Genomic DNA, 56,016 nt, shown 5'->3' on the forward strand with positions numbered 1-56,016 from the left:
CTGTTGCAGGCGCGCAGTATCGCATAAGTAGGCGCTTTGTTCGCCTGCTCTTTATCTAAAGGCGCAAACTCTTTCAATGAATCTGCTCAAATCGTTGGCCGCCGTCAGCTCTATCACGATGATCTCCCGGGTTTTGGGGTTTGTGCGTGACACCCTGCTGGCGCGCATTTTTGGCGCCAGCATGGCCACGGATGCCTTCTTTATTGCATTTAAATTGCCCAACCTGCTGCGGCGGATTTTCGCTGAAGGCGCTTTTTCCCAGGCCTTCGTGCCGATCCTGGCCGAATACAAAGCCCAGCAAGGCGAGGAGGCGACCCGCACCTTTATTGCCTACGTCTCGGGCCTGCTGACCCTGGTGCTGATGCTGGTGACCATCGCTGGCATGCTCGCCGCGCCCTGGGTGATCTGGGCCACGGCGCCGGGTTTTGCCAACACACCGGAAAAATTCGCGCTGACCACTGACCTGCTGCGAGTGACCTTTCCTTATATATTGCTGATTTCCCTGTCGTCCCTCGCCGGGGCGATCCTCAATACCTGGAACCGTTTCTCGGTGCCCGCCTTCGTGCCGACCCTGCTTAACGTCAGCATGATTATCTTCGCGTTGTTCCTCACGCCGTACTTTGACCCGCCAGTGATGGCCTTGGGTTGGGCGGTGCTGGCTGGTGGCCTGGCGCAGTTGCTCTACCAACTGCCGCACCTGAAAAAGATCGGCATGCTGGTATTGCCGCGCCTGAACCTCAAGGACACCGGCGTATGGCGTGTGATGCGTAACATGCTGCCAGCGATTCTTGGCGTCTCCGTCAGCCAGATTTCCCTGATCATCAACACCGCCTTTGCCTCGTTGCTGGTCTCCGGCTCAGTGTCGTGGATGTATTACGCCGATCGCCTGATGGAGCTGCCGTCCGGCGTGCTCGGCGTGGCGCTGGGCACAATTTTGCTGCCAACCCTGGCGCGCACCTACGCCAGCAAAGACCGCCAGGAGTATTCGCGCATCCTCGATTGGGGCCTGCGCCTGTGCTTTGTGCTGGTGCTGCCCTGTTCCCTGGCCCTCGGCATTCTGGCCGAGCCGCTGACAGTCTCCTTGTTCCAGTACGGCCAGTTCGATGCGCATGACGCCTTGATGACGCAGCACGCGTTGGTCGCCTACTCGGTGGGGCTGCTCGGCATTATTGTTATCAAAGTGCTGGCGCCGGGTTTTTACGCGCAGCAAAACATTCGCACGCCGGTGAAAATTGCGATCTTCACCCTGATCGTCACGCAGCTGCTCAACCTGGTGTTTATCGGCCCGCTGGCCCACGCTGGCCTGGCCCTGGCCATTAGTGCAGGCGCGTGCATCAATGCGGGTTTGCTGTTTTATCAACTGCGCAAGCAGCAGATGTTTCAGCCGCAGCCCGGCTGGGGGATGTTTGCGCTCAAGCTGGTGGTGGCGGTGGCGGCGATGTCGGCCGTGTTGCTGGGCCTGATGCACTTTATGCCTGCCTGGGATGAAGGCCATATGCTGGAGCGTTTTATGCGCCTTGGCGTGCTCGTGGTCGCCGGGGTGGTGGTGTACTTCGGGATGTTGCTGCTGCAAGGCTTTCGCCTGCGGGATTTCAATCGCAAGTCGTTGGGCTAGAGACTTTGCCGCGATAAAACGGTTGTTTTATCGATTCGAACCATTTGGCCTGCGCTGTTGCATGTCGTCCGGGGCCGGGTGTGGTTATAATCGACCACTTTATGAGCAAGAAGCGCGTTATGCAGCTGGTTCGAGGTCTCCACAACCTGCGCCCCGAGCATCGGGGCTGCGTCGCCACTATTGGCAACTTTGACGGTGTTCACCGTGGCCACCAGGCTATCCTGGCCCGGCTGCGCGAACGTGCGGTCGAGTTGGGCGTGCCCAGCTGCGTGGTGATTTTTGAACCACAGCCGCGGGAATACTTCACCCCCGAAACGGCGCCGGCACGCCTGGCCCGCTTGCGGGACAAGTTGCAACTGCTGGCGGAAGAAGGTGTGGACCGCGTCCTCTGCCTGGCCTTCAACCAGCGTTTGCAAAGCCTGAGCGCCGCCGAGTTCGTCGACCGCATCCTGGTCGATGGCCTGGGCGTGCAGCACCTTGAGGTCGGCGACGACTTCCGTTTTGGCTGCGACCGCGTAGGCGATTTCGATTTCCTGCAAAAAGCCGGCGTCAGCCAGGGTTTTACCGTCGAAGCCGCGCAAACCGTCGAACTGGACGGCCTGCGCGTGAGCAGTACCCAGGTGCGTAACGCCCTGGCCGCTGCCGACTTCGCCTTGGCCGAGCGTTTGCTCGGTCGCCCGTTCCGCATTGCCGGGCGGGTATTGCACGGTCAGAAGCTGGCGCGCCAACTGGGCACGCCAACCGCCAACGTGCAACTCAAGCGCCGTCGCGTGCCGCTGACCGGGGTTTACCTGGTCAGCGTCGACATCGACGGCCAACCGTGGCCGGGAGTCGCCAACATAGGCGTCAGGCCCACGGTTGCAGGTGATGGCAAGGCCCACCTGGAAGTTCACCTTTTGGATTTTGCCGGTGATTTATACGACCGGCGTTTGACGGTGGTTTTCCACCAAAAGCTGCGTGAAGAGCAGCGTTTCGCCTCCCTTGAGGCGTTGAAAACGGCGATCAATGCGGATGTCGCCGCCGCCCGTGCACTAGCCGCACCTAGCGCCCATCGCTAACCGAAGAGCCTTAAATGACCGACTATAAAGCCACGCTAAACCTTCCGGACACCGCCTTCCCAATGAAGGCCGGCCTGCCACAGCGCGAACCGCAGATCCTGCAGCGCTGGGACAGTATTGGCCTGTACGGAAAGTTGCGCGAAATTGGCAAGGATCGTCCGAAGTTCGTCCTGCACGACGGCCCTCCTTATGCCAACGGCACGATTCACATCGGTCATGCGCTGAACAAAATTCTCAAGGACATGATCCTGCGCTCCAAAACCCTGTCGGGTTTTGACGCACCTTATGTTCCGGGCTGGGACTGCCACGGCCTGCCGATCGAGCACAAAGTCGAAGTGACCTACGGCAAGAACCTGGGCGCGGATAAAACCCGCGAACTGTGCCGTGCCTACGCCACCGAGCAAATCGAAGGGCAGAAGTCCGAATTCATCCGCCTGGGCGTGCTGGGCGAATGGGACAACCCGTACAAGACCATGAACTTCAAAAACGAGGCCGGTGAAATCCGTGCCTTGGCCGAAATCGTCAAGGGCGGTTTCGTGTTCAAGGGCCTCAAGCCTGTGAACTGGTGCTTTGACTGCGGTTCGGCCCTGGCCGAGGCGGAAGTCGAGTACGAAGACAAAAAGTCCTCGACCATCGACGTCGCCTTCCCGATTGCCGACGAGGCCAAGCTGGCCCAGGCTTTCGGCCTGGCAAGCCTGAGCAAGCCGGCTGCCATCGTGATCTGGACCACCACCCCGTGGACCATCCCGGCCAATCAGGCGCTGAACGTGCATCCGGAATTCACCTATGCCCTGGTAGACGTCGGTGACCGCCTGCTCGTGCTGGCCGAAGAAATGGTTGAAGCCTGCCTGGCCCGTTACGAGCTGCAAGGCTCGGTGATCGCCACGACTACCGGCTCGACGCTGGAACTGATCAACTTCTGTCACCCGTTCTACGACCGTCTGTCGCCGGTGTACCTGGCTGAGTATGTTGAGCTGGGTTCGGGTACCGGCGTGGTTCACTGCTCGCCTGCCTACGGCGTGGACGACTTCGTGATCTGCAAGAAGTACGGCCTGGTCAACGACGACATCATCAACCCGGTACAAAGCAACGGCGTGTATGTGCCGTCGCTGGAGTTCTTCGGCGGCCAGTTCATCTTCAAGGCCGACCCGCTGATCATCGAAAAGCTGCGTGAAGTCGGTGCGCTGATGCAAACCGCCACCATTCAGCACAGCTACATGCACTGCTGGCGTCACAAAACCCCGCTGATCTACCGCGCCACTGCGCAGTGGTTTATCGGTATGGACAAAGAGCCGACCAGCGGCGACACCCTGCGTAATCGCGCAATCAAGGCTATCGAAGAAACCAGGTTCGTTCCGGCCTGGGGCCAGGCGCGCCTGCACTCGATGATCGCCAACCGCCCGGACTGGTGCATCTCGCGCCAGCGCAACTGGGGCGTGCCGATCCCGTTTTTCCTGAACAAGGAAAGCGGCGAGCTGCACCCACGCACCGTTGAGCTGATGGAAATCGTTGCCCAGCGCGTTGAGCAGGAAGGTATCGAAGCCTGGTTCAAGCTGGACGCCGCCGAACTGCTGGGCGACGAAGCCCCGCAGTACGACAAGATCAGCGACACCCTCGACGTGTGGTTCGACTCCGGCACCACGCATTGGCATGTCCTGCGCGGCTCGCACCCGATGGGTCACGAAACCGGCCCGCGTGCCGACCTGTACCTGGAAGGTTCCGACCAACACCGTGGCTGGTTCCACTCGTCGTTGCTGACGGGCTGTGCCATCGACAACCACGCGCCGTACCGCGAATTGCTGACCCACGGCTTCACCGTCGACGAGACGGGCCGCAAGATGTCCAAATCGCTGAAAAACGTGATCGAGCCGAAAAAGATCAACGATACCCTGGGCGCCGACATCATGCGTCTGTGGGTCGCTTCCACCGATTACTCGGGTGAAATCGCCGTCTCGGACCAGATCCTGGCCCGTAGCGCCGATGCCTACCGCCGTATCCGCAATACCGCACGCTTCCTGCTGTCGAACCTGACCGGTTTCAACCCGGCCACCGACATCCTGCCGGCCGAGGAAATGCTCGCCCTGGACCGTTGGGCCGTGGACCGTACTCTATTGTTGCAGCGCGAGTTGCAGGAGAGCTACGGCGAATACCGCTTCTGGAACGTGTACTCCAAGATCCACAACTTCTGCGTGCAGGAACTGGGCGGTTTCTACCTCGACATCATCAAGGATCGCCAGTACACCACCGGCGCCAACAGCAAGGCGCGCCGTTCGGCGCAGACCGCGCTGTACCACATCTCTGAAGCGCTGGTTCGCTGGATCGCACCGATCCTGGCCTTCACTGCCGACGAGTTGTGGGAATACCTGCCGGGCGAGCGCAACGAATCCGTGATGCTCAACACCTGGTACGAAGGCCTGACCGAACTGCCGGCCGACTTCGAACTGGGCCGCGAGTACTGGGAAGGCGTGATGGCCGTCAAGGTTGCGGTGAACAAGGAGCTGGAAGTTCAGCGCGCGGCCAAGGCCGTCGGTGGCAACCTGCAAGCCGAAGTCACCCTGTTTGCCGAGGACGGCCTGACCGCCGACCTGGCCAAGCTGAGCAACGAACTGCGCTTCGTGTTGATCACCTCCACCGCGAGCCTGGCACCGTTTGCCCAGGCCCCGGCGGATGCCGTGGCCACTGAAGTACCGGGCCTCAAGCTCAAAGTGGTCAAGTCGGCCTTCGCCAAGTGCGCCCGTTGCTGGCACTGCCGTGAAGACGTCGGCGTGAACCCTGAGCACCCGGAAATCTGCGGTCGTTGCGTCGACAACATCAGCGGTGCTGGCGAGGTTCGCCACTATGCCTAATGCAGCCGGTCGTTTTGGACGTCTGGGCTGGCTCGTATTGAGCGTGCTGGTGCTGATCATCGATCAGCTCAGCAAGGCTCATTTCGAGGGCGCCTTGCAGATGTACCAGCAGATTGTGGTCATTCCAGACTATTTCAGCTGGACCCTGGCCTATAACACCGGCGCTGCTTTCAGCTTCCTCGCTGATGGCGGCGGCTGGCAGCGCTGGCTGTTCGCCCTGATCGCCGTGGTGGTCAGTGCGGTGCTGGTGGTCTGGCTCAAGCGCCTGGGCCGCGATGACACCTGGCTCGCCATCGCCCTGGCACTGGTGCTGGGCGGCGCGCTGGGCAACCTTTACGACCGCATTGCCCTGGGCCATGTGATCGACTTCATTCTGGTGCATTGGCAGAACCGCTGGTATTTCCCGGCGTTCAACTTTGCCGACAGCGCCATCACCGTCGGTGCGATCATGCTGGCGTTGGACATGTTCAAAAGCAAGAAAACCGGAGAGACCGTCAATGACTGATCAGGTATTGGCTGAGCAACGCATCGGCCAGAACACGGAAGTCACTTTGCATTTCGCACTGCGCCTGGAGAATGGCGACACGGTCGACAGCACCTTCGACAAAGCCCCGGCGACCTTCAAGGTCGGTGACGGCAACTTGCTGCCGGGTTTTGAAGCGGCCCTGTTCGGTTTCAAGGCCGGCGACAAGCGCACCCTGCAAATCCTGCCGGAAAACGCTTTTGGCCAGCCCAACCCGCAAAACGTGCAGATCATCCCGCGCTCGCAATTTCAGGACATGGAACTGTCGGAAGGCTTGCTGGTGATCTTCAACGATGCGGCGAATACTGAATTGCCGGGTGTGGTGAAAACCTTCGATGACGCGCAAGTGACCATCGACTTCAACCACCCGCTGGCCGGTAAAACCTTGACCTTTGATGTTGAAATATTCAACGTTAAAGCGATCTGACTGACAGAGCCGGCTCCCGTGGGCGCTGGCTTCTGTGGGAGCTGGCTTGCCTGCGATGCAGACGACGCGGTGCAACAAGTACACCGCGGCGATGCAATCGCAGGCAAGCCAGCTCCCACAAAAGCTGGTTCCTGCAAGGGTTGTGTAGATCCAACATCTTGCCCTGCAAGACACGAGGCACCGCATGCAAATCAAACTCGCCAACCCCCGTGGCTTCTGCGCCGGCGTGGACCGTGCGATCGAAATCGTCAACCGCGCCCTGGAAGTCTTCGGGCCGCCGATTTACGTGCGTCATGAAGTCGTCCACAACAAATTCGTGGTCGAAGACTTGCGCGCCCGCGGCGCCATCTTTGTCGAAGAGCTCGACCAGGTGCCAGACGACGTAATCGTCATCTTCAGTGCCCACGGTGTTTCCCAAGCCGTGCGCACTGAAGCCGCTGGCCGTGGCCTGAAAGTATTCGACGCCACCTGCCCGCTGGTGACCAAGGTGCACATCGAAGTTGCGCGCTACAGCCGCGACGGCCGTGAATGCATCCTCATCGGCCACGCCGGTCACCCGGAAGTCGAAGGCACCATGGGCCAGTACGACGCCAGCAATGGCGGCGCCATCTACCTGGTGGAAGACGAAAAAGACGTCGCCAACCTGCAGGTGCAAAACCCTGAACGCCTGGCCTTCGTGACCCAGACCACCTTGTCGATGGACGACACCAGCCGCGTCATCGATGCCCTGCGCACACGCTTCCCGGCCATTGGCGGGCCGCGCAAGGACGACATCTGCTACGCCACGCAAAACCGTCAGGATGCGGTCAAGCAACTGGCCAACGAGTGCGACGTGGTATTAGTCGTCGGCAGCCCAAACAGCTCCAACTCCAACCGCCTGCGCGAGCTGGCTGAACGCATGGCCACACCGGCCTACCTGATCGACGGCGCCGAAGACATGCAGCGCAGCTGGTTCGACGGCGTCGAGCGTATCGGTATTACCGCAGGTGCCTCGGCCCCGGAAGTGCTGGTGCGTGGTGTGATTCAGCAATTGCAGGCCTGGGGTGCCACGGGCGCCGATGAATTGGCCGGCCGTGAGGAGAACATCACGTTCTCCATGCCTAAGGAACTGCGGGTTCGCTCTCTGCTTTGATCCCTCAAGGCCCTGCATCAGCCTCGGCATAAAGCCTGTTCGGTTTTATCACTGCGCAGGCTGATGCGCCCGCTGGGGGCCAACACCACTTGATACAGGCTTTGTGCCTGCTCCGTGTCGCAGACGTGCACGGTGCCGGCGCGAAAGCCTCCTCCTGCAAACACCGGCTCACCCAACCCGCTGAAACGCACCTGGGTCTTGACCGGCCCGTTGCCCGCAATCGCCACTTGCCCGCCGTCCTGGCGCTCCTGCAGCACCGGGTTGTCGTCGTCCAGCGGGCCGCGTCCGCTGGCGTCCACGATCACTCGCCACCCTCGGCTCCAATCCTCTTCCAGAGCATGAATAATCACGGTGCGATTGCGTGTGATGGCTTCGGTACGCGCGAATCGCAGGCCGTCCGCCAGGGCGTGTGCGGTGCTGCTTCGCTGCTGCGATTCCAGCAGCCCCTTGAAACCGGGGACCGCCATTTGCGTCAGGATGCCGCTCAGCAGCAGGCCGACCAGCAATTCGATCAGGGTAAAACCTCGTTGCGTCATGTGTCGTCCCTCCGTGGACGTGGTGCATGTTTTGACTGGCAGGCTTAGGTATAGCCGTCGGTGTGCAGCGTCGGATGATGGCCTTTAAGTCCAAAGTATTTCCCTTTGTTCCGGCAGCAGCGCCGGCTGGAATCCGACGCTAGTCTTGGGGCGCACAGCAGGTTTCTGCTGTTTTTTCTCCGGCCTTCGACATGGACGACGACGGTAATGCCTGCATCCCCAAACACACGTTTCCCCTGCACCCTGTCTCACCCGCAGTCAGGCATGACCCTGATCGAAGTGCTGGTGTCGGTGCTGATTCTCGCGGTCGGCCTGCTGGGGGCTGCGGTCATCCAGCTTAATGCGCTCAAGTACACCGACAGCGCCAGAATGATCAGCCAGGCCAGTTTCATTGCCTACGACATGCTTGATCGGGTTCGCGCCAATTCCGGCGCCGATTACTCATGGAGCCAAACCGCGCGGGCTCCGCGCAGTACCTCTGGCGCCAGTGTGCGAGACGTGGACCTGCACGACTTTGAAGCCAATATCGTCGGGTTCGCCGGGGAGGGCGCCAAAGGCTCCGTGGTGGTCAGTGGCAGTGAGGTGACCGTCAGCATCGATTGGGATAACGCCAGGGCGACGAATGCTCCCGGTGCGCGGGAAACATTCACCCTCACCAGCCTCATTGCCAGCGAGCCGAGGGTGGCGCAATGAAGGGGTTCAGCCTGCTGGAGCTACTGCTGGCGCTGGCCATTGGGTTGGTGGTGATACTCGGGGCCAGTCAGGTCGCAATCAGTGCTCGAACCACCCAGGCCAGCCAACAAGCCGCCATGTTGCTTCAGGATGATGCGCGGTTCGTTTTGGGCAAGATGATTCGGGATATTCGGCAGGCGGGCATGTTCGGTTGCCTGCCTGTGGCTTATGTCGAGAATGCGCCGGCGGCGTTTGATCGGCCGGTCGGCTGGAGTGCATCGGCCAGCGCCAAGTCACTCACAGTGGTCACCGCCGATGTCGGCGAGGAGGGTGGCACGCCTGACTGGACGGTGCTGTCCGATTGCCGTAGTACCGCCCGAGCTTTCGCGGGTAGTTCGCCGCCGGTGCCCGGCCAGATCCGATTTGCGATACGTCAACTCACTTACACCTACGAGGCGGGCCAGTTGAAGGTCAGCACGCCTGCCGCGCCGGCCAAGGCAGTGCTGGTGGATAACGTACAGGCATTCGACGTCAGCTTCGGCATGGCCGCCAGTGCAGGTTCGATGGGTGTTTTGCGCTATGACGCCAACCCGGCCGACGAATCGCTGATACGCAGCGTGCGCATCCAAATGACGCTGCGCGACCCGACGGGTCGGGTAAAGGATCAGGCCTACAGCGTCGTGGCGGCGCTGCGTAACCGGTTGGGGTAGGGGGATCATGATGCGCTCTAGCGCCATTTCTCTGCGCCAGACCGGCATGGTTTTGTTGGTCAGTCTGGTATTTCTGCTGATGCTGTCGTTGATCGCCCTGGCATCGATGCAAGGGGCTGTGGCCCAGCAAAAGATGTCCGGCAGTGTCTGGCATCGTAATCAATCATTTCAAACTGCCGAAAGCGGCTTGACGCTGGGGGAGTCGATTGTCCGGAAAACGGCGGGCACATTGCCGCCGTGCCAATCGATCAGCACGTGCGCGCCGCCGCAGGAAGCGTATTCGGTAGTGAGTGGCGGGGCAAATGCTGCGTCGGCGGTCACTTGGGTGAGCGTGAAGGGGGGCGTATATGGCCTCCAATCGCTGGGGCGGGTTGATTTGCCGACTGCAGCGCCTGCGGCGTTATACCGCGTGACGGCGGTAGGGCTCAATGGTCAGGCGCGCACGGTGCTGGAAACCGTTTATGCACGGATGGACGAGGGCGATGGTGTGCGATTTCGTCGAATTTTATGGCGGCAACTTCAATAAGGAACGTATCAATGGGCAAGGATTGCCGAGGTTTTACCTTGATCGAGTTACTGATCGCTGTGGCGATCATCGCGTTGCTGGCCGGGATCGCTTACCCCGGCTACACACGGCACGTGAACAAGGCCTACCGCGCAGAGATCGTTGCGCTGCTCACCGAGCAAGCGCAGCACCTGGAACGCTTTTACACGCGCAATGCGACTTTTATTGATGCAAGCGGCGTCAGTGAGGGCAATGATCGCTATAGAATCAGCGCTGCATTGGACGCTCAGGCATTCAGCCTGGTGGCCGCGCCAATCGTCGGCTCAGTGATGGCGGACGACCCTTGCGGCGAATTCAGCCTGACCAGCCTCGGTGTCCGAAGTAATCCCGGTGCGTCACCTGAAATGTCGCTCAAGGCATGTTGGGGTCGGTGATGAGCGTGCTGAATGAATGGGCGCCGGGCGCGCTTATCCCTTTTTATCGGCTGGAACAAATGATGGCTAAGCAACAGCGAGTGGTGATTGTCGGCGGCGGCGTAATCGGTTTGTTGACTGCGTTCAACCTCGCCACCCAAGGGCAGGCAGTCGTGCTGCTGGAGCGCTCCGGGCTTGGGCAGGAGTCCTCATGGGCGGGCGGCGGGATTGTGTCGCCGCTGTATCCGTGGCGCTACAGCCCGGCGGTCACTGCGCTGGCCCATTGGTCACAGGATTTTTATCCACAGCTGGCGGAGCGTTTGTTCGCCGCCACCGGCATTGATCCCGAAGTGCATACCACGGGCCTTTACTGGCTGGACCTGGATGATGAAGCCGAGGCGCTGGCCTGGGCTGCCCGCGAAGGGCGGCCATTGAGCGCCGTCGATGTGTCGGCCGCCCATGATGCGGTGCCGGTGCTGGGCGGCGGTTATTCCCGGGCGATCTACATGGCGGACGTGGCCAATGTGCGCAACCCGCGCCTGGTCAAATCCCTCAAGGCGGCGCTGTTGGCGCTTCCCGGTGTGACCCTTCACGAACAGTGCGAAGTGCGCAGCTTTGTTATTGAGGGCCAAACCGTGGTGGGCGTAAACACGGCCAGCGGGCAGGTGCTTGGCGATAGGGTTGTATTGGCAGCAGGCGCCTGGAGTGGGGAGTTGCTCGCCAAGCTGGGCCTGGCGCTGCCGGTCGAACCGGTCAAGGGTCAGATGATTTTGTACAAATGCGCGTCGGATTTCCTGTCGAGCATGGTCCTGGCCAAAGGGCGCTATGCGATCCCACGGCGTGACGGGCACATTCTGATTGGCAGTACGCTGGAGCACGAGGGGTTTGACAAGTCGCCCACCGAATCCGCGCTGGAGAGCCTCAAGGCGTCGGCGGTGGAGTTGATTCCCGCGTTGGCAAACGCCGAGGTAGTGGGGCATTGGGCCGGGTTGCGCCCCGGTTCGCCGGAAGGTATTCCTTACATCGGCGAAGTCCCGGGCTTCAAGGGGCTATGGCTCAACTGCGGGCATTACCGCAACGGCCTGGTGCTTGCACCGGCATCCTGCCAGTTGTTTGCCGATTTGTTGCTGGGGCGTGCGCCGATAATCGACCCGGCGCCCTATGCGCCCGAAGGTCGGATCAACGCCCAATAGACTTCGGCCCTTGCTCAAGGTGCGCCTGCGTGCAGTACCACTCCTGGCCGGAACTCAGTGCGCGGTCTTGCGGCAGGTGCACGCCGCAGTGGGCGCAGCGCACCATCATCGCGGCATCGTGCTCGCCGGAACGCCGCTGTTTAGCGGCCGGGCTTTTGAATTTGCGCCAGAACCAAACCGCGGCAGCAATGACGGCAATCCAGAACAGTAGACGAACCATGATGGGAGGTTTCTCGACAAGGAATGCGCCAGTTTAGCCAAGGACATGGCAGGCGCACAGCGCAATAATGCCCGCCCACAAAAAAGGGAGCCCTGAGGGCTCCCTTTTTTCAGTGCTTCGACAGATCAGTCGAAAATGCCGAAGGTCATGTAGCTGAACCACGAGCGGTCTTCGTTGTTGCCGAGGGCCTGTGGCGCTTCTTCTTCGATCACGTCGCCATTGGCATCATGCGGCTTGAGCTCCGAAGGAATGGCTTCCTTGGCGTCCTGGTACTGCTTCATCACGTCCTGGTTGGCGCGGGTTTCGCCCGGCGGCAGCGGTGGACGGGTTGAGATCAGGCCCAGGGTGTACTTGCTCAGCCACGAACGGTTGTCCGCATCGCCCGCTTTAGGCACGAACTGGCCGTCTTGCAGGCTTGGATGGTCCGGGTAGTTGAGCTTCAGGGTTTCCAGGCTGGTAGCCGCCAGGTCGTCCAGGTGCAGGCGCTGGTAAGCCTCGGTCATCACTGCCAGGCCGTCACCCACGGACGGGGTTTCCTGGAAGTTTTCCACCACGTAACGGCCACGGTTGGCGGCAGCGACATAGGCCTGACGGGTCAGGTAGTAGTCGGCCACGTGAATCTCGTAGGACGCCAGCAGGTTGCGCAGGTAGATCATGCGCTGCTTGGCGTCCGGCGCGTAGCGGCTGTTCGGGTAGCGGCTGGTCAGCTGGGCGAACTCGTTGTAGGAGTCGCGGGCAGCGCCAGGGTCACGCTTGGTCATGTCCAGCGGCAGGAAGCGCGCCAGCAGGCCAACGTCCTGGTCGAACGAGGTCAGGCCCTTCATGTAGTAGGCGTAGTCGACGTTCGGGTGCTGCGGGTGCAGGCGGATAAAACGTTCGGCAGCAGACTTGGCGGCTTCCGGCTCGGCGTTCTTGTAGTTGGCGTAGATCAACTCAAGTTGGGCCTGGTCGGCGTAGCGCCCGAACGGATAACGCGACTCCAGGGCCTTCAGCTTCGCTGTGGCACTGGTGTAGCTATTATTGTCCAAGTCTTTCTGAGCCAGTTGATACAACTCGACTTCGCTCAGGTTTTCGTCGACGACTTCCTTTGTTGACGAGCAAGCAGCAGTCATGGCGAGGATGGCGATCAGCAGCAGGTGTTTCACTTGCATGGCGGCTTGCGTCCCTATGACGGCCGCTGTCTTGGGCGGGGCCGTCCTGTTATGATGAGCGCCCCGTTGAAAGCCTCGGGGCAAAAGACGCCGTATTTAACCACAAGCGCGCAGCCGAAACCAAAGGCTGTGCCACGCCTAGTCTGAGCATGTCCGATAAAATTGAACTTCGCGCAGAGGTGCCGTCCGAATTGGGCGGCCAACGCCTCGATCAAGTCGCCGCACAATTATTCGCTGAGCACTCGCGCTCGCGCCTTTCCGCCTGGATCAAAGACGGCCGCCTGACTGTGGATGGAGCGGTTATCCGCCCGCGAGACATAGTCCATGGCGGTGCGATTCTTGAGCTGACTGCCGAGCAGGAAGCCCAGGGAGAATGGGTCGCCCAGGACATCGAGCTGGATATCGTCTATGAAGACGACGACATCCTGGTCATCAACAAACCCGCAGGCCTGGTGGTTCACCCGGCAGCCGGGCACGCTGATGGCACCTTGCTCAATGCCCTGCTGCACCACGTGCCGGACATCATCAATGTCCCGCGCTGCGGCATCGTGCACCGCCTGGACAAGGACACCACCGGTCTGATGGTGGTGGCCAAGACCATCCAGGCCCAGACGCAGTTGGTCACACAACTGCAGAGCCGCAGCGTCAGCCGCATCTACGAGTGCATCGTGATCGGCGTCGTCGTGGCGGGTGGCAAGATCAACGCCCCGATCGGTCGCCACGGCCAGCAGCGCCAGCGTATGGCGGTGATGGAAGGCGGCAAGCAGGCCGTCAGCCACTACCGTGTGCTGGAGCGTTTTCGCTCCCACACCCATGTGCGGGTCAAACTGGAAACCGGCCGCACGCACCAGATTCGCGTGCACATGGCGCACATTAACTTCCCGTTGGTCGGAGATCCGGCCTACGGTGGCCGCTTCCGCATTCCACCTGCGGCCAGTGTGACCATGGTTGAATCGCTGAAATCCTTCCCGCGCCAGGCACTGCATGCACGTTTCCTGGAGCTGGATCATCCGACGAGCGGTAAGCGGATGAGCTGGGAATCGCCTCTTCCAGACGATTTGGTCTGGTTGTTGTCGCTGCTCAAGCAGGATCGTGAGGCGTTTATTGGATGAGTGACTGGCTGATTCCTGACTGGCCCGCGCCGTCGGGAGTCAAAGCCTGCGTTACCACCCGTTCGGGCGGCGTCAGTCTGGCGCCGTTCGACAGCCTCAATCTGGGCGATCATGTTGAGGATGACCTTGAGTCTGTCCTCGACAATCGTCGTCGTCTCAGCGCTGCCTTTGATATTCAGCCCTCCTGGTTACGCCAGGTTCACGGGGTCACCGTGGTCGAGGCTGATCCGTCGCGCACTGTCGAAGCTGATGGCAGTTGGTCCAGCACCCCTGGAATCGCCTGCACATCGATGACCGCCGATTGCCTGCCCGCGTTGTTCTGCAACCGTGCTGGCACACGTGTGGCGGCTGCGCATGCCGGTTGGCGTGGTCTCGCAGCGGGCGTGCTTGAGGCAACCTTCGACAGTCTGGATGCCGAACCTGCTGACGTGATGGTCTGGCTGGGCCCGGCAATCGGCCCGCAAGCCTTTGAAGTCGGCCCGGAAGTGCGTGAGGCCTTCATGCAGCAACTGCCAGTGACTGCCGAAGCCTTCGTTGCCAGCGGCAATCCCGGCAAGTACATGGCCGATATCTATCAGCTCGCGCGCCTGCGCCTGGCTGCACAAGGTGTTACGGCTGTTTACGGTGGTGGTTTCTGCACCGTGTCCGACCCGCGCTTCTTTTCTTACCGCCGCAGCCCTCGCACCGGTCGCTTCGCCTCCCTTATCTGGCTTGAACGCTAGACTCTCCTGACCTGCGTCAACCATCGACAGCTTGAATCTTGCAGAATCGACCACATCTATAGGGGTATCTGGCAGGTTTCTTCATTCAGGATGTATTTACAGCTCCGGCCTGCTCAAAAGGAAGGTGACTAATGCGTATTGATCGTTTAACCAGCAAATTACAGTTGGCTTTATCAGATTCCCAATCGTTGGCGGTGGGCCTCGACCACCCGGCCATTGAGCCTGCGCACTTGATGCAGGCGCTCCTGGAACAGCAAGGTGGTTCTATCAAGCCCTTGCTGATGCAGGTAGGTTTTGACATCAACAGCCTGCGCAAGGAGTTGAGCAAAGAGCTCGACCAACTGCCGAAAATCCAGAACCCGACCGGCGACGTGAACATGTCGCAGGATTTGGCGCGCCTGCTGAACCAGGCTGACCGCCTGGCCCAGCAGAAAGGTGACCAGTTCATCTCCAGCGAACTGGTGCTGCTCGCCGCGATGGACGAGAACAGCAAACTCGGCAAGTTGTTGCTGGGCCAGGGCGTGAGCAAGAAAGCCCTGGAAAATGCCATCAACAATTTGCGTGGCGGCGATGCGGTAAACGACCCTAATCACGAGGAGTCGCGCCAGGCCCTGGATAAATACACGGTCGACCTGACCAAGCGCGCCGAAGAAGGCAAGCTTGACCCGGTGATTGGCCGTGACGATGAAATTCGTCGCACCATCCAGGTGTTGCAACGCCGGACGAAGAACAACCCGGTACTGATCGGCGAACCTGGCGTGGGTAAAACCGCGATTGCCGAAGGTCTGGCCCAGCGCATCATTAATGGTGAAGTGCCGGACGGCCTTAAGGGCAAACGCCTGCTGTCTTTGGACATGGGTTCTTTGATCGCCGGTGCCAAATTCCGTGGCGAGTTCGAAGAGCGCCTGAAATCCCTGCTCAATGAACTGTCGAAGCAGGAAGGGCAGATCATTCTGTTTATCGACGAACTGCACACCATGGTCGGCGCCGGTAAAGGCGAAGGCTCGATGGACGCCGGCAACATGCTCAAGCCAGCCTTGGCCCGAGGCGAGTTGCATTGTGTGGGGGCGACCACGCTCAACGAATACCGCCAGTACATTGAAAAGGATGCGGCCCTTGAACGTCGTTTCCAGAAAGTGCTGGTGGAAGAGCCGAGCGAAGAAGACACCATTGCGATTCTGCGTGGCCTGAAAGAACGCTACGAGGTTCACCATAAGGTCGCGATTACCGACGGCGCGATCATTGCGGCGGCCAAGTTGAGCCATCGCTATATCACTGACCGTCAGTTGCCGGACAAGGCCATCGACCTGATCGACGAAGCGGCCAGCCGCATTCGCATGGAAATCGATTCCAAGCCGGAAGTGCTCGACCGTCTGGACCGGCGCCTGATTCAGCTGAAAGTTGAATCCCAGGCCCTGAAGAAAGAAGAGGACGACGCGGCGAAAAAGCGCCTGGAGAAACTTCAGGAAGAAATCGTTCGCCTCGAGCGCGAGTATTCAGACCTGGAAGAAATCTGGACCTCGGAAAAAGCCGAAGTGCAGGGTTCTGCGCAGATCCAGCAAAAAATCGAGCAGTCCCGTCAGGAGCTGGAAGCTGCACGCCGCAAAGGCGACCTGAACCGCATGGCCGAGTTGCAGTACGGAGTGATTCCGGACCTGGAACGCAGCCTGCAAATGGTCGATCAGCACGGTAAAAGCGAGAACCAGTTGCTGCGCAGCAAAGTGACCGAGGAAGAAATTGCCGAAGTCGTCTCCAAGTGGACCGGTATTCCGGTGTCGAAAATGCTCGAAGGCGAGCGCGACAAGCTGCTGAAGATGGAAAGCCTGTTGCACCAGCGCGTTATCGGTCAGGAAGAGGCCGTTGTGGCCGTATCCAATGCGGTACGACGTTCGCGCGCCGGGTTGTCCGACCCGAACCGGCCGAGCGGCTCGTTCATGTTCCTCGGCCCTACCGGCGTGGGTAAAACCGAGCTGTGCAAAGCCTTGGCCGAGTTCCTCTTTGATACCGAAGAGGCCATGGTGCGGATCGATATGTCCGAGTTCATGGAGAAACATTCGGTGGCCCGCTTGATCGGCGCACCACCGGGCTACGTGGGCTATGAAGAAGGCGGTTACCTGACCGAAGCCGTGCGACGCAAGCCTTACTCGGTGATCCTGCTGGACGAGGTCGAGAAGGCCCACCCGGATGTGTTCAACATCTTGCTGCAAGTGCTGGAAGATGGCCGCTTGACCGACAGCCACGGGCGTACGGTGGATTTCCGTAATACGGTGATCGTGATGACCTCCAACCTGGGCTCGGCGCAAATCCAGGAATTGGTCGGTGATCGTGAAGGCCAGCGTGCTGCGGTGATGGATGCGCTGACGTCGCACTTCCGCCCGGAATTTATCAACCGGGTCGACGAAGTGGTGATCTTCGAGCCTTTGGCGCGGGATCAGATCGCGGGCATCACCGAGATTCAGCTGGGCCGCCTGCGTGGCCGTCTGGCCGAGCGCGAGCTGAACCTGGAGCTGAGCAGCGAGGCGTTGGACAAGCTGATCGCAGTCGGTTACGACCCGGTGTATGGCGCACGGCCGTTGAAGCGGGCGATCCAGCGCTGGATCGAAAACCCGTTGGCGCAGTTGATCCTGTCGGGCAGCTTTATGCCTGGTACCAGCGTCGAGGCAACGGTGGAAAACGACGAAATCGTCTTTCACTGAGCCCGGTCGCTATGGCGATAAGAAGAGGCCCCGCATTGCGGGGCCTTTTTTTTCGATAGGGCGTTGAACTGTAAGGCAAAGGCTTGTAAAGTGCGCCCCGCAGCAACGTCAGCCCGCGGGTTTCTTCTCCCCAAGAAGAAATCAGAAAGAAGCGCAAATCATTGTCTTAAAAGCAATTTAAAGGGTTGACAGGGGTTTTTAAGATTGTAGAATAGCGCGCCTCAGAGACATGAACGTAGCGATACGGGCGGGTCGAAGAGAAGGTTACAAAGCAGTAAAAGTTGTACATTTGAAATATGTAGTTCCGTGATAGCTCAGTCGGTAGAGCAAATGACTGTTAATCATTGGGTCCCAGGTTCGAGTCCTGGTCACGGAGCCAATTTCAAAACCGGGGTATAGCGCAGTCCGGTAGCGCGCCTGCTTTGGGAGCAGGATGTCAGGAGTTCGAATCCCCTTACCCCGACCATATTTGGGTCGTTAGCTCAGTTGGTAGAGCAGTTGGCTTTTAACCAATTGGTCGTAGGTTCGAATCCCACACGACCCACCATTTTTGAGACCAGTTAACGCTGGAATCGAATCTTAAGATCAGAGGCCAAAAGCGCTGATCGAAGAAGGCGGCTGAAAGGTCGCCTTTTTTTTACCGGGGTATAGCGCAGTCCGGTAGCGCGCCTGCTTTGGGAGCAGGATGTCAGGAGTTCGAATCCCCTTACCCCGACCATATTAAAAGTCCTCGTATCGAAAGATACGGGGATTTTTTTTGTGCTGAAAATCTCAGATGCAACGCAAAAAAATGTGGGAGCTGGCTTGCCTGCGATAGCGGATTGTCAGCCAGCCTATGTGCTGCTGTTCCACCGCTATCGCGGGCAAGCCCGCTCCCACATAAATAAGCGTTGTTAGTGCAGTTTCAGGCGTGGCTCGGTGCCGCGGCCGATCTTGCTCCCCAGCATCAGCATTGCCGTGCGGAAGAAACCGTACAGCGCCACTTGGTGCATGCGGTACAGCGACACATAGAACATCCGCGCCAGCCAGCCTTCCAGCATCACGCTGCCGGTCAGGTTGCCCATCAAGTTACCCACTGCCGAGAACCGCGACAGCGAAATCAGCGAGCCGTAGTCGGTGTACTTGTAGGACGGCAGGTCTTTGCCTTCAATGCGCAGCTTCAGCGATTTGGCCAGCAACGAAGCCTGCTGGTGCGCCGCCTGGGCGCGAGGCGGTACGTTGCGGTCGGAGCCTGGCTGCGGGCAGGCAGCGCAGTCACCAAACGCGAAGATGTTCTCGTCGCGCGTGGTTTGCAGGGTCGGCAACACGTGCAGCTGATTGATGCGGTTGGTTTCCAGCCCATCAATGTCCTTGAGGAAGCCCGGTGCACGAATGCCTGCCGCCCACACCTTCAGGCTGGCTGGAATGACTTGGCCGGCGCTTGTGATCAGGGCGTCAGCTGTCACTTCGCTCACCGCCGAGTCTGTCAGCACGGTCACGCCGAGTTTCTCCAGGGTTTTATGCACAGGCCCGCCAATGCGCTCCGGCAGCGCAGGCAATACGCGCGGGCCGGCTTCGATCAGGGTGATGTGCATGTTTTCCGGCTTGATGCGGTCCAGGCCGTAAGCTGCGAGTTCATGAGCGGCGTTATGCAGCTCGGCCGCCAACTCCACACCGGTTGCACCCGCGCCGACAATGGCGACGCTGATCTTTTCGATGACGTCTGTTTGCCCGGCGTGTGCGCGCAAGTAGTGGTTGAGCAGTTGCTGATGGAAGCGCTCGGCCTGTTTGCGGGTGTCGAGGAACAGGCAGTGCTGCGCCGCGCCCTCGGTGCCGAAGTCATTGGTGGTACTGCCGACAGCGATCACCAGGCTGTCATAGCCCAGCACGCGCGCAGGGACCAGTTCGCGGCCTTCTTCATCAAGGGTGGCGGCCAGCTGGATTTTCTTCTGTTCACGGTCAAGCCCGCTCATGCGCCCCAGCTGGAACTCGAAGTGGTTCCATTTGGCTTGGGCGACATAATTGAGTTCGTCTTCCGAAGAGTTCAGCGACCCGGCAGCCACTTCATGCAGCAGCGGCTTCCAGATATGGGTCAGGTTGGTGTCCACCAGCGTGATGCTGGCGGTGCCGCGCTTGCCCAGAGTCTTACCCAGGCGGGTAGCCAACTCCAGGCCGCCGGCGCCGCCGCCGACGATAATAATACGATGGGTCATGGGGATATCTCGCAAGGCTAAAAGAAATCGGAGCAGTTACCCCCGCGAGCGCCAGGCAGCTCATAGCGTCAGGTAACTCAAGAGGCGGCTCAGCAGACCGAGCCCGATCACCACAACAAGCACCACACCAAGGAGCAGCCACGGCCTGAAGGGCTTGCGCTCGACACGGTTCTGGGAGAGTTGCAGGTACTCTTCGACATGCTGTTGGTCATCGGGTTTCAGGCGGCTGGTCATAAAAGCCTCGTCAGGTAGACGTTGCAAAAGGGCGCCACGTTACAGTCAGGAGATTGGCGGCATCGCCACAAGCGTAGCCTGTGCCCGCATCACAGGCTGATGCCCACGTCGAACACTATGCTGCGGCCCAAATTGTTGCGCAAGAAGTCCGGCGCGTCGGGGTGCGCGAACAACACGCGGGCAAAGGTCGGGCCCACCAATGACAGTGAGCGCCAGCCCTGACGCAGGTATTCGGTGGGCGGCGGGAAGTGGCTGTTAAGGTCGAGCACCTCGCGCTTGAGACTGGTAAAGGCGATGAGGTCCAACTCGCCCAGGTCTATCCCGCGTTCCTTGTAGTTGTGCGCCTTCTTGCGCAGGGTCGGTGCCAGGCGCAGCAGGAACTCATGCGCCGGAATGCGCCGCGGCTTGGCTTCGCGCCGCACCAATTGACTCAGGGAAAACGCGCTGCGTCGGCGCAGCAGCTCGTCGCGCCATTCGTCGTTCAGCCGCCGGCCCTCATCCAGCACGAAAAACACCTCGAAACTGGCGTCGCGAAACAGCACGTCCGGCGGCTCTTGGCCGGCGGCGTGAAACTCTTCGGCACGGTAGGGCACATTCAAGCCTTGCAGCAGGCGCTGGCAGACCCAACGCTCACGCTCCCATTTGCGGGCATTGGACAGGAACGCATTGGCTTGCTCCGCCGCTACGGTGAGCAGGCGCAGGTAGTCTGAGTCATCCATAAGCGCAGCTTAGCGTTCAAATGATGACCACAGGAAGTCTTGCTTTAAAACGGCGGTGTAGACTGGCCACTTAACCGCTATCCCGAGCGAAAGGAGTGTGCAATGAAGTGTTTTGTGGTGCTGTTACTGAGTCTGTTGCCGCTGTGGGCCCAAGCCATTGAACTGGGTGACCGCGTGGCGCCGTGGACGTTGCTCGACCAGTTCGACCAGCCATACACCCTCAACGACCAGGCGCAGATTCTGTTGGTGGCCCGCAGCATGGATGCTGCGAAACTGGTAGATGCAGCATTGCAGGGCCAGCCCAAGGGTTATCTCGACGCGCGCCACGCAGTGTTTCTCGCCGATATCCAGCGCATGCCGCGCCTGATCGCCAAACTGTTCGCGGTGCCGGCCATGCAGGCTTACAACTATCGAGTGATGCTGGACCGTGACGCGCGCATCGCCCCGCGTTACCCGGCGCCTGCGGATAGCGTGCTGTGGTTGCAGTTGGACAACGGCAAATTGATCGCTCAACACGCCTACAGCTCGGCCGCCGAACTGCGCCAGGCGCTGGAGCAGGTGAAGCTGTGATCAGCGCCGCCATGCTGGCGCCACAAACCCTCGGCATCGGTTGGCTGCTGTTTGCGCCGGTGGTGATGTGGGCGATCCTGCGCTCGCCATGGGTCGAGTTGTTCGCCGACCGGCGGCGTCAGCATTTGCTGTTCGGCACGGTGTTCGCGCTGTTCATGTTGTGGTTGGTGCGGCGGGATTTCGATACGGGAGTGTCTTACCACTTTATCGGCATGACCGCCGTTACCCTGTTGCTCGACTGGCCCCTGGCAATTGTCGGCGGTCTCGCCGCGCAAGTGGGGTTGGTGTTGCTGGGCCGCCAGGATCTGGCCGCCGTGGGCGTGAACGGCTTGCTGCTGATCGCGCTGCCGGTACTGGTCACCGAGACCTGTGCGCTGCTGGTTGAGAGGGCGCAGCCGCGCAACCCCTTTGTGTATATTTTCTGCTCGGGCTTTTTCGCCGCCGCACTGTCGGCGCTGCTCTGCCTGTCGGTCGGCTTGGGGCTGTTGTGGTTCGATGGCCGTTTCGCGATGCCCGAGTGGCTGGAAGACTTTGTTGGCTACCTGTGGCTGATCATATTTCCCGAAGCTTTTATCAACGGCATAATCATCAGTGCATTGGTGGTGTTTAGCCCGCAATGGCTGGAGACCTTCAACCGCACGCGTTACCTCTCGGCGCCGTGGAAGGATGACGATTCACAGCATTGATCCAGATCAAATCCCGGACCGCCCGGCAGGCCCATGCTCCGCCAAACTTTTAAGCGTGAGAGCACGGATCATGAGTGTGTATGAGTGGGCACGGCAGGAGTTGCGCAGAAGCCAGGACGCGGCACAGGAAATCGGCTTTGACCCGGGCTTGACCCTGCGCGCGATGCTCAGTGCGGTGGTGCAGCAGAGCAAGGGTGTGCGCAGTTTTGAAGACCTGGCCGACGAGCTGCAATACCTTGCAGAGAACCTCGACGACCAGCAGGAATACGCTTTTATGCGGCCTTAGTGGCGCGGCGGCAAGTCTTCGGAAAACAGTTCGTCTTCGGCATCCGGGGCCACGGGAATTTTGTGTTCCTCGGCCGCCCAGGCGCCCAGGTCGATGAGTTTGCAACGGTCCGAGCAGAACGGCCGGTTGTGGTTGTCGGCTTTCCATTCCACGGGGGCACCGCAGGTTGGGCAGTCGACGGTCAAGGGTTGGCTCATGATCGGCCTCCACGCAAAGTAAGGTAAAAGTGGTGCAGTCGCTCGACCTCGCTGTGCAGCCAGGCAAGGTCCTTGTCATTGACCAGCACGTCATCGGCATGGTTCAGGCGCTCTTCGCGGCTGGACTGAGCCTTGAGAATGGCCTGCACCTGCTGCTCGCTGATGCCGTCGCGCTGCAGGGTACGCTGAATCTGCAACGCTTGCGGCACGTCAATCACCAGAATGCGTTGGGTCATGCTGGACTGGCCGGATTCGATCAACAGCGGCGACACCAGAATCGCGTAAGGCGACCGGGCGCGTGCCAAGTGGCTGCGAATTTCCTCGCCAATCAACGGGTGCAGCAAGGCTTCCAGCCAGCGGCGCTCTTCAGGCACTTCAAAGATCAGCTTGCGCAATGCTGCGCGATCCAACTGGCCGTCGGACTGCAACACGCCGTCACCGAAATGTTCGGCAATGCGCGCAAGGGCCGGCCGGCCGGGTTCGACCACCCAGCGGGCAGCATGATCGGCGTCGACCAGGTCAACGCCCAAGTCGATAAAGTGCCTGGCGGCCGCGCTTTTACCGCTGCCAATGCCGCCGGTGAGGCCGAGAATCCAGGGTGTTGCAACAGAAGTGGTCATCTGAAACCGACAGACTGCAAATAGAAGTCGGTTATTTGACCACCCCAGAGCAATGCAATCCAGCCGGCAATCGCCAGGCACGGACCAAATGGCATCGGCGCCGACACTTGAGACCTGCGCAGGCGCATCAGAACCAGCCCGGCAACTAAACCCAGCAGCGAAGCCATCAGTAGCGTCATTGGCAGAATCTGCCAGCCGCCCCAGGCACCGAGCAGGGCCAATAACTTGAAGTCGCCATGGCCCATGCCGTCCTTGCCGGTGGCCAGCTTGAATAGCCAAAACACCGTCCACAGGCTCATATAGCCAATGGCTGCGCCCCACACCGCATCGGGCAGCGTCGCCAATAGACCCAAGCTGTTGCTGATCAACCCCAGCCATAGCAGCGGCAGCACCAGCACATCGGGCAGCAGTTGATGATCCACGTCAATCAGGCTCATCCCCAGCAAGCCCCAACTCAGCAGCATCACCGCGCCCGCTTCCCAGCCAAAGCCGAAGTGCCAGGCCACCACCGCCGAAATCAGTGCACAGGCGAGTTCGGTGAAGGGGTAGCGGGCGCTGATAGGTTCACGACACTGCGCGCAGCGCCCCCTGAGCATCACGTAGCTGAGCAGCGGAATATTTTCCCAGGGGCGAATCGGCTGGCTGCAGTGCGGGCAACAGGAATGGGGCTGTGCAAGGTTGTAAGTGGGGCCGACGGGATCAGCCGGTAAACCCAGGATTTCCTGAGCCTGGGCGCGCCATTCCCGCTCAAGCATCTTCGGCAGGCGCCACACCAGCACGTTCAGGAAGCTGCCAATGATCAGGCCCAGCACGAGCGCCATGCCCACAAACAGCCACGGTTGTTCACTCAGCAGCAGGCTCAAAATGCCGTACCCAGCTGGAAGACCGGCAGATACATGGCGATCACCAAAGCGCCGACCATGGCGCCCAACACCACCATGATCAGTGGCTCCATCAGGCTTGTAAGGGTGTCGACCAGGTGTTCCACGTCGGCCTCGTAATGGTTGGCAACCTTTTCCAGCATGTGGTCCAGGGTGCCCGATTCTTCACCAATCGCGGTCATCTGGATGGCCATGCCGGGAAACAGCCCGCTGCTCGCCATGGATTGATGCAGTTGCATACCTGTGGATACATCGTGACGCATATGTTCGATCGCCTGTTTGAACACGCCATTGCCCGCCGCGCCTGCCACGGAGTCCAGAGCCTGGACCAACGGCACACCCGCAGCGAACGTCGTCGAGAGGGTACGGGCATAGCGTGCAACAGCAGTTTTTTTCAACAGTGTGCCTGCCAGGGGCATTTTCAACAAACCCACGTCCATTAGGTGACGTAGACCCTGGGAGCGTTGACAGGCCTGCCGAAACCCCAGCCATCCGCCGCCCAAACCCAGTGCCAGCATCCACCAGGCGCGTTGCAGGAATTCGGACAAGGCGATGACACTCAGCGTGAAGCCCGGCAACTCACCGTCGACTCCGGCAAACAGGTGCTGGAATTGCGGCACCACATGGATCAGCAGGACGGTACTGACCAGGCACGCCACCGCGATGACGGCGAGGGGGTAGGTCATGGCTTTCTTGATGCGTGCCTTGAGCTGCTGGCTTTTTTCCAGATGAACCGCCACCCGTTCCAGCAAGGTTTCCAGTGCCCCGGCTTGCTCGCCGGCGGCAATCAGGTTGCAATACAAGTCATCGAAGTGCCGCGGGTGTTTGCGCAGTGCTGCCGACAGGTTATTGCCGCCGGCGATCTGCTGTTTCAAGCCGTGTACCAATTCACGCATCAGGCGGTGGTCCACGCCTTCGCGGATGATATCGAAGGCTTGCAGCAACGGTATGCCCGCGCGCAGCAATGTTGCCAGTTGGCGCGTGAACAGCGCGATATCGACGGGTTTGATAGGCGGGGCGAAGCTGGGCAGGCGGGGGGATTTCTTGCGCACGCGGCCGGGGCAGATCCCTTGCTGGCGCAACTGAACCTTGATCAGCGCAAGGCTGTGCCCAGCGGTTTGCCCACACACCCTGCGGCCTTTGCGGTTGACGCCTTCCCAGGCGTAGATCGTTGAAGCGTCATTCATGTCACATGCCTGCCCAGCGTTGGTGGAAGATTTACAGCTTAGTCAGCAGACGCATTTGGGCGGTCCGCTGGCGCAGGATAAAATGTCAGATTGTGCGTCTTGGGCGCGATTGGCCCTTCGCGGATGAGTACACTGGCGCCGCTGCAAATTGCAGGGCGCAGGACGCGCCCTGTCATGGTTTTATTTCTGGAGAGTGAATGTGATGCGTCAGAAAGGCTTTACCTTGATCGAGTTACTGATCGTCGTGGCAATCATCGGCATTTTGGCCACCATCGGTCTGCCCATGTACACCAAGCACCAGGCCAAGGCCAAGTTCACGGCAGGGCTGGCTGAAATTTCGGCATTGAAGGCCGGTTACGAGGACACGATCAACAGTGGCACAGTGCCAACTCTTGCCTTGATCGGCGGCACTAGCCCCACGGCTAACTGCAAGATCGACGTAACCGGGGATGTCGCAAGCGGCGTAGGCGCCATCAGCTGTGAAATCCTCGATGCGCCGGCGCCCGTGCTCGGCAAGACCATCACGTTGACACGGGGTGCCACCACCGGCTGGAAGTGCGCCACCACCGCCGAGGCGCAATACGTTGCCAAGGGCTGCGGCACCGACGGCGCCTAAACGCTGCCGGGCGGTAGGCGAGTTAGTTGCCGCATGCCCAATGCGGTGCTAGCTTTAGCCCACCGCCCGTGTAGCTCAGCCGGTAGAGCAGCGCACTCGTAACGCGAAGGTCGCAGGTTCGATTCCTGTCTCGGGCAAAAGGGCAACACTGCTTTAAAGAAAGGCTACAAAGGCAACGTTTTCAGATGATCCCAGAATGGTTCTGAAGGCCAGACGAGCCGGTATTCATGCCGCTCTTACGTATCTGCGCAACCTTGATGACCCAGATGCATCCCCATTCCCAGATCTAAGAGAACAAACATGACCACGACTGAAATGACCCAGGAAGTTCGGCACGAAGAAGCGCTCAGGAAATACCTTGAGGACACGCCGCAGCTTAAAGAAGAGATCAAAGACCTGAGCGCCGATGATCAACGCGACCAGATCCAGTGGGCATTCGAGGATGAGGCCGAGAGCCAGAGCTTGCAGCCTTGGGAGTTGACCCTCAAGTACACCTCGACTCCGGAAGAGTTCGAAGCCGCACGGTTGGTCTTGCACAAAGAGGCGGCTGAGGTACTGGGCGTTGAGTGGAATGAGTACTGCGAGATGAATAATCTGGTGGTTTGAAACCCCATTGAAGGAGCCGGCAAACCGGCTCCTTCACACCCTTCAGAGACTCAGCCGCATCGACAGGTCCACCGCCTTCACATCCTTGGTCATGGCGCCGATGGAAATGTAGTCCACACCGGTTTGGGCGATGGGCAGCAGGGTGGTTTCGTTAATCCCACCGCTGGCTTCCAGCTTGGCCTTGCCTGCATTCAGACGCACGGCTTCGCGCATGTCATCGGCGCTCAACTCGTCGAGCATGATGATATCGGCACCCGCCGCCAGCGCCTCGCGCAATTCCTCCAGACTTTCCACTTCGATTTCCACCGGCTTTCCCGGGGCGATCCTGTGGGCGGCCGCAATCGCCTGGGCGATGCCGCCACACGCTGCGATATGGTTTTCCTTGATCAGGAACGCGTCATACAAACCGATGCGATGGTTGTGGCACCCGCCGCAGGTCACGGCGTACTTCTGCGCGAGGCGCAGGCCCGGCAGGGTTTTGCGGGTGTCCAGCAGTTTGACCTGGGTACCGGCAACCACATCCGCCAGGTAACGGGCGCGGGTCGCAACGCCTGACAGCAATTGCAGAAAATTCAGCGCGCAACGTTCACCACTGAGCAGCGAGCGCGCCGGACCTTCGAGGTGAAACAGCGCCTGGTTGGGGCTCACGCGCTCAGCGTCGGCCACTTGCCAATGCACCGCGACCCGAGGGTCGAGCTGGCGGAACACTGCGTCCACCCAGGCTGAACCGGCGATAACAGCTTCATCGCGGGTGATGATCGTGGCCTTGGCCAGCCGTTCGGCCGGGATCAACTGCGCAGTGATGTCGCCGCTGCCGATGTCTTCCAGCAGTGCGCGGCGCACGTTGGCTTCGATTTCGGCGGTGAGGTCGGCAAGACGGAGATTCGGCATAACAGGCTCCACAAACAAAGTGCCTCGATTATAGGGGCAGCGCGCCGCTGAACCCAGACTCGCCACTCATTTACCGCGCGATGGCAGAGTTTGCTGGCGCAACGGCCTCCATTTGCAAGATAATCCCGCGCCTTGCAATTGGCGTCATAGCTTTGACGTCCAGGTGATAACCGGATATTTGCAGTGCCCTCCAGTGCCTGCTGCCGCTGTTCCCCGAACTGACACCGCCGTTTAAGGAGGCCAGGATGCACTTTGACGCAAAGGTGGTGCCAATCGATAAGGCACAGACCACGCCATCGCCGCTCGCGCGCCTGCCGGTGGTGCTGCTGCAGGTCCGCGACAAGGCAGCCCAACAGCTGCAGCAGGGTTTGCAGGAGCTGTTCGATAACGCCGATGACACCCTGTTCGAAATGGCCGACAAGGCCCGCAGCAACGTTGATCATCATATTTTCTTTGAAGCCATGCGCGACTTGCGCCTCAAACGCAAGAATTTCGAGCGCGTGTTCATGGAACAACTGTTCGCCTCGTTCGCCAACCTGGGCCTGTCCGGGCGGGGTGAGTTGCACCTGTTGCCGGTGGTGTCTTACGACGCCAGGCCCGGTACCTCAGGTGATGACCTGGAAAAAGCGGTGGCCCTGGAGGCGATGCTCGGCCGGGTACGCCATCGGGATGGCCTGGCGCTGGGGCAACTTACCGCGCGTTTGAGCGCGGTGCTCGGCAAACCGCTGGATGAGCGCGATAACCCGTTGGGTCCGGCGCTGCTGTGCGAGTTCTTTTTGCGAGCAGGACGCAGCCTGGGTGTGGAAATCCGCGTCAAGCTGATCATCCTCAAGCTGTTTGAAAAATACGTGCTCAGTGACGCGGACCAACTGTTTGGCGAGGCCAACAGGTTGCTGGTGGCCGTCGGAGTTTTGCCTGAACTCAAGGCTGTGCCATCGCGTCGCCCGGGCGGGCGTGCGGCCCGTGAGCAACAGCGAGAAGGCAGCCTGCCAGACATCGACCCGCCGCTGGATGAAAATGGCCATGAAGCCTTCGCCGCCATGCAGAAACTCTTGGCTGGCGTGCGCGGCAGCGTCGCGCCCACCCTGGAGGCCAGCGCTGAACCGCACCCGATTGCCAGCCGCGACTTGCTGCGCCTGCTCTCTCATTTGCAGCAATACGTACCGGAACCTGACGCCGAAGACGATGTTGACCTGCGCAACCAGCTTGAACAGCTGCTGACTCGGGTGAGCGTCAAGAGCGGCAAGTCGCGCGTGGTCGAGGACGCCGACGAGGATGTGATCAACCTGGTCGCCCTGCTGTTCGAATTCATCCTCAATGACCGCAGCGTGCCGGACGCCTTCAAGGCATTGCTCGGCCGCCTGCAGATCCCGTTGCTGAAAGTGGCAGTGCTGGATAAAAGTTTTTTCAGCCGCCCCAGCCATCCGGCGCGACGATTGCTCAATGAAATAGCCGCCTCTGTGATCGGCTGGAGCCCGCACGATGGCTATCAGCGCGACAGCCTCTACCAGCGTATCGAGCAGGTGGTGCAGCGTTTGCTCAATGAATTCGTCGAAGATCAGGCAATTTTTACCCAGTTACTGACGCAGTTCACCGCGTTTGCCACGGATGAACAGCGCCGCAGCGTCATGCTTGAGCGGCACACTCATGAGGCCGAAGAGGGCCGTGTGCGCACTGAAGCGGCCCGGCAACGGGTGGCCGACGTGCTCAACCGGCGATTACTCGGCAAGGTATTGCCCCAGGCCGTGGTGCAATTTGTGCAGCAGGCCTGGAGCCAGGTGTTGCTGTTGGCCAGCCTCAAGCACGGCGAACAGTCAGTGCAATGGCAAGCAGGGCTGCGCACCCTCGACGAATTGATCTGGAGCGTAGGCCTGCAAAAAGACACCGAGGCCGGGCGGCACTTGCTGGAGCAATTGCCCGGGCTGCTCAAGTCATTGCGCGACGGCCTGACCGGCGCGGCCTTTGATCCGTTCAGCACGCGTGATTTTTTTGTGCGGTTGCAGGCCATGCATGCTCATTCACTGGAAGGCGAGGGCCTCGACGCGTTAATCGAGGTGCGTGAGCCCTTCGTCTTGCAGCGTGGCTCGCCGGAACCCGTCGATAGTTTGCCGGGTGATGACCCCGACCTGCTGAAGGCTTACCAGATGCGCATTGGTGGCTGGTTTGAATTCCACTTGCACGAAACAACCACCGTGCGCTGCAAGCTGACGGCGATCATGGCGCCAGCCAATACCTATATTTTTGTCAGCCGTACCGGGCTCAAGGTAATGGATAAGAGTGCCACCCAGTTGGCGATGTTATTCAAGCGTGGCGCGCTCCACACTCTGGACGATGGCCTACTGTTTGAGCGTGCGCTGGCGGCTGTACTGGGCGACCTGCGCCAACTCAATCGCGGCAAGTGATCGCAACCGCATGGCTGAACGCGGCATACTGGTCACACCTCGTCTTATTCAAGGAACCTGTATGCAGTTGGACCCCACCAGCGGTTGGTGCCAGGGCATCTCTCATTGCCCTTCGCCCAACTTCAACGAGCGCCCCGCAGGCGAAATCTCTCTGTTGGTGGTGCACAACATCAGCCTGCCCCCGGCGCAGTTCGCCACGGGCAAGGTGCAGGAATTTTTCCAGAATCGCCTGGATGTCACGGAGCATCCATACTTTGAAGGGATCGCTGCCCTACGGGTGTCTGCGCATTTTCTGATTGAGCGCGACGGTAAGGTCACGCAGTTTGTGTCGTGCCTGGACCGCGCCTGGCATGCCGGCGTTTCCAGTTTTGAGGGCCGTGAAGTCTGCAATGATTTTTCCCTGGGCATTGAGCTGGAAGGCACAGACGAGTTGCCTTTTACCGATGCCCAATATGCGTCACTGATCGACCTGACGCGGCAACTGCTGGCGGCCTACCCGGGCATTACCCGCCAGCGCATTTGTGGTCACAGTGACATCGCTCCGGGGCGCAAGACCGACCCGGGCCCGGCTTTTGATTGGACGCGCTTTCGCAGCGCTTTGCAGGATGGAGGACACGCACGATGAGTTTCCTGGTGTTGGTGCTGGCAGTGTGGATCGAGAAATTCTCGGCCTTGCGCCAGCGGTTGCAGCGCGACGGCGGTTGGTTGCGCGAACTGGCCAAGATGGAATCAAGCCCGCGTATGAGCCAACAACCCTGGCTGATTCTTGTGGTGTTGGTGCTGTTGCCGGTAGCGTTGCTGGCCTTGCTGCTGTTGGTGCTGGAACCGGTGGCTTATGGCCTGTTGGCGCTGCCGGTGCACTTGCTGGTGGTGATTTACAGCCTGGGGCGAGGCGACCTGCTGGCCGGGCTCGGGCCGTTTCGTGATGCGTGGCGGCGCGGTGATTTGCAAGCCGCCGAACATGTGGCCGAGCGCGACCTGAATATTTCCGCCGACAGCGGCGAGCAATTGCTGGAACGCGTTCAGGGCCATCTGCTATGGCAGGCGTATCAAAGCTTTTTCGCGGTTATTTTCTGGTATTTCCTGCTCGGCCCGGTGGCGGCCCTGGCTTATCGCCTGCTGGCACTGGCCAGTGAACACAGCCAGAACCCGCTGGTGGCTGAGCGCGCCGGGCAACTGCGCCACGCATTCGACTGGTTGCCGGTTCGCCTGCTGGCGGCGAGTTTTGCCTTGGTCGGCAACTTTGTTGCCGTAGGCCGGGTGATGCTGCATGAGCTGCTGAGCTGGGACATCACTGCCGCACAGCTGGTGGAAAAAGTTGGCTTGGTGGCCGCTGAAATTCCACCGCCGGTGGTGGGCGCTGACGGCGTCAACAGCCTGGATCGCCTGTGGGAACTGCTGCTGCGCGCGGCGGTGCTGTGGTATGCCGGCTTTGCTATCTGGACCGTATTGCCCTAACTCACAAAGCGGACGCGGGCGGGTGTGGGAGCTGGCGATGCAGGTGACAGGCCCGTTACCACTTGAACACTTCGCAGGCATTGCGGGTGCTCGTCTCGGCGAGCAGGGAAGGGCTGATGCGCATGTGAGCCGCCAGTGCCATGCAGATGTCCGGCAGGTGTTGCGGGCTGTTGCGCTGGCCGGGGTGCATGGCGGGCGCCATGTCCGGTGAGTCGGTTTCCAGCACCACGGCCTCAAGCGGCAACCTGGCGAGCACTTTGTGCATGCGCAGTGCCTGGGGCCAGGTGGCCGCGCCGCCCAGGCCCAGTTTGAAGCCGAGCCGGATGTACTCGCGGGCCTCCTCGAAGCTGCCCGCGAAGGCGTGGATGATGCCGCCGCGTGGCAATCGAATACGCTTGAGCGTGGCGATCACCGCCGCGTGGCTGCGCCGCACGTGCAGCAGGGCCGGCAGTTGGAAGTCCACCGCCAGTTTCAGTTGCGCTTCAAACAGGTGTTGCTGGCGTTCGCGGTCCAGGTGTTCGAGGAAGTAATCCAGGCCAATCTCGCCGACCGCGCAGAGTTGCCGCTGACCGTGCAGGCGCGTCAGCCATTCGCCCAGCTCGGTCAGGTCGGCAGGGCGATGCTCATCGAGGTAGACCGGGTGCAGGCCGAAGGCGGCGAATAATCCTTCATCCTGCTGCACCAGGTCCCACAGCCGTTGCCAATTCTGCTGATACACCCCCAACACGACCATGCGCGACACCCCGAGTTGGCGGCTGCTGGCGAGAACGTCCCGGCGGTCGTTATCGAAGTCCGGGAAGTCCAGGTGGGTGTGGGTGTCGATCAGCTCCACGTTACGCCTCGTGAATGCGCCGCTTGAAGGTTCGGCCAATCGCGTGCACGCCGGGTTGGTAGTGTTCTTCCTCAATGGCCGCCAGCGCCAGGCGCAGGGCAGTGTCGGCGATCAGTTGATGTTGCTGGGCCATGGCGTTGACGGGCAGCGGCAGAAAGTCCAGCAACTGGGTATCACCGAATGTGCCCAGGCGCAGCGGGCGTGACTTCAGCGGGAAGTCATGCAGTGCGTCAAACACGCCTTGCAGCAGCACGTAGGAGGTAGTCACCAACGCGTCAGGCAAATGCCCAAGTTGCTGAAGAAGTTGTTCCATCAGCTGTCGGCCGCAATCACGGCTGAAGGCTTCGCCGTGTTCGACGATCACGTCACCGGCGAACCCTTGCAGCGCTTCGTGGAACCCGGCAGCACGCTCCTGGCTTATGCTCAGCTCGGGCCGCGCACCGATCAGCACGATCTGTTTGGGCTCCGGCGCCAACAGGCTGTCGGTCAGTTGCTGGCAGGCTTGGCGGTCGTCGCTGACCACTGAGCAGAACTGGCCCGGCTCCATCACCCGGTCGATGGCAATCACCGGCAAGCCCTTGTCTTGCAGCTCGCGGTAACTGTCATCGCTGGCCGGCAGGCAGCTGGCGACGAACAGCGCATCGCAGCGCCGGGCGCGGAACAGTTTGAGCAATTGGCGCTCGCTGTCGGCCTCGTCATCGGAGCTGGCGATCAGTAACTGATAACCTCGCGCCCGCGCACCTTGCTCCAACAGCTTGGCGATGCGTGCGTAACTGGGGTTTTCCAGGTCCGGCAGGATGAAACCCAAGGTGCGCGTATGCCGACTGCGCAGCCCGGCCGCCTGGGGGTTGGGGGTAAAACCATGGGCCTCGACCACTGCACGCACCCGCTCGACGGTCGCGCTACTGATGCGTTGCTGTTCGGCCTTGCCATTGATGACATAGCTGGCGGTGGTAACGGACACACCGGCCAGACGTGCAATATCACTGAGTTTCAAACCGGGATTTCCTTGTTTTTTAGAGCTTGCCCCGACACTTTGTCCAATCGTAACCGATTACTGCAGATGACCCATGCTTGAGCTCAAGTGCCGAGTGGCCCTTCTAGCTTGCGCAATTAACGCGTAACCTGCCATAAATTCTAGATTAAACGTTTCAGCAGGCGTATTTTTAAGATGTTCGTCTCCGAGTGGCCACTGCCAATTGACCACTCGGTCAGATACTTTTGAACACCTTTGCGCTGATTTATTCAAAACAATACCTAGTGCGCCCATCGCACTAACTAGGAGAACGGCATGCTTGAGCTCACTGTAGAGCAGATTTCCATGGGCCAGGTGGCTGTGGATAAATCTGCTGCCTTGCACCTGCTCGCTGACACACTGGTGGCCGATGGTTTGGTTGCCGAGGGTTATCTCAGTGGCTTGCAGGCCCGTGAAGCCCAGGGCTCGACCTTTCTTGGCCAAGGCATCGCCATTCCCCATGGCACGCCTGAAACCCGCGATCAGGTATTTTCCACCGGCGTGCGCCTGCTGCAGTTCCCCGAAGGGGTGGACTGGGGCGACGGCCAGATCGTCTACCTGGCGATTGGTATTGCGGCCAAATCCGATGAACACCTGCGTTTACTGCAACTGCTGACCCGCGCCCTCGGTGAAACCGATTTGGGCCAGGCACTGCGCCGTGCCGGTTCCGCCGAAGCCTTGCTGAAACTGCTGCAAGGCGCGCCGCAGGAGCTGGCGCTGGATGCGCAGATGATCGGCCTCGGCGTGTCTGCCGACGATTTTGAAGAGCTGGTTTGGCGAGGTGCGCGCCTGCTGCGTCAGGCAGATTGTGTGAGCAATGGTTTCGCCGCCGTGTTGCAGCAAGTCGACGCGCTGCCTCTGGGGGACGGCCTGTGGTGGTTGCACAGTGAACAGACGGTCAAGCGCCCTGGCCTGGCATTCGTGACGCCGGACAAACCGATGCGTTACCTCGGCCAGCCGCTTAATGGCCTGTTCTGCCTGGCCAGCCTGGGGGAAGCCCATCAGACATTACTGGAGCGCCTGTGCGCCTTGCTGATTGAAGGGCGCGGCCAGGAATTGGGGCGTGCCACCAGCAGCCGCGCGGTATTGGAAGTGCTTGGCGGCGAATTGCCTGCGGACTGGCCAAGCGCGCGCATTACCCTGGCCAACGCCCATGGCCTGCATGCGCGCCCGGCAAAGATCCTCGCGCAATTGGCAAAAAGTTTTGACGGCGACATTCGCCTGCGCATCGTCGACGGCCCAGTGGGTGCCGTGTCGGTGAAAAGCCTGAGCAAGTTGCTGAGCCTGGGCGCACGTCGCGGCCAGGTGCTCGAATTTGTTGCCGAGCCGACGATAGCCGGCGATGCGCTGCCTGCGTTGCTCGCGGCCGTCGAAGCAGGCTTGGGTGAAGACGTTGAGCCGCTGCCGACCGTCAGCGCCCAACCCGCAGCGCTGGATATCGAGCCCGTGGTCAGCGCCCCGGCGGCTGGCAGTCAGATTCAGGCGATTGCCGCCGCGCCCGGCATCGCCATCGGCCCGGCGCATATCCAGGTTCAACAGGTGTTCGACTACCCCGTGCGCGGCGAGTCATCGGCCGCCGAGCGTCAACGTCTGCAGACGGCGTTGGCCGATGTGCGCCGTGACATTCAGGGCCTGATCGAGCGCAGCACGTCCAAAGCCATCCGCGAGATTTTCATCACGCACCAGGAAATGCTCGACGACCCGGAACTCACCGACGAAGTCGACATTCGCCTCAAGCAAGGCGAAAGCGCCGAAGCCGCGTGGATGAGCGTCATCGAGGCGGCCGCCAAACAACAAGAGTCGTTGCAGGACGCCTTGCTTGCCGAGCGCGCCGCCGACCTGCGTGACATTGGCCGCCGTGTGCTGGCGCAGCTCTGCGGCGTCGAAACCGCCCAAGAGCCGAGCGAACCTTACATTTTGGTGATGGACGAAGTTGGCCCCTCCGACGTCGCGCGACTCGACCCGGCGCGCGTCGCCGGCATCCTCACCGCCCGAGGCGGCGCCACGGCCCACAGCGCCATCGTCGCCCGAGCCCTCGGCATTCCGGCGCTGGTCGGCGCGGGCGCAGCGGTTTTGCTGCTGGCATCCGGCACGTCGTTGCTCCTCGACGGCCAGCGCGGCCGCCTGCATGTGTCGCCCGACGCGGCCACCCTGCAACGCGCCACCGTTGAGCGCGACACCCGCGAACAACGCCTGCAAGCCGCCTCGGCCCAGCGCCATGAACCCGCGCTGACCCGCGACGGCCACGCCGTGGAAGTGTTTGCCAACATTGGCGAAAGCGCAGGCGTGGCAAGTGCGGTGGAGCAGGGCGCCGAAGGTATCGGCCTGCTGCGTACCGAACTGATTTTCATGGCCCACCCGCAAGCGCCGGATGAAGCCACTCAGGAAGCCGAATACCGCCGCGTGCTTGACGGCCTCGACGGTCGCCCGCTGGTGGTGCGCACGCTGGATGTGGGCGGCGATAAACCGCTGCCTTACTGGCCGATTGCGCAGGAAGAAAACCCCTTCCTTGGCGTACGCGGTATTCGCCTCACCTTGCAGCGCCCACAGATCATGGAAGCGCAATTGCGCGCACTGCTGCGCTCGGCGGACAACCGCCCGCTGCGCATCATGTTTCCCATGGTCGGCAGCGTCGATGAATGGCGCGCAGCGCGGGATATGACCGAGCGCCTGCGCCTGGAAATCCCGGTGGCCGACTTGCAGTTGGGGATCATGATCGAAGTGCCGTCCGCCGCATTGCTGGCGCCGGTACTCGCCAGGGAAGTCGACTTTTTCAGCGTCGGCACCAACGACCTGACCCAGTACACCCTGGCCATCGACCGTGGCCACCCGACGCTGTCGGCCCAGGCCGATGGCCTGCACCCGGCGGTGTTGCAACTGATCGACATCACCGTGCGCGCCGCCCATGCCCATGGCAAATGGGTGGGCGTGTGCGGCGAGCTGGCGGCAGACCCGCTGGCGGTGCCGGTGCTGATCGGCCTGGGTGTGGATGAGTTAAGCGTGTCGGCCCGCAGCATTCCTGAAGTGAAGGCGCGGGTGCGTGAATTCAGTCTGAGCGAGGCCCAGGGCCTGGCGCAAAAAGCACTCGCGGTGGGTTCGCCCGCCGAAGTGCGTGCCTTAGTGGAGGCCGTGTAAATGGCGCACATTCTATGCCTGACGCTGAACCCGGCGTTGGACCTGACAGTACGCCTGGAGCGTCTGGAACCGGGTGAAGTCAACCGCAGCGAAACAGTGCTGACCCATGCCGCCGGCAAGGGTGTGAATGTGGCCCAAGTGTTGGCGGACCTGGGTCATGACGTGAGCGTGGGCGGTTTTCTCGGTGCGGCCAACCCCCAGGCGTTCGATGCGCTGATCGCCAGCCGTGGGTTCGGCGATTCGTTCATACGTGTACCGGGCGAAACCCGCAGCAATATCAAGATTGCCGAACAGGACGGCCGGGTCACCGACATCAATGCGCCGGGGCCGCTGGTGAGCGAGCAGGCACAGCAAAAGCTGATCAAGCTGCTTGCGGTGATCGGCCCTGAATTTGATGCGGTAGTGGTTGCCGGCAGCTTGCCGCGCGGCGTCAGCCCGCAGTGGTTTCAAGGGTTGCTGGAGCAGTTGAAAAGCCTCGGTTTGAAAATCGCCCTCGACACCAGTGGCGAAGCGCTGCGTGCCGGTTTGCAGGCCGGCCCGTGGATGGTCAAACCCAATACCGAAGAGCTGGCCGACGCCCTGGGTAATGCCCCTGATGCGGTCAGCCAGTTGCACCGGCAAGGTGTGGAACATGTAGTGGTCTCCGATGGCGCCGCGGGGGTGAGCTGGTACAGCCCGGGCACGGCGCTGCATGCCACGCCGCCCAAGGTTGTGGTTGCCAGCACCGTCGGCGCGGGCGACTCACTGCTGGCCGGCATGCTCCACGGCTTGCTCAGTGGCGATACGCCCGAGCACACCTTGCGCCGTGCCACGGCAATCGCCGCGATGGCGGTCACCCAGATCGGTTTCGGTATCAGCGATGACGCGCAGTTGGCGCATCTCGAAAGCGGCGTCCATGTGCGCGCGCTGACAGAACAATAAGAGGGTTTGTGATGAAGTTAGCCATTGTTACCGCCTGCCCGAACGGCATGGTCACCAGTGTGCTGTGCGCCCGCTTGCTGGACGCCGCCGCGCAACGTCAGGGCTGGAGCACCAGCGTTGAAGTCGTCGATGTGCAGCGCCCGGAACGCCAGTTGTCCCAGGCCACACTCGACGACGCCGAATGGGTGTTGCTGGTCAGCAGCACGCCGGTTGAAATGCAGCGCTTTGTCGGCAAACGCGTGTTCCAGAGCACACCGGCCCAGGCGCTGGCGGATGTTGAGGCGGTGCTGCGTCGCGGTGCCCAAGAGGCTCAGGTGTATGTCGCCAGCGAAGCCCCGGCGGTTGCGAAGAATGCCCCGCGTATCGTTGCCATTACTGCGTGCCCAACAGGTGTGGCGCACACCTTCATGGCCGCCGAAGCCTTGCAGCAGACCGCCAAACGCCTGGGCTACGACTTGCAGGTCGAGACCCAGGGTTCGGTGGGCGCACGCACGCCGTTGAGTCCCCAGGCCATTGCCGATGCCGACGTGGTGTTGTTGGCCGCCGATATCGAAGTCGCCACCGAGCGTTTCGCCGGCAAGAAGATCTACCGGTGTGGCACCGGCATTGCGCTGAAGCAATCCGAAGCAACGCTCAACAAGGCCCTGGCCGAAGGCGCGGTGGAAAGCGCCGGCAGCGGCGCGGTGGCGAAGAAGGAAAAAACCGGCGTCTACAAACACCTGCTCACCGGCGTGTCGTTCATGTTGCCGATGGTGGTGGCGGGCGGTTTGTTGATCGCCTTGTCGTTTGTGTTCGGCATCCACGCCTTTGAAGAAAAGGGCACCCTGGCAGCAGCACTCAAGACGGTCGGCGATCAGGCATTCATGCTGATGGTGCCTCTGCTTGCGGGCTACATCGCGTATTCGATTGCCGACCGGCCTGGCATCGCGCCCGGCATGATCGGCGGCTTGCTCGCGGGTACGTTGGGCGCGGGTTTCATCGGCGGCATTTTTGCCGGTTTCCTCGCCGGTTACTGCGTCAAGCTGATCACCCGCGCGGTGAAGTTGCCGCAAAGCCTGGAGGCGCTCAAGCCGATTTTGATCATCCCGCTGCTGGCGAGTTTGTTCACTGGCCTGGCGATGATCTACCTGGTCGGCCCGCCAGTGGCGCGGTTGCTCACCGGTCTGACGGATTTTCTCAGCACCATGGGCACCACCAATGCGGTGCTGCTGGGGATCTTGCTGGGCGGCATGATGTGCGTGGATTTGGGTGGGCCGATCAACAAGGCGGCGTACGCGTTTTCCGTCGGTTTGCTGGCGGCGTCCAGCGGTGCGCCGATGGCGGCGACCATGGCTGCCGGGATGGTGCCGCCAATCGGCATGGGCATCGCCACGTTCCTGGCCCGACGCAAGTTTGCCCAGACCGAACGCGAAGCCGGCAAGGCCGCAATGATTCTCGGCCTGTGCTTTATCTCTGAAGGCGCTATCCCGTTTGCCGCCAAAGACCCGCTGCGCGTGATCCCGGCCAGCATCGCCGGTGGCGCATTGACCGGTGCACTGTCGATGTACTTTGGCTGCAAACTCGCGGCGCCCCACGGTGGGTTGTTCGTGCTGATCATCCCAAATGCGATGAACCATGCGCTGCTGTATTTGCTGGCGATTGTGGCCGGTAGCCTGTTAACCGGTTTGGTGTACGCGCTGATCAAGCGTCCGGAAGCACTCGAATTGGCAGTCACGCCCGCCCAGGCCTGACATTCAAAATGTGGGAGCTGGCTTGCCTGCGATGCAGTCACCTCGGTGTATCAGTTACACCTTGTTGATGCCATCGCAGGCAAGCCAGCTCCCACATGAGGTCCGTGTCACATGGGCTTCATCCGCCCGTGTTTAAGTTTCCCTTTTGACGCTCAAGAGGGAACCTGCATGAGCCACTTCGATCTCGGCCGTCGCCGTGTGATCCAGGCCGTCGGCGCCGGTCTGTTGCTGCCCGGCCTGGCGCCAGCGGTGATTGCTTCGGTGAAGGACCGCCCGCAACTCACCGATGGCGTGCAGTCCGGCGACCTGCTCGGCGACCGCGCGATGATCTGGAGCCGCAGCGACCGCCCCGCGCGCATGGTGGTGGAGTGGGACACCCGAAGTGTGTTCAGCAACCCGCGCAAGTTCATCTCACCGCTCGCCGACAACCGCACCGACTTTACCGCCCGCGTCGAACTCACCGGGCTGCCCGCCGACCAGGCGATTTTCTACCGCGTGCACTTCGAAGACGCCCAGACCGGCGTCGCCAGCGAGCCGTGGTTCGGCCACCTGCGCAGCGTGCCGCAGCAACGCCGAGACATTCGTTTTGTGTGGAGCGGCGACACCGTGGGCCAGGGCTTCGGCATCAACCCGGACATCGGCGGCATGCGCATCTACGAAGCGATGCGTCTTCGCCTGCCGGACTTCTTTATCCACAGCGGCGACACCATTTACGCCGACGGGCCGGTGCCCGCGCAGCTTACCGTCGAGGATGGGCGCATCTGGCGCAACATCACCACCCAGGCCAAGAGCAAAGTGGCCGAAACGCTCGATGAATATCGCGGTAATTATCGCTACAACTTGCTCGATGAAAATGTGCGCCGCTTTAACGCTGAAGTGCCGCAGATTTGGCAGTGGGACGACCACGAAGTGGTCAACAACTGGTCGCCGAGCAAGCAGCTTGATGAGCGTTACCAGACCAAAGACATCAACATATTGGTCGGCCGCGCGCGGCAGGCCTGGCTGGAATATTCACCGATGCGACGGCAGGCCGCCGACAGTGGCGGGCGGATTTATCGCAAGCTCAGTTATGGCCCGTTACTGGATGTATTCGTGTTGGACATGCGCAGCTATCGCGGGCCTAACGATGACAATCTGGGCGGCGAAAAACCCTTCATGGGCCGTGAGCAGCTGGACTGGCTCAAGCGCGAACTCAAGGCCTCCCAGGCCCAGTGGAAGGTGGTCGCTGCCGACATGCCAATCGGCCTTGGCGTGCCTGACGGCGAAGTGAGCCCGGGCGTGCCGCGTTGGGAGGCGATCGCCAATGGTGAGCCTGGCCCGGCGCAGGGGCGCGAGCTTGAAATTGCCGAATTGCTGGGCTTTTTGCGCGCCCAGAACGTGCGCAACCACGTGTGGCTGACGGCGGATGTGCATTATTGCGCGGCGCACCACTATCACCCGGACCGTGCGGCGTTTCAGGATTTTGAGCCGTTTTGGGAGTTTGTGGCGGGGCCGTTGAATGCGGGGAGTTTTGGGCCGAATCCGTTGGATAAGACGTTTGGGCCGCAGGTGGTTTTTCAAAAGGCGCCCGAGGTGCAGAACAGCTCACCGTTTGCCGGGTTTCAGTTTTTTGGCGAGGTGCAGATTGATGGGCAGACGGCGGAGCTGACAGTGGTCTTGCGCGATCTGGATGGGGTGTCAGTGTTCGAGCAAAAACTGCAGCCCGCCTGACCTGGAATGCAATCAAAACTGTGGGAGCTGGCTTGCCTGCGATGGCGGCTAATCAGACAACACTATGTTGAATGTTAGTCAGTCATCGCAGGCAAGCCAGCTCCCACAGTTGATCCTCGGTGTTCGTTAGGGGTCAGTACACATCCCGACGATAGCGGCCTTGCTCGATCAAACGCTCCACCGCTTCGCTGCCGAGGATGTCGTGCAGCGCCTTGTCCACGCCTGTCGCCATCCCTTGCAGACTCCCGCAAACATAAATCGCCGCGCCGTCCGCCAGCCATTTACGCAGTACATCGGCGGACTCCCGCAGGCGGTCCTGCACGTAGATTTTCTCTGCCTGATCCCGGGAAAACGCCAGGTCCAGCAGGGCCAGGTCGCCACTGGCCAGCCAACCTTGCAGCTCGTCCTGGCACAGGTAGTCGTGGGCGATAGTGCGCTCGCCGAACAACAGCCAATTGCGCTGCTGGCCCTCAGCAATGCGCGCTTTGAGCAAGCTGCGCAGCCCTGCGAGGCCGGTGCCGTTGCCGAGCAGAATCAACTGCACCGGCGCTTGCGGCAGGTGGAAGCCGCTGTTGCGGCGCAGGCGCAGGCTGATGCCGGAGCCGAGGGCCGCGTGTTCTGTCAGCCAGCCCGAGCCAAGGCCCAGGCTGCCGTCGGGGTGGCGCTCCTGGCGCACGATCAGTTCCAGCACGCCTTCGCTGGCAATCGAGGCGATGGAGTATTCGCGCATGCCTACCGGCACCAGTGCATTCACCAGCGCCTGGGCGTGCAAGCCGACCAGGTGCGTGCGGTTGTCCGGCAATTGGCGGGTAGCCAGGGCCTGGTTCAGGGTGTGCGGCAGGTCGTCGACAGACACGCCCTCACTGCCATCCAGGCCAAGGCCGGCAAGGAAATGCTCGATTGCAGCGGGGCAGTTACGCGGCAGCACTTCCACCAGATCGCCCGCCAGCCAGCTGTGCGGCGAGGGCGGTGTTAGGCCGAGCAGATAGACGCTTGCACCGACGCTGCCTCGGTTGAGCAGGGTGCGCTGGCTCAGGGTCCAGTTTTCGTATTGGGCGGTTTGCCAGGCGGCAGCCGGTGCCTGACCGGTGAGTTGGCCGAGTTGCTGTTGCCAGGTGTGCAAGGCTTCGGCGTCGCCGCTGTCGACTTCCACCGGAGCGAACAGCGCGTTGGCGCCTTGATCGGTCAGCCAGAAATGCAGGCGCCGGGCGAAGCCGCAGAAGTGTACGTACTGGCGATCACCCAGGGCCAATACCGAGTAGTTCAGGCCCTTGAGTGACAGGTCTTTGCCCAGCACGCTGCGTTCAAAACCACGGGCGCTGTCTGGGGCTTCGCCGTCGCCGAACGTACTGACCACGAACAGCGCGTTTTCCGACTGGCTCAGGTCATTCTGGCTGACGCTGCCCAGGGGCTGCACCTTCACTGGCAGCCCGGCGGCCTGCAGTTGCCCGGCAGTCTGCCACGCCAGTTGTTCGGCGAAACCGCTCTGGCTGGCGAAGCCGATCAGCCACGCGGGCGCATGGCTGCTGTTGGCGCCGAGGCTTTGGCGCGCATCGCGCACCTGGCGTTTTTTGCGGCGACGGTCCAGGTACAACAGCCAGCCGGTGATAAAGAACAGCGGCATCATCAACGAGCTGACGGTGAGGATGATCCGGCCCGGCAGGCCGAAGTAACTGCCGGTGTGCAGGGCGTAAATACTGGTGAGCAGTTGGGACTTGAAGGTCTTGCTGGCATACCGATCCTGGGAGTTGACCTCGCCGGTGACCGGGTCGAGGTTGATCTGGTTCAGCGCGCGGTCATGGGGCGAGGACTTGAGCAGGTAGTAGACGATGGCCGGCTGCCCGGCGACGGCCGGCATTCGGATGTTGTAAGCACTCAGTTCGGGACCGGCGTTGCTGTAGATGCTGCTCCAGATAGCATCGTAGTTGGCCACCGGCGCCGGGCCTTCGGGTGCGGGGCCACGTTTACGCGCGCGCTCGTTTTGCGGGGCGTCAGACATCAGTTTGTTCAGGCCCTGGCTGTACCAGTCGTAAGACCAGTAGAGGCCGGTCAGTGCCGAGAACAGGTAAAACAACAGGCACCAGGTGCCGAACACCGAGTGCAGATCCCAGTTGAAGCTGCGGCCTTTTTTGCGCCAGTCCAGCGTCAGCCAGGCGCGCCAGCTCGCCACCTGGCGCGGCCAGCGCAGGTACAGGCCGCTCAGGCAGAAAAACACCAGGATCAGTGTGCAAGCGCCGGTGATGTTGCGCCCGACATCGCCCATCACCAGGAAGCGGTGAAACTGCAGGATAAAGCCGAAGATGTCCTGGCCGACGGCGTCGCCCAGGTAGTCGCCGGTGTAGGGATCGAAATAGCGCATCTGGCCACGACGTTCGCCGGGCGGGGCGGTGAAGAATACGCGCGCAGCGTTGCCGCTCTCGCTTTCCACCCAGAGCATGGACACGGTCTTGCCTTCGGTGGCCTCCAGCTTGCGCACCAGTTCGGCCGGCGGCAGCACGCCGGCTTCGCGTTTGTGCACGCTCAGTACGGTGGGGTTGAGCGCCCGCAGGATTTCATCCTGGAACGAGACCGTAGCCCCGGTGATCCCCATCAACGCCAGCACCAGCCCGGCAGTAATGCCGAAGAACCAGTGCAACTGGAACAGGGTTTTCTTCAACACGTCGGACCGCCTCGCTCAGCTGGATAAATACGTCACGGCGCGCATTATGCCGTGGGTTAACGAGAAATATTCTGTTCTGCACGCAAAAGCCCCGCGCAACCGATGCGTGGGGCTTTTGGAGGAACGTTGACCGCGTTTAGAAGTGGAAACTGGTGGTCAACAGCGCCGTACGACCGGCCGCCTGGTTGGCGAAGTGGGTTGAGAAGGCCTTGTCGTAATACACCTTGTCCGTGAGGTTCTGCACGTTCAGTTGCAGGTCGACGTTTTTGGTCAGTTTGTAGCTGGCCATGGCGTCGTAGCGAGTGTAGGACGGCACGTAAACGGTGTTGCCGGCATCGCCGTACACCTCGTCGACGTAGAACGCGCCGCCGCCGATGGTCAGTTTTGGCGTGATGTCATACGTGGTCCACAGGCTGAAGGTGTTCTTCGGCGTGTTGGGCATTTGGTTGCCTTTGTTGGAACCGGCACTGACGACGCCGTTGCGACCATTGCGACCGGATTTGACCAGTTCGCTGTCCAGGTAGCTGTACCCGGCGAACACTTGCCATTGCTCGGTCAGCTTGCCGCTGGCCGAAAGCTCCAGGCCGTCGACTTGGGATTCACCGGCGTTTTCATAGGTCAGGGCGTCGACCAGAATGCGCGTGTTTTTCTTCTCGGTGCGAAACACCGCAGCGGTCAGCGACAGGCGATCATGGAACAGGTCCCACTTGGTGCCGAGTTCGTAGTTGACCGTTTCTTCCGGCTGCAAGTCGCTGGTGGCGGCGCCTGCGGACAGCGGGTTGCCGTCGGACCCTTCACCGACCAGGCCGCCGGCTGGCGTTGCCGAGGTCGCGTAGGAGGCGTAGATGCTGCCGTTATCCAAAGGCTTCCAGACCAGGCCCGCCTGCCAGTTGAAGAACTGGCTGTCGTCTTTGATCTTGCTGCGCCCGGTGGCGGCATTGCTGTTGGCTTCGGTATCGAAGGTGTCGTAACGCAAGCCAAGGTTCAGCAGCCATTTCGGGTCGAGTTCGATGGTGTCGAACACGTAAGCGCCACGGCTGGTCGCTTTGGTGTTGGTGCCGTTGTAGTTGCGCGCGACGCTGCCGGACCAGGCGTCGTCCGGCGTCGGGTTGCTCAACGACGTGCACTGGCCGCCCAGGCTGCCTTTGGCCACGGTGCAGACCGGGTTTGCATTCGGGCTGACGGTGTAGCCGCTGACGCGGGTTTCTTCGCCGGTGAATTCCAGGCCGGTGGAGTACGAGTGCTTCATGCCCGCCAGCTGGAAATTGCCGAACAGGTCGGTCTGGTTGGTGGTCGTGGTGGTGGTGGACACGCGGGTGTTGGCGCGGCGCCATACCGTGCCGAACTTGTTCACGTTGAATTTGCTGTCATCCGGCTGGGTGAGCACGTAATCCTGCCCCGTGCTGCCATGGCGCAGGGTGTTTTTCAGGGTCATGCTGTCGTTCAGGTCGTGCTCGATAGAGAACGTGCTGATGTCGGCGCGGGTCTTGCGGAAATCGCGGTCTTTTAGGCCGTAGAAGTTGTTGCTGTCACCGCCGTCGTTGGGCTTGTCGTGCACGTGGGCGGTGGCCGTCGGCGAGCCGTAGCCATATGGAACCCCCGAATCCGGCAGGTCGTTACTTTCCACGTGGTAGTAGCTGAGGTTGACGCGGGTCGGCGTGCCGAGGCCGAAGGTCAGCGAGGGCGCCACGCCCCAACGGTCGTAGTCGATGACATCGCGGCCGGCCACGTTTTGCTCGTGGCTCATCAAGTTCAGGCGGAACGCGGCACTGTCGTCGAGGAACTGGCGGTTGACGTCAAGCACGTAGCGGCGGGTCTGGTCGGAACCGTAGGTGAAGCCACCGTTGGTGAAGTCCCGCGCTTGTGGCGTCTTGCTCACCAGGTTGATGCTGCCGCCAGCCGAGCCGCGACCGCCAAAGGAGGAGTTCGGGCCTTTGCTGACTTCGATCGATTCGACATCGAAGATCTCGCGGCTCTGGCCGCCGGTGTCGCGTACGCCGTCCAGGTAGGTGTCGCCCTGGGCGTCAAAACCCCGAATGAACGGGCGGTCGCCTTGAGGGTTGCCGCCTTCACCGGCGCCAAAGGTAATGCCCGGCAAGGTGCGCAAGGCATCCTGCAACGAGGTGGCGGCGGTGTCTTTCAACACTTGCTGAGGCACAACGGTGACCGAGCGCGGGGTGTCCACCAGCGGGGCGGTGTACTTTTGTGAGGACGCTTTTTCCACCTGATAGGCGGTGTTGTCCTGGGCCTCGCCGGTGATGCTGGTGGCGCCGAGGGCGATGCTGTTGCGCTGGCCGTTCTGTTCGGTGTCTTCGGCCGCTTGCGCCAATTGGGCTGCAGAGCTGGCACTGAGGGCAACGCCGATGGCCGAAGCCAGCATGCGTGGTGAACTGGCAGGTGCTTTTTGTATGGTGCGCGACATGAATTGGCCTTTCCCCAAGGAGGTGAGGCCGCGGAATATAGGGTGAACAAGAGTTTCTATCAATTGCGATACATTGCTATTCGTGAGGAATTTACATTCTTTACAATTTTGCCTTACGGTTTTTACGAAGTCGTTCGTCTCTGGTGTTTTACAGCTCGGATAAGAATCAATACCATTGGCACCTCTCGGATTTCAGGTACTGCCCCATGCTGTTGCACATTCCCGGCCTGTTCTCTCGTGAGGAAGTGCAGCGCATTCGCCATGCCCTGGAAAACACTGAGTGGGCCGACGGCAAAATCACCGCCGGGCACCAGTCCGCTAAAGCCAAACACAACCTGCAATTGCCCGAAGGCCACCCGTTGGCCAAGGAAATCGGCGCGGCGATGCTGGAACGGTTGTGGAAAAACCCGCTGTTTATGTCAGCGGCGTTACCGCATAAGGTCTTCCCGCCGCTGCTGAACTGCTACACCGCAGGTGGCAGTTTCGACTTTCATATCGACAACGCCGTGCGCCAGGCCCGAGGCAGCCACGAGCGGGTGCGCACTGACTTGTCGTCCACCTTGTTTTTCAGCGACCCGCAGGAATACGACGGCGGCGAACTGGAGATCCAGGACACGTTCGGCCTGCAACGCGTCAAGCTGCCGGCCGGCGACATGGTGCTGTACCCCGGCTCCAGCCTGCACAAAGTCAATGCCGTCACCCGCGGCGCGCGCTACGCCTCATTCTTTTGGACCCAAAGCCTGGTGCGTGAAGACAGCCAGCGCACCTTGCTGTTCGAGATGGACGGCGCCATTCAGCAACTGACCCGCGATGTGCCTGATCACCCGGCATTGATCCAGCTGACCGGCACTTACCACAACCTGCTGCGCCGCTGGGTTGAGGTCTGAGATGGGTTTTCTATTGCGCCGCAAAGAAGTGCTCAACGTCGAGCAACTGCAATCGATGCTGGATGACTCCCCGGTGCGCGCCGCCCAGGCGATCCTGATGGCGGCGAAGGAGGGCGTGGTCGATGCCCAGGCCCTGCTCGGGCAAATCCTGCTGGAAGGGCGCGGCATCGCGCGTGATGAAGCGCTGGCGCTGCGCTGGTTTCAGATCGCGGCGCGGGGCGGGCACTTGATGGCGCGCAACATGACTGGCCGTTGCCTGGAACATGGTTGGGGCTGTGTCGCCGATGAAACGGCGGCTGCGCGGGAGTATCGCCTTGCGGCAGAAGCCGGGCTTGATTGGGGGCAGTACAACTACGCCAACCTGCTGGCCACCGGCCGAGGTGTTTTGGAAAACCAGTCGCAAGCGCTCGCCTTTTATCGCCACGCGGCGGAGCAGGGTCACGCCAAATCGATGAATCTGGTGGGGCGTTATCTGGAAGACGGGCAGGTTTGCCCACAGGATCTGCAAGCGGCGGTGGAGTGGTATCGCCGCTCGGCCGAAGGCGGGGATTTTCGTGGGCAGTTCAGTTATGCCGCGGTGCTGGCGGACAGAGGCCAGATTGATATCGCGCTGGAGTGGCTGCGTAAGGCGTTGGTGGGCGGGAACCTCAAGTTTTTACGCACGGCGCACAAGGCGCTGGCTAGCGCCAGTGACCCACAGGTTCGCGCGATGGCCGATGCCTTTAGATCGCGCGCCGCGACCTTTTCCTGATTCATAAAAAAACCCATGACACGTCATGGGTTTTTTTGTGTGCAGCGTTCTTACACGTAGTAAGACTTCAGCGGCGGAAAGCCATTGAATTCAACCGCGCTGTAGCTCGTGGTGTAAGCACCGGTCGACAACCAGTACATGCGGTCGCCAATCGCCAGGTTCAGCGGCAGGCCGTATTTGTAGTTCTCGTACATGATGTCGGCGCTGTCGCAGGTTGGGCCGGCGATCACCACTTCTTCCATTTCGCCTTTCTTCTCGGTCCAGATCGGGAACTTGATGGCTTCGTCCATGGTTTCGATCAGGCCGGAGAATTTGCCCACATCCGTGTACACCCAACGCTCGACGGCGGTACGGGATTTACGCGCGACCAATACCACTTCACTGACCAGGATACCGGCGTTGGCGATCAACGAACGGCCCGGTTCCAGGATGATTTCCGGCAGGTCGTCGCCGAAATCTTCCTTGAGGAAGCGGATGATTTCTTCGGCGTAGGTTTCCAGGCTGTTGGTGCGGGTGATGTAGTTTGCCGGGAAGCCGCCGCCCATGTTGATCAGCTTCAGTTCAATGCCGTCTTCTTGCTTGAGGCGCTCGAAGATCACTTTGACCTTGGCGATCGCGGCGTCCCACACGCTGATGTCGCGCTGTTGCGAACCCACGTGGAAGGAGATGCCGTACGGCACCAGGCCCAGGTCGCGGGCGAGGATCAGCAGGTCCATGGCCATGTCGGTCTGGCAGCCGAATTTGCGCGACAACGGCCAGTCAGCGGTGGTCGAGCCTTCGGTGAGGATACGCACATAGACTTTCGAGCCCGGCGCGGCCTTGGCGATGTTGCGCAGGTCGGCTTCGGAGTCGGTGGAGAACAGACGCACGCCTTTCTCAAAGAAGTAGCGGATGTCCTTGGATTTCTTGATGGTGTTGCCGTAGCTGATACGGTCGGCGCTGACGCCGCGGTCCATGACCTTGTCCAGCTCGTAGATCGAGGCGATGTCGAAGCTCGAACCCTTGTCTTTCAACAGGTCGATGATCTCGACGGCAGGGTTGGCCTTGACCGCGTAATAGACTTTGGCGAATTCGAAACCGGCGCGCAGGTCATCGTAGGCCTGGCTGATCATCGCGGTATCGATCACCACGAACGGGGTTTCTTGCTTGTCGGCGAACGCCTTCATTTTGTCAAAGGTGGCGCGCGCGAAATAATCTTCGACGTTGATCGACATGCTGGGAACTCCTAAGGGCAAACTAGATTGATCAATGGGTGCAAATGAACGTCCTCCGTATCCCCACTTTGGTTCGCCTACTTCCCAAGGCATGTCGCCGAAAGCAAAAAGGCCATGGGAATAACCGCTTCCCTTGGCCTTGCTGTCTCGTCGTCAGTACTTGAGCCGGATGGATCGTTTCCAGCATGGACGTTCGGCGCGAACTGTAGGGCTTGATGGGCGTGGGATCAACTAAAAATGTCGCGTTTTTGCACGCGTTCGTCGTGAGGTCGCGGCTTAAGCACGTTTTAACCGACCGTCATGACAGTCAGATGTTCCGCCACATGGCCTGGACGCTTGCAGATGGATTTCAGCCATGGCTCGGATGACGGCGATGTTGATCGTTACTCATTTGAGTAATAGCGGGTGAGGAATTCATTCGAAAGAGATATAAGAAACAGCGCCGAACTGTAACTTATGACAGTAGTCGACATGACGCTGAAGTTGAATAATTAGATTGCACATTTCCGAGGCCGATTCAGGCACCTTTGAAGTATTAATCTATTGACTCCGTTTTTGCAAGCGAGCGATGACGTGCGCGCCACCTAGGTAATGTCAATTGTTTGCGTGTATGGAGCTTATATTTTCAGCGTGAAGGGAACAGTCATGATTGATAATAAGTCCGCCGTAAAAGTCAGTATGTTATTGGTCTGTGGTTTGGCCTTTAGTGCCACTGATGTTTATGCAAGTCCCGGCACCGATACAGCAACAATGATGACATACTTCTACAATTTCACGGCGCGCGATTGTGGCAATGGTCGGCTAGCCTCCGAGTGTTCCGGCCTAATGTTACGCGGCATTTCGAGTAAGCAGAGCTATTTGCCCTGGGATCCCAGCCCCTACTCTCACAGCCTGGCAGCAGGCGGTATCGGTGCGCCCAACCTGTCCAATGGCGGCACATCGGTGTCCTATCTCAGGACCGATACCAGTTACGACGGGCTTGGCCTCTTCAAGTTCAACGGTTTTGCATTAAAGCCGAACGACTATATTAATGATAAAACTCAGTTCAAATTGACGGTGTTGTGCGCCTTTCCAATTGATTCGTGGACTAACAATAGAAATAACAGAGGCTGCGGAGATTACCTGGAACGTACGGGTACTCTCGGTGTCGTTGAGGATTATTGCCAGAAGGTGGGTGTGAGCAATGCCAAGGCCTGGTTAGATCACTTTAATCGCCAGCCCACGCAACCAAACTATATGTCGCATAAGTTTGAATGTGGATTTGACACGACGTCGGATTACTTCGGTAGTTACAATAAAGCCGACGCGTTCAATACGTTTGTCGAAGCGCGCAAGCTGTTGGCTAATGACACTAGTGGCAAGGTTGATGCGCAACAGACCCAAACCGAACTGCGTCTTCAGACATGGCCCGATAACAAGTACTGGACGCGGGATTGGGACGCGACCCGGCCAGCGTTTGATGCGCCTCTGGATCCCTCGCTGGAGGTGAATAAAACCAGGAAAGAGCTGCCTGTCATGGCGTTCATCTACGTCAGCTCAGTGGGAGTGGTGAGCACGGATGCCAGGGTTTTCGAAGCCCGTGACCTGGCTAAAGACGATCAACGCAGGTGGATAGAGCAAGGGAATACATGGGTGCCGGTCATCCATACGCAATTGCCGAGAACCAGCCGTGCAGACGCGACGTTCACGTATGTAAAAAGTGATCAACATGCCAGCGCAGCCGAGCCTTTGGATCCCCGCTCATGCGACACATATATTGAAAAGGTCGAATGGACCGATAACTATCAGGAACCTGTATTAGGGACCATTGCGTCACTCAAAGTGACGCCTACCGATTGCGGCAGAAAAGCTGGGGTGGGTAAAACCGACGTAGTGTTTGCGGAACTGGCCAATCTTGCGGCCCACGACAGGAGCAAGGAATGGAATTTCGACCATCTGGGCAGCAGTATGCGCCGCCAGCTTGCGTGCCACTTGGACTCGCCTGATATCGCCGCTAACAAGCCCACTTGGAGCCTGGAACCGCGCCGCCCCTATGTGGCTCACGATGTGATCATGAAGTTGCAAGGCGACAATAAATGTAACCCTCACTGACCCGATGAGTGGGGAAGCCGCAGGGCTTCCGCACTCTGTTTCAGATCAGGCCAACGCAGTCTCGGCAGGCGACACAATGCTGGTCTTGCCCCCACGCGACTTGCCAGAGCTCAGGTACTCGGCAATCGACTCCTGCGTCACCTCGCCCAAAAACACCCGCTCGGCATCCATCACCGGCAACCATGAGCGGTTGAACTCGTACATGCGCGACAGCAGGATGCGCAAATGCTCGTCGTACGCCGCCGTGGCGTTGAACTCGCGCAGGTATTGGCCGCACGTACCGGTCTGACGGTGCAGGTCGCGACGTCGTACATAACCCAGGCCTTTATTCTCGGCGCAGGTGACCACCACATAACGGCGGTCAAGTTCGTCCATCAGTTCCAGCGCTTCGGCCACCGGGGTTTCCGGGCTCACCGACGGCGCGTTATCCGCCGCGTCTTCGGCTTTGACCAGCAGCAAGCGCTTAAGGGTGCTGTCCTGGCCCACGAAGCTGCTGACGAACTCGTCGGCCGGGTGCGCCAGCAAGGTGTCCGGGTGGTCGATCTGCAGCAGTTTGCCGGCGCGGAAGATCGCGATCTTGTCGCCCAGCTTGATGGCTTCGTCGATGTCGTGGCTGACCATGATTACGGTCTTGTTCAGCGCGCGTTGCATCTCGAAGAATTCGTTCTGGATCATCTCGCGGTTGATCGGGTCAACCGCGCCGAACGGCTCGTCCATCAGCAACAGCGGTGCATCGGCCGCCAGTGCGCGGATCACGCCGATCCGCTGTTGCTGGCCGCCCGACAGTTCACGCGGGTAGCGATGCAGGTACTGCTTGGGTTCCAGCTTGATCATGCTCATCAACTCGCGGGCGCGGTCGTGGCATTTCTGTTTGTCCCAGCCGAGCAGCTTGGGCACGACCACGATGTTTTCCTCGATGGTCATGTTCGGGAACAGGCCTATCTGCTGGATCACGTAGCCGATGTTGCGACGCAGAGTCACTTCGTCGAGGTCGGTGGTGTCTTCGCCGTTGATCAGAATCTTGCCCGAGGTGGGCTTGATCAGGCGGTTGATCATCTTCAGCGTGGTGCTCTTGCCGCAGCCCGACGGGCCGAGGAATACGCAAATTTCGCCTTCGTTGACGGTCAGGCTTACGTCGTTCACGGCGGAGACAGTTTTGCCGTTGCTTTGAAAAGTCTTGGTCAGGTTTTGAAGTTCGATCATTTGAGCAGTCCTTTTGGAGTCAGCGAGCGTTGCAGCCATTGCAAAAGCAGGTCGGCGAAGATGGCCAGGAGGCTGACCAGTACGGCGCCGACGACCAGCATCGACATGTCGCTGCGGCTGATGGCAGCCAGAATAAGTACACCCAAACCACCGGCGCCGATGGTGGCGGCGATGGTCATCACACCAATGTTCATCACCACGGCGGTGCGCACACCGGCGAGGATCACTGGCACGGCGATAGGCAACTCGACCATGCGCAGGCGCTGGCCGAAGGTCATGCCGATGCCTTTGGCGGCTTCGCGAATGCCCGCGTCCACGCCAGTGAGGGCAAGGTAGGTGTTACGCATGATGGGCAGCAGGGAATAAAGAAACACGGCGGTGATCGCCGGCATCGGCCCCAGGCCCTGGCCGAACTTGGAGTAGAACGGCAGCAGCAGGCCGAACAGCGCAATCGACGGCACGGTCAGCAACACCGTGGCGCTGGCTTGCAACGGGCCGGCGAGGGTCGGGAAGCGGGTCATCAGCACACCCAGGGGCACGCCTACGACGATTGCCAGGACAACGGCAATGCCGACCAGGGTGATGTGCTGCCAGGTCAGGTGCAGGACCTGAGCCCAATCAAGATGGGAAAAGGCGTTTAAAAATTCCATGTCTTCTCCTCTGATCAGTTGATCGGATGCTGGCGCAGGAAATCTGCGGCAACAGCGGATGGGCTTTCATGGTCGACGTCGACCCGCGCATTCAGCTGGCGCATGGTGGTGTCGTCGAACAGCGTGGCCAGCGGCTTGAGGTCGGCGGCCAGTTCAGGATGGGCGTCGAGGTACTCCTGGCGCACCACAGGTGCTGCGGTGTAGTCCGGGAAGTAGTGCTTGTCGTCTTCCAGCAGCTTCAGTTTGAAGGCATTCAGGCGACCGTCGGTGGTGTAGACCAAGCCAGCAAACACCTGGCCATTACGCAGCGCGGTATAGACCAGGCCGGCGTCCATCTGGCGAGTGTTTTTGCGGGTCAGGTTCATGTCGTACAGCTTGACCATGCCGGCCAGACCGTCGGAACGGTTGGCGAACTCCGTATCCAGCGCCACCAGGCGATGTTCCTTGGTGTTTTCTGCCATGGCTTTGGTGAGGTCGCTGATGCTGTTGATTTCAGGATGTTCCTCGGCAACCTTCTCCGGCAGTGCCAGGGCGTAGGTGTTGCTGAAGCGCGACGGCGACAGCCAGACCAGGCCTTTTTTCGCGTCGAGTTCTTTGACTCGGGCGTAGGACTGTTCGCTGTCGAGCTTCTCGTCCACGTGGTTGTAGGCCACCAGCGACACGCCGGTGTATTCCCAGATCAGGTCCAGTTGCCCGCTTTCCTGGGCACTGCGCGCCAGGTTGCTGCCCAGGCCGCCAGTCACTTGGGTGTCGTAGCCCTTGGTGCGCAGGTACTGGGAGGTGATTTCGGCGAGCAGAGTCTGTTCGGTGAACACCCGGGCGCCGATGCGGATCACCGGTTTTTCAGCGGCTTGCGCAAAACCTGCGAACAGCAGGACGCAGCTCAATATCAATGTCAGCTTTTTCATGTGATTTCCTTTGCCAAGCCTTAAGACGGACGCAACCCGCGTTCCAGCCAGAGGCGGCTGGCCATGGTCACCAGGCCGTCAAGCAGCAAGGCCAGCAGCGCGGTGCACGCGGCGCCGAGCAGCAATTGCGGCTGATTGTTCAAGGCGATGCCGGGGAAAATCAGGCTGCCCAGGCTGTTGGCGCCAATCAGGAAGGCCAACGGGGCGGTACCCACGTTGATCGCCAGGGCCACACGCACACCGCCGATGATGATCGGCACGGCGTTGGGCAACTCCACGCGAAACAGCACCTGGCGCGGCGTCATGCCGATGCCGGTGGCGGCTTCTTTCAGGGAACCCTGAACGTTTTTCAGGCCCTCGTAGGTGTTACGCACGATGGGCAGGAGCGAGGCCAGGAACAACGCGAAGATCGCCGGGCCACTGCCGATGCCGAGGACGCCGAGGGCGATGGCCAGTACGGCCAGGGGCGGGACGGTGTTGCCGATGTTGAAGATCTGCATGAAGCGTTCTGCGCGCCCGACCATGTTCGGTCGGCTCAGCAGGATACCGGCGGGGATGCCCACAATCAGGGCGGCCAGCATGGAAACCAGAACCAGAATCAGGTGAGCTTGCAGGTAAAACAACAAATCGTCGCGGTACAGTTCGATCGTGTTGATGCCGATCCAGTGGATCAGCAGGGCCAGGAGAGCGACGACAACCGCTCCTCCTATAAGCCCTTTGCCATAGCGAATAGCCACAGGCGGACTCCTTTTTTTCTTTTGTCGGCGAACACATTTCCGAGCGGCACTGCCATTGCTGGCTGCCTCTAAATGTGGTCGCGAAATGCAGCTCGTCTACACCGGCAATGCGGTGTGAGTTCGAGCCATGAGCGCAGCCTCGTCAGGCTAACTTGCTGATTTATCAGCCCCTGTTCCGAGTGCGATAGCAGGGGAGTGGACGTCTCGACCTTTTAAAAGGTTCCACACTTGGCAGCATTTAGCCACCCCCAATGGGGTGAACGGTGGTCCGGCGCCTGGGGTTTGCGCTATACTCGCCGCCCTTTTTTGACTCACCTGCCAGGCGATTTCCCATGACCCACCAGGCCGCCGAAGTCGCGAAACGCCGCACTTTCGCCATTATTTCCCACCCCGATGCCGGTAAAACCACCATCACCGAGAAGCTCTTGCTGATGGGCAAGGCAATCGCAGTGGCCGGCACGGTGAAATCCCGCAAATCCGACCGCCATGCCACCTCCGACTGGATGGAAATGGAAAAACAACGGGGTATTTCCATTACCACGTCGGTCATGCAGTTCCCGTATCGCGACCACATGGTCAACCTGCTCGACACCCCGGGCCACGAAGACTTCTCCGAAGACACCTACCGCACCCTCACGGCCGTTGACTCGGCACTGATGGTTCTCGACGGCGGTAAAGGTGTTGAGCCACGGACCATTGCGTTGATGGACGTGTGCCGTCTGCGTGACACGCCAATCGTCAGCTTCATCAACAAACTCGACCGCGATATTCGCGACCCGATCGAGTTGCTCGATGAAATCGAAGCCGTGCTGAAGATCAAGGCCGCGCCGATCACCTGGCCAATTGGTTGCTACCGCGATTTCAAAGGCGTGTACCACCTGGCCGAGGACTACATCATTGTCTACACCGCCGGCCACGGTCACGAGCGCACCGACGTCAAGATCATCGAAAAACTCGACTCGGACGAAGCCCGCGCCCACTTGGGTGACGAGTACGACCGCTTCGTGGATCAGCTGGAGCTGGTGCAGGGCGCCTGCCATGAATTCAACCAGCAGGAATTCCTCGACGGCCAACTGACCCCGGTGTTTTTCGGTACGGCCCTGGGCAACTTTGGTGTTGATCACGTGCTCGATGCCGTGGTGGATTGGGCGCCGAAGCCTCTGGCCCGTGTGGCCAACGAGCGCACCGTGGAGCCTGTGGAAGAAAAATTCACCGGCTTCGTGTTCAAGATTCAGGCAAACATGGACCCGAAACACCGCGACCGTATCGCCTTCATGCGTATCTGTTCCGGCAAATACGAAAAAGGCATGAAGATGCGCCACGTGCGCACCGGCAAGGACGTGCGCATCGGCGACGCCCTGACGTTCTTCTCATCCGAGCGTGAACAGCTCGAGGAAGCGTTTGCCGGCGACATCATCGGTTTGCACAACCACGGCACCATCCAGATCGGTGACACCTTCACCGAAGGCGAAGCGCTGGGCTTTACCGGTATCCCGCACTTCGCCCCGGAACTGTTCCGCCGAGTACGCCTGCGTGACCCGCTCAAATCCAAGCAACTGCGCCAGGGTTTGCAGCAATTGGCGGAAGAGGGCGCCACCCAGGTGTTCTTCCCCGAGCGCAGCAACGACATCATCCTCGGCGCCGTCGGTGTGCTGCAGTTCGATGTGGTCGCCAGCCGCTTGAAAGAGGAATACAAGGTGGAGTGCTCGTACGAGCCGATCACCGTGTACTCCGCACGCTGGATTGATTGCGGCGATAAGAAGAAGCTCGAAGAATTCAAGATCAAGGCAGTGGAAAACCTTGCGATTGATGGCGGCGGGCACCTGACTTACCTGGCGCCTACGCGGGTGAATTTGGCGTTGATGGAAGAGCGCTGGCCGGATGTGAAATTCCGCGCGACCCGCGAACACCACTAAAAATGCAAAACGGGCCATACCGCCGGTATGGCCCGTTTTGTAGCGCGCCCTATCCTCAATGAATACAGAGCCTGCTCCGCGTTTGGTTCACGTGCCTATTTCTTTGCAGGGTAGTAACTATTAGTAATGGCTTCTTTTACATAGCGGTCGTATTCGGCC

The 56,016-nt window shown here is 60.5% G+C and carries 51 protein-coding genes and 5 tRNA genes (1 of these 56 only partly in view); 35 read left to right on the forward strand and 21 right to left on the reverse strand.

Annotated elements, in window-relative coordinates:
- Positions 1-76: 76 nt before the first annotated feature.
- The 6 genes from murJ to ispH all read left to right on the forward strand — a co-directional run bounded on the left by murJ (position 77) and on the right by ispH (position 7,601).
- A complete protein-coding gene (gene murJ / locus ACP7A2_RS17690; RefSeq protein WP_426135263.1) occupies positions 77-1,615 on the forward strand; it encodes a murein biosynthesis integral membrane protein MurJ in 1,539 nt (512 codons plus the stop codon).
- Positions 1,616-1,734: 119 nt separating this feature from the next.
- Complete coding sequence (gene ribF, locus ACP7A2_RS17695) at positions 1,735-2,673, forward strand: bifunctional riboflavin kinase/FAD synthetase (protein ID WP_375066135.1); 939 nt, start codon at positions 1,735-1,737, stop codon at positions 2,671-2,673.
- Positions 2,674-2,687: 14 nt separating this feature from the next.
- Positions 2,688-5,519 carry an isoleucine--tRNA ligase gene (ileS, locus tag ACP7A2_RS17700; protein WP_426135264.1) on the forward strand — a complete coding sequence of 944 codons (2,832 nt, stop codon included), beginning with the start codon at positions 2,688-2,690 and terminating at the stop codon, positions 5,517-5,519.
- Positions 5,512-6,024 (forward strand): signal peptidase II, encoded by a 513-nt coding sequence (lspA, locus tag ACP7A2_RS17705; RefSeq protein WP_078740649.1) that lies wholly within the window; start codon positions 5,512-5,514, stop codon positions 6,022-6,024. The genes ileS and lspA overlap by 8 nt, the downstream gene beginning before the upstream one ends.
- 7 nt (positions 6,025-6,031) lie before the next feature.
- Positions 6,032-6,469, forward strand: coding sequence for an FKBP-type peptidyl-prolyl cis-trans isomerase (fkpB, locus tag ACP7A2_RS17710; RefSeq protein WP_426135315.1), 438 nt, complete (start codon positions 6,032-6,034; stop codon positions 6,467-6,469).
- 184 nt (positions 6,470-6,653) lie between these two features.
- Positions 6,654-7,601, forward strand: a complete 948-nt coding sequence (gene ispH / locus ACP7A2_RS17715) for a 4-hydroxy-3-methylbut-2-enyl diphosphate reductase (protein ID WP_375066140.1) — start codon at positions 6,654-6,656, stop codon at positions 7,599-7,601.
- Between the two features lie 17 nt (positions 7,602-7,618).
- On the opposite strand, the gene ACP7A2_RS17720 is transcribed toward ispH, so the two are convergent.
- The gene (locus ACP7A2_RS17720; protein WP_426135265.1) at positions 7,619-8,137 is read right to left on the reverse strand and encodes a GspH/FimT family pseudopilin; all 519 of its coding nucleotides are present in this window, start codon (positions 8,135-8,137) and stop codon (positions 7,619-7,621) included.
- Between the two features lie 207 nt (positions 8,138-8,344).
- Here ACP7A2_RS17720 and pilV point away from each other — a divergent pair, with 207 nt between their 5' ends.
- From pilV to thiO, 5 genes are all read left to right on the forward strand, one after another.
- Positions 8,345-8,830, forward strand: a complete 486-nt coding sequence (gene pilV, locus ACP7A2_RS17725; RefSeq protein ID WP_426135266.1) for a type IV pilus modification protein PilV — start codon at positions 8,345-8,347, stop codon at positions 8,828-8,830.
- Positions 8,827-9,519 carry a PilW family protein gene (locus ACP7A2_RS17730; RefSeq protein ID WP_426135267.1) on the forward strand — a complete coding sequence of 231 codons (693 nt, stop codon included), beginning with the start codon at positions 8,827-8,829 and terminating at the stop codon, positions 9,517-9,519. The genes pilV and ACP7A2_RS17730 overlap by 4 nt, the downstream gene beginning before the upstream one ends.
- Positions 9,520-9,526: 7 nt before the next feature.
- A complete protein-coding gene (locus tag ACP7A2_RS17735; protein WP_426135268.1) occupies positions 9,527-10,045 on the forward strand; it encodes a pilus assembly PilX family protein in 519 nt (172 codons plus the stop codon).
- An 11-nt stretch (positions 10,046-10,056) separates the two neighbouring features.
- A complete protein-coding gene (locus tag ACP7A2_RS17740) occupies positions 10,057-10,458 on the forward strand; it encodes a type IV pilin protein (RefSeq protein WP_426135269.1) in 402 nt (133 codons plus the stop codon).
- 62 nt (positions 10,459-10,520) lie between these two features.
- The gene (gene thiO / locus ACP7A2_RS17745) at positions 10,521-11,630 is read left to right on the forward strand and encodes a glycine oxidase ThiO (protein WP_426135270.1); all 1,110 of its coding nucleotides are present in this window, start codon (positions 10,521-10,523) and stop codon (positions 11,628-11,630) included.
- Here the strand turns inward: thiO and ACP7A2_RS17750 are convergent.
- Both ACP7A2_RS17750 and ACP7A2_RS17755 read right to left on the reverse strand, forming a co-directional pair.
- Positions 11,617-11,850 (reverse strand): PP0621 family protein, encoded by a 234-nt coding sequence (locus ACP7A2_RS17750; protein WP_426135271.1) that lies wholly within the window; start codon positions 11,848-11,850, stop codon positions 11,617-11,619. The two genes, thiO and ACP7A2_RS17750, sit on opposite strands and share 14 nt — an antisense overlap.
- A 125-nt stretch (positions 11,851-11,975) precedes the next feature.
- The gene (locus ACP7A2_RS17755) at positions 11,976-13,001 is read right to left on the reverse strand and encodes an outer membrane protein assembly factor BamD (RefSeq protein ID WP_426135272.1); all 1,026 of its coding nucleotides are present in this window, start codon (positions 12,999-13,001) and stop codon (positions 11,976-11,978) included.
- 149 nt (positions 13,002-13,150) lie between these two features.
- On the opposite strand from ACP7A2_RS17755, the gene rluD reads away from it, so the two are divergent.
- From rluD to ACP7A2_RS17790, 7 genes are all read left to right on the forward strand, one after another.
- Positions 13,151-14,113, forward strand: a complete 963-nt coding sequence (gene rluD, locus ACP7A2_RS17760; RefSeq protein ID WP_053254302.1) for a 23S rRNA pseudouridine(1911/1915/1917) synthase RluD — start codon at positions 13,151-13,153, stop codon at positions 14,111-14,113.
- A complete protein-coding gene (gene pgeF / locus ACP7A2_RS17765; protein WP_426135273.1) occupies positions 14,110-14,835 on the forward strand; it encodes a peptidoglycan editing factor PgeF in 726 nt (241 codons plus the stop codon). Before rluD ends, pgeF begins: the two co-directional genes overlap by 4 nt.
- Before the next feature lie 131 nt (positions 14,836-14,966).
- Positions 14,967-17,531, forward strand: a complete 2,565-nt coding sequence (gene clpB, locus ACP7A2_RS17770; RefSeq protein ID WP_078740661.1) for an ATP-dependent chaperone ClpB — start codon at positions 14,967-14,969, stop codon at positions 17,529-17,531.
- Between the two features lie 303 nt (positions 17,532-17,834).
- Positions 17,835-17,910, forward strand: a tRNA-Asn gene (locus ACP7A2_RS17775).
- Positions 17,911-17,920: 10 nt separating this feature from the next.
- Positions 17,921-17,997: transfer RNA gene (locus tag ACP7A2_RS17780), tRNA-Pro, on the forward strand.
- A 5-nt stretch (positions 17,998-18,002) separates the two neighbouring features.
- A tRNA-Lys gene (locus tag ACP7A2_RS17785) sits at positions 18,003-18,078 on the forward strand.
- Between the two features lie 94 nt (positions 18,079-18,172).
- A tRNA-Pro gene (locus ACP7A2_RS17790) sits at positions 18,173-18,249 on the forward strand.
- Between the two features lie 175 nt (positions 18,250-18,424).
- On the opposite strand, the gene ACP7A2_RS17795 is transcribed toward ACP7A2_RS17790, so the two are convergent.
- The 3 genes from ACP7A2_RS17795 to ACP7A2_RS17805 form a co-directional block, all read right to left on the reverse strand.
- Positions 18,425-19,723, reverse strand: a complete 1,299-nt coding sequence (locus tag ACP7A2_RS17795; RefSeq protein ID WP_426135274.1) for an NAD(P)/FAD-dependent oxidoreductase — start codon at positions 19,721-19,723, stop codon at positions 18,425-18,427.
- Between the two features lie 60 nt (positions 19,724-19,783).
- Positions 19,784-19,957, reverse strand: a complete 174-nt coding sequence (locus tag ACP7A2_RS17800) for a DUF3094 family protein (RefSeq protein ID WP_375066163.1) — start codon at positions 19,955-19,957, stop codon at positions 19,784-19,786.
- Positions 19,958-20,046: 89 nt separating this feature from the next.
- The gene (locus tag ACP7A2_RS17805) at positions 20,047-20,676 is read right to left on the reverse strand and encodes a DUF1780 domain-containing protein (protein WP_306491567.1); all 630 of its coding nucleotides are present in this window, start codon (positions 20,674-20,676) and stop codon (positions 20,047-20,049) included.
- A 102-nt stretch (positions 20,677-20,778) separates the two neighbouring features.
- Between ACP7A2_RS17805 and ACP7A2_RS17810 the strand changes: the two genes are divergently transcribed.
- The 3 genes from ACP7A2_RS17810 to ACP7A2_RS17820 all read left to right on the forward strand — a co-directional run bounded on the left by ACP7A2_RS17810 (position 20,779) and on the right by ACP7A2_RS17820 (position 22,218).
- Positions 20,779-21,246 (forward strand): FAD/FMN-containing dehydrogenase, encoded by a 468-nt coding sequence (locus ACP7A2_RS17810; RefSeq protein WP_426135275.1) that lies wholly within the window; start codon positions 20,779-20,781, stop codon positions 21,244-21,246.
- Positions 21,243-21,932, forward strand: a complete 690-nt coding sequence (locus ACP7A2_RS17815; protein WP_426135276.1) for an energy-coupling factor ABC transporter permease — start codon at positions 21,243-21,245, stop codon at positions 21,930-21,932. The genes ACP7A2_RS17810 and ACP7A2_RS17815 overlap by 4 nt, the downstream gene beginning before the upstream one ends.
- A gap of 70 nt (positions 21,933-22,002) precedes the next feature.
- Positions 22,003-22,218 carry a hypothetical protein gene (locus ACP7A2_RS17820; RefSeq protein ID WP_003171680.1) on the forward strand — a complete coding sequence of 72 codons (216 nt, stop codon included), beginning with the start codon at positions 22,003-22,005 and terminating at the stop codon, positions 22,216-22,218.
- Here the strand turns inward: ACP7A2_RS17820 and yacG are convergent.
- The 4 genes from yacG to ACP7A2_RS17840 are packed head-to-tail and all read right to left on the reverse strand — an operon-like array spanning position 22,215 to position 25,103.
- On the reverse strand, positions 22,215-22,415 hold the full coding sequence (gene yacG / locus ACP7A2_RS17825; protein ID WP_426135277.1) for a DNA gyrase inhibitor YacG: 201 nt from the start codon (positions 22,413-22,415) through the stop codon (positions 22,215-22,217). The two genes, ACP7A2_RS17820 and yacG, sit on opposite strands and share 4 nt — an antisense overlap.
- Positions 22,412-23,035 carry a dephospho-CoA kinase gene (gene coaE, locus ACP7A2_RS17830; protein WP_426135278.1) on the reverse strand — a complete coding sequence of 208 codons (624 nt, stop codon included), beginning with the start codon at positions 23,033-23,035 and terminating at the stop codon, positions 22,412-22,414. The genes yacG and coaE overlap by 4 nt, the downstream gene beginning before the upstream one ends.
- Entirely contained in the window at positions 23,032-23,898 is an 867-nt protein-coding gene (locus ACP7A2_RS17835) for a prepilin peptidase (protein WP_426135279.1), read from the reverse strand. Before ACP7A2_RS17835 ends, coaE begins: the two co-directional genes overlap by 4 nt.
- Positions 23,895-25,103, reverse strand: a complete 1,209-nt coding sequence (locus tag ACP7A2_RS17840; RefSeq protein ID WP_426135280.1) for a type II secretion system F family protein — start codon at positions 25,101-25,103, stop codon at positions 23,895-23,897. The genes ACP7A2_RS17835 and ACP7A2_RS17840 overlap by 4 nt, the downstream gene beginning before the upstream one ends.
- 202 nt (positions 25,104-25,305) lie before the next feature.
- On the opposite strand from ACP7A2_RS17840, the gene ACP7A2_RS17845 reads away from it, so the two are divergent.
- The 3 genes from ACP7A2_RS17845 (at position 25,306) to ACP7A2_RS17855 (ending at position 26,325) form a co-directional block, all read left to right on the forward strand.
- Positions 25,306-25,719 (forward strand): pilin, encoded by a 414-nt coding sequence (locus ACP7A2_RS17845; RefSeq protein WP_426135316.1) that lies wholly within the window; start codon positions 25,306-25,308, stop codon positions 25,717-25,719.
- A 64-nt stretch (positions 25,720-25,783) separates the two neighbouring features.
- Positions 25,784-25,856: transfer RNA gene (locus ACP7A2_RS17850), tRNA-Thr, on the forward strand.
- Between the two features lie 163 nt (positions 25,857-26,019).
- A complete protein-coding gene (locus ACP7A2_RS17855; RefSeq protein WP_426135281.1) occupies positions 26,020-26,325 on the forward strand; it encodes a DUF6388 family protein in 306 nt (101 codons plus the stop codon).
- Positions 26,326-26,367: 42 nt separating this feature from the next.
- Here ACP7A2_RS17855 and nadC read toward each other — a convergent pair whose 3' ends face one another.
- Positions 26,368-27,216 carry a carboxylating nicotinate-nucleotide diphosphorylase gene (nadC, locus tag ACP7A2_RS17860; RefSeq protein WP_426135282.1) on the reverse strand — a complete coding sequence of 283 codons (849 nt, stop codon included), beginning with the start codon at positions 27,214-27,216 and terminating at the stop codon, positions 26,368-26,370.
- A gap of 245 nt (positions 27,217-27,461) precedes the next feature.
- On the opposite strand from nadC, the gene ACP7A2_RS17865 reads away from it, so the two are divergent.
- The 3 genes from ACP7A2_RS17865 to ampE all read left to right on the forward strand — a co-directional run bounded on the left by ACP7A2_RS17865 (position 27,462) and on the right by ampE (position 31,076).
- The gene (locus ACP7A2_RS17865; protein WP_426135283.1) at positions 27,462-29,618 is read left to right on the forward strand and encodes a DUF1631 domain-containing protein; all 2,157 of its coding nucleotides are present in this window, start codon (positions 27,462-27,464) and stop codon (positions 29,616-29,618) included.
- 61 nt (positions 29,619-29,679) lie between these two features.
- A complete protein-coding gene (gene ampD, locus ACP7A2_RS17870) occupies positions 29,680-30,243 on the forward strand; it encodes a 1,6-anhydro-N-acetylmuramyl-L-alanine amidase AmpD (protein WP_426135284.1) in 564 nt (187 codons plus the stop codon).
- Complete coding sequence (ampE, locus tag ACP7A2_RS17875; RefSeq protein WP_426135285.1) at positions 30,240-31,076, forward strand: regulatory signaling modulator protein AmpE; 837 nt, start codon at positions 30,240-30,242, stop codon at positions 31,074-31,076. Before ampD ends, ampE begins: the two co-directional genes overlap by 4 nt.
- A 55-nt stretch (positions 31,077-31,131) precedes the next feature.
- Here the strand turns inward: ampE and ACP7A2_RS17880 are convergent, their stop codons facing one another.
- Both ACP7A2_RS17880 and cra read right to left on the reverse strand, forming a co-directional pair.
- Positions 31,132-31,908 (reverse strand): TatD family hydrolase, encoded by a 777-nt coding sequence (locus ACP7A2_RS17880; RefSeq protein ID WP_348055516.1) that lies wholly within the window; start codon positions 31,906-31,908, stop codon positions 31,132-31,134.
- 1 nt (position 31,909) lies between these two features.
- Positions 31,910-32,905 carry a catabolite repressor/activator gene (gene cra, locus ACP7A2_RS17885; RefSeq protein ID WP_426135286.1) on the reverse strand — a complete coding sequence of 332 codons (996 nt, stop codon included), beginning with the start codon at positions 32,903-32,905 and terminating at the stop codon, positions 31,910-31,912.
- 294 nt (positions 32,906-33,199) lie between these two features.
- On the opposite strand from cra, the gene ptsP reads away from it, so the two are divergent.
- From ptsP to ACP7A2_RS17905, 4 genes are all read left to right on the forward strand, one after another.
- Complete coding sequence (gene ptsP / locus ACP7A2_RS17890; RefSeq protein ID WP_426135287.1) at positions 33,200-36,058, forward strand: phosphoenolpyruvate--protein phosphotransferase; 2,859 nt, start codon at positions 33,200-33,202, stop codon at positions 36,056-36,058.
- Positions 36,059-36,979 (forward strand): 1-phosphofructokinase, encoded by a 921-nt coding sequence (gene pfkB, locus ACP7A2_RS17895; RefSeq protein WP_426135288.1) that lies wholly within the window; start codon positions 36,059-36,061, stop codon positions 36,977-36,979.
- 11 nt (positions 36,980-36,990) lie between these two features.
- Positions 36,991-38,709 carry a PTS fructose-like transporter subunit IIB gene (locus ACP7A2_RS17900; RefSeq protein WP_375066201.1) on the forward strand — a complete coding sequence of 573 codons (1,719 nt, stop codon included), beginning with the start codon at positions 36,991-36,993 and terminating at the stop codon, positions 38,707-38,709.
- 168 nt (positions 38,710-38,877) lie between these two features.
- On the forward strand, positions 38,878-40,419 hold the full coding sequence (locus ACP7A2_RS17905; protein ID WP_426135289.1) for an alkaline phosphatase D family protein: 1,542 nt from the start codon (positions 38,878-38,880) through the stop codon (positions 40,417-40,419).
- Between the two features lie 133 nt (positions 40,420-40,552).
- Here ACP7A2_RS17905 and ACP7A2_RS17910 read toward each other — a convergent pair whose 3' ends face one another.
- Together ACP7A2_RS17910 and ACP7A2_RS17915 are read right to left on the reverse strand one after the other, a co-directional pair.
- The gene (locus ACP7A2_RS17910; protein WP_426135290.1) at positions 40,553-43,078 is read right to left on the reverse strand and encodes a PepSY domain-containing protein; all 2,526 of its coding nucleotides are present in this window, start codon (positions 43,076-43,078) and stop codon (positions 40,553-40,555) included.
- 136 nt (positions 43,079-43,214) lie between these two features.
- Positions 43,215-45,500 carry a TonB-dependent receptor gene (locus ACP7A2_RS17915; RefSeq protein WP_426135291.1) on the reverse strand — a complete coding sequence of 762 codons (2,286 nt, stop codon included), beginning with the start codon at positions 45,498-45,500 and terminating at the stop codon, positions 43,215-43,217.
- 206 nt (positions 45,501-45,706) lie between these two features.
- On the opposite strand from ACP7A2_RS17915, the gene ACP7A2_RS17920 reads away from it, so the two are divergent.
- Complete coding sequence (locus tag ACP7A2_RS17920) at positions 45,707-46,387, forward strand: Fe2+-dependent dioxygenase (protein WP_426135292.1); 681 nt, start codon at positions 45,707-45,709, stop codon at positions 46,385-46,387.
- A gap of 1 nt (position 46,388) precedes the next feature.
- On the forward strand, positions 46,389-47,138 hold the full coding sequence (locus tag ACP7A2_RS17925) for a tetratricopeptide repeat protein (RefSeq protein WP_426135293.1): 750 nt from the start codon (positions 46,389-46,391) through the stop codon (positions 47,136-47,138).
- A 50-nt stretch (positions 47,139-47,188) separates the two neighbouring features.
- Here ACP7A2_RS17925 and ACP7A2_RS17930 read toward each other — a convergent pair whose 3' ends face one another.
- A complete protein-coding gene (locus ACP7A2_RS17930; RefSeq protein WP_426135294.1) occupies positions 47,189-48,352 on the reverse strand; it encodes a type III PLP-dependent enzyme in 1,164 nt (387 codons plus the stop codon).
- A gap of 645 nt (positions 48,353-48,997) precedes the next feature.
- On the opposite strand from ACP7A2_RS17930, the gene ACP7A2_RS17935 reads away from it, so the two are divergent.
- Positions 48,998-50,443 carry a DUF2599 domain-containing protein gene (locus ACP7A2_RS17935; RefSeq protein WP_426135295.1) on the forward strand — a complete coding sequence of 482 codons (1,446 nt, stop codon included), beginning with the start codon at positions 48,998-49,000 and terminating at the stop codon, positions 50,441-50,443.
- 45 nt (positions 50,444-50,488) lie between these two features.
- Here the strand turns inward: ACP7A2_RS17935 and ACP7A2_RS17940 are convergent, their stop codons facing one another.
- From ACP7A2_RS17940 to ACP7A2_RS17955, 4 genes are read right to left on the reverse strand one after another with little or no spacing between them, the layout of a single operon-like run.
- Positions 50,489-51,646 carry a betaine/proline/choline family ABC transporter ATP-binding protein gene (locus ACP7A2_RS17940; RefSeq protein WP_078740691.1) on the reverse strand — a complete coding sequence of 386 codons (1,158 nt, stop codon included), beginning with the start codon at positions 51,644-51,646 and terminating at the stop codon, positions 50,489-50,491.
- On the reverse strand, positions 51,643-52,296 hold the full coding sequence (locus ACP7A2_RS17945; RefSeq protein ID WP_426135296.1) for an ABC transporter permease: 654 nt from the start codon (positions 52,294-52,296) through the stop codon (positions 51,643-51,645). Before ACP7A2_RS17945 ends, ACP7A2_RS17940 begins: the two co-directional genes overlap by 4 nt.
- A 14-nt stretch (positions 52,297-52,310) precedes the next feature.
- Positions 52,311-53,204: a glycine betaine ABC transporter substrate-binding protein gene (locus ACP7A2_RS17950; protein WP_426135297.1), complete on the reverse strand. Its 894-nt coding sequence runs from the start codon at positions 53,202-53,204 to the stop codon at positions 52,311-52,313.
- A 20-nt stretch (positions 53,205-53,224) separates the two neighbouring features.
- Positions 53,225-53,941, reverse strand: coding sequence for an ABC transporter permease (locus tag ACP7A2_RS17955; protein WP_304628537.1), 717 nt, complete (start codon positions 53,939-53,941; stop codon positions 53,225-53,227).
- 332 nt (positions 53,942-54,273) lie between these two features.
- Here ACP7A2_RS17955 and ACP7A2_RS17960 point away from each other — a divergent pair, with 332 nt between their 5' ends.
- Positions 54,274-55,857, forward strand: a complete 1,584-nt coding sequence (locus ACP7A2_RS17960) for a peptide chain release factor 3 (RefSeq protein ID WP_375066214.1) — start codon at positions 54,274-54,276, stop codon at positions 55,855-55,857.
- 95 nt (positions 55,858-55,952) lie between these two features.
- Here the strand turns inward: ACP7A2_RS17960 and ACP7A2_RS17965 are convergent, their stop codons facing one another.
- A protein-coding gene (locus tag ACP7A2_RS17965; protein ID WP_426135298.1) for a hypothetical protein crosses the window boundary here: on the reverse strand, positions 55,953-56,016 show its 3' portion. 254 nt of this gene lie beyond the right edge of the window; the window shows 64 of its 318 coding nt (coding positions 255-318); its start codon lies off the right edge, out of view — the gene reads right to left on this strand; its stop codon occupies positions 55,953-55,955.

It is taken from the genome of Pseudomonas sp. PWP3-1b2 (assembly GCF_049896045.1).
GTDB lineage: Bacteria > Pseudomonadota > Gammaproteobacteria > Pseudomonadales > Pseudomonadaceae > Aquipseudomonas > Aquipseudomonas antarctica_B.

Coding starts and splice junctions, on each gene's coding strand:
- ACP7A2_RS17925 (WP_426135293.1), top strand. CDS start 46,389: ATGGGTTTTCTATTGCGCCGCAAAGAAGTGCTCAACGTCGAGCAACTG.
- ACP7A2_RS17945 (WP_426135296.1), bottom strand. CDS start 52,296: ATGGAATTTTTAAACGCCTTTTCCCATCTTGATTGGGCTCAGGTCCTG.
- ACP7A2_RS17935 (WP_426135295.1), top strand. CDS start 48,998: ATGATTGATAATAAGTCCGCCGTAAAAGTCAGTATGTTATTGGTCTGT.
- pgeF (WP_426135273.1), top strand. CDS start 14,110: ATGAGTGACTGGCTGATTCCTGACTGGCCCGCGCCGTCGGGAGTCAAA.
- ampD (WP_426135284.1), top strand. CDS start 29,680: ATGCAGTTGGACCCCACCAGCGGTTGGTGCCAGGGCATCTCTCATTGC.
- ACP7A2_RS17900 (WP_375066201.1), top strand. CDS start 36,991: ATGAAGTTAGCCATTGTTACCGCCTGCCCGAACGGCATGGTCACCAGT.
- thiO (WP_426135270.1), top strand. CDS start 10,521: ATGGCTAAGCAACAGCGAGTGGTGATTGTCGGCGGCGGCGTAATCGGT.
- ACP7A2_RS17820 (WP_003171680.1), top strand. CDS start 22,003: ATGAGTGTGTATGAGTGGGCACGGCAGGAGTTGCGCAGAAGCCAGGAC.
- ispH (WP_375066140.1), top strand. CDS start 6,654: ATGCAAATCAAACTCGCCAACCCCCGTGGCTTCTGCGCCGGCGTGGAC.
- ACP7A2_RS17905 (WP_426135289.1), top strand. CDS start 38,878: ATGAGCCACTTCGATCTCGGCCGTCGCCGTGTGATCCAGGCCGTCGGC.
- pilV (WP_426135266.1), top strand. CDS start 8,345: ATGCCTGCATCCCCAAACACACGTTTCCCCTGCACCCTGTCTCACCCG.
- nadC (WP_426135282.1), bottom strand. CDS start 27,216: ATGCCGAATCTCCGTCTTGCCGACCTCACCGCCGAAATCGAAGCCAAC.
- ACP7A2_RS17730 (WP_426135267.1), top strand. CDS start 8,827: ATGAAGGGGTTCAGCCTGCTGGAGCTACTGCTGGCGCTGGCCATTGGG.
- rluD (WP_053254302.1), top strand. CDS start 13,151: ATGTCCGATAAAATTGAACTTCGCGCAGAGGTGCCGTCCGAATTGGGC.
- ACP7A2_RS17865 (WP_426135283.1), top strand. CDS start 27,462: ATGCACTTTGACGCAAAGGTGGTGCCAATCGATAAGGCACAGACCACG.
- lspA (WP_078740649.1), top strand. CDS start 5,512: ATGCCTAATGCAGCCGGTCGTTTTGGACGTCTGGGCTGGCTCGTATTG.
- ileS (WP_426135264.1), top strand. CDS start 2,688: ATGACCGACTATAAAGCCACGCTAAACCTTCCGGACACCGCCTTCCCA.
- ACP7A2_RS17845 (WP_426135316.1), top strand. CDS start 25,306: ATGCGTCAGAAAGGCTTTACCTTGATCGAGTTACTGATCGTCGTGGCA.
- ACP7A2_RS17915 (WP_426135291.1), bottom strand. CDS start 45,500: ATGTCGCGCACCATACAAAAAGCACCTGCCAGTTCACCACGCATGCTG.
- ACP7A2_RS17930 (WP_426135294.1), bottom strand. CDS start 48,352: ATGTCGATCAACGTCGAAGATTATTTCGCGCGCGCCACCTTTGACAAA.
- ACP7A2_RS17740 (WP_426135269.1), top strand. CDS start 10,057: ATGGGCAAGGATTGCCGAGGTTTTACCTTGATCGAGTTACTGATCGCT.
- ACP7A2_RS17920 (WP_426135292.1), top strand. CDS start 45,707: ATGCTGTTGCACATTCCCGGCCTGTTCTCTCGTGAGGAAGTGCAGCGC.
- ptsP (WP_426135287.1), top strand. CDS start 33,200: ATGCTTGAGCTCACTGTAGAGCAGATTTCCATGGGCCAGGTGGCTGTG.
- pfkB (WP_426135288.1), top strand. CDS start 36,059: ATGGCGCACATTCTATGCCTGACGCTGAACCCGGCGTTGGACCTGACA.
- ACP7A2_RS17840 (WP_426135280.1), bottom strand. CDS start 25,103: ATGAATGACGCTTCAACGATCTACGCCTGGGAAGGCGTCAACCGCAAA.
- ACP7A2_RS17960 (WP_375066214.1), top strand. CDS start 54,274: ATGACCCACCAGGCCGCCGAAGTCGCGAAACGCCGCACTTTCGCCATT.
- yacG (WP_426135277.1), bottom strand. CDS start 22,415: ATGAGCCAACCCTTGACCGTCGACTGCCCAACCTGCGGTGCCCCCGTG.
- ACP7A2_RS17810 (WP_426135275.1), top strand. CDS start 20,779: ATGAAGTGTTTTGTGGTGCTGTTACTGAGTCTGTTGCCGCTGTGGGCC.
- ACP7A2_RS17950 (WP_426135297.1), bottom strand. CDS start 53,204: ATGAAAAAGCTGACATTGATATTGAGCTGCGTCCTGCTGTTCGCAGGT.
- murJ (WP_426135263.1), top strand. CDS start 77: ATGAATCTGCTCAAATCGTTGGCCGCCGTCAGCTCTATCACGATGATC.
- clpB (WP_078740661.1), top strand. CDS start 14,967: ATGCGTATTGATCGTTTAACCAGCAAATTACAGTTGGCTTTATCAGAT.
- ACP7A2_RS17755 (WP_426135272.1), bottom strand. CDS start 13,001: ATGCAAGTGAAACACCTGCTGCTGATCGCCATCCTCGCCATGACTGCT.
- ACP7A2_RS17855 (WP_426135281.1), top strand. CDS start 26,020: ATGACCACGACTGAAATGACCCAGGAAGTTCGGCACGAAGAAGCGCTC.
- ampE (WP_426135285.1), top strand. CDS start 30,240: ATGAGTTTCCTGGTGTTGGTGCTGGCAGTGTGGATCGAGAAATTCTCG.
- ACP7A2_RS17795 (WP_426135274.1), bottom strand. CDS start 19,723: ATGACCCATCGTATTATTATCGTCGGCGGCGGCGCCGGCGGCCTGGAG.
- ACP7A2_RS17805 (WP_306491567.1), bottom strand. CDS start 20,676: ATGGATGACTCAGACTACCTGCGCCTGCTCACCGTAGCGGCGGAGCAA.
- ACP7A2_RS17800 (WP_375066163.1), bottom strand. CDS start 19,957: ATGACCAGCCGCCTGAAACCCGATGACCAACAGCATGTCGAAGAGTAC.
- ACP7A2_RS17750 (WP_426135271.1), bottom strand. CDS start 11,850: ATGGTTCGTCTACTGTTCTGGATTGCCGTCATTGCTGCCGCGGTTTGG.
- ribF (WP_375066135.1), top strand. CDS start 1,735: ATGCAGCTGGTTCGAGGTCTCCACAACCTGCGCCCCGAGCATCGGGGC.
- coaE (WP_426135278.1), bottom strand. CDS start 23,035: ATGACCACTTCTGTTGCAACACCCTGGATTCTCGGCCTCACCGGCGGC.
- ACP7A2_RS17720 (WP_426135265.1), bottom strand. CDS start 8,137: ATGACGCAACGAGGTTTTACCCTGATCGAATTGCTGGTCGGCCTGCTG.
- ACP7A2_RS17940 (WP_078740691.1), bottom strand. CDS start 51,646: ATGATCGAACTTCAAAACCTGACCAAGACTTTTCAAAGCAACGGCAAA.
- ACP7A2_RS17735 (WP_426135268.1), top strand. CDS start 9,527: ATGATGCGCTCTAGCGCCATTTCTCTGCGCCAGACCGGCATGGTTTTG.